The sequence below is a fragment of the Flavobacterium sp. SP2 genome (genome assembly GCF_057626655.1).
The window spans coordinates 863,293-905,871 of sequence record NZ_JBVHBT010000001.1; the positions used below are offsets into that span (position 1 = coordinate 863,293).

Here is a 42,579-nt window from a genome sequence, read left to right on the forward strand (position 1 = left end):
TAAAGTAATAACTGCGCCTTTACTCGAACTGTATGCAGCTAATCCTGCAAATTTCATACTTCCTTGAATTCCGCCCATAGAGCTTATTGAAACCACATGACTACCTCTTTGAAGATATGGAACACAGATTCGAGTTAAATTGGCTACACCAAAAACATTTACTCGATATACCGACTCAAAATCGGTTTGTGAAGTTTCTGAAAACGGCTTTAGCAACAGCGCACCAGCATTATGAATAACAATGTCAACATTTTTCCAAGTTTGAGAAAGGAAATTTTCAACTTTAGCTAATTCATTTTCTTCCGACAAATCTACAGATAGGCAAGTAATATTTTCGTTTTCAATTAATTCCTGTGGTATTTTTCTAGAAATAGCTAAAACTTGATGCCCTTCGCTGGCAAATTGTAATGCTAATTCGTATCCAATTCCGCGTGAAGTACCAGTAATTATTATATTTTTCATTACAATTTTATTTTAGCTAAAATAAAAAAAATCCCACGAAAATGGGATTTTTAAGAACAAAATATTACACATCTAATCTATAAACTCTAATTCTTGACTTTGACCTATTTTGACTTCTCTAACATTCAATACATTGCCATTACTAGCATCGGTTAAAAAAGCGACAATTTTAATATTATTAGTATTATTAATATTGGAAGGCAAATTTACCGAATACATTTTTTGAACTTCTGCACCAGCAACAATTGCATCTCCCGAAATAGATGAAACAACACTTCGCAACACACCATCATATTTAAAATTTGGTATTGAACTTAAACCTCCATATAAATTTGAGGAATAATTGGCTTGTGTATGAAACAAATTATCTTCTACCAAGTAAACCACCAATCTTGTATTCAAATTTTCTGCAAATCCCATATTCACAGCAACCGATATTGTATTTGACACTAAACTTGCATTTATGGCTAACCCAACTTGAGAACTTGCCTTAATTTCGTTTATTACTTGAGAAACGTTTTGATATTGTGGTCCAGACCAACTCAAAGTTCTGTTTATTTTACCTGTTGGTACACCATTTACATTCTGTGCTGAAGCTAACGAATTACCACTTGAAGAAATAAATGGATCATTCCCAAACAGATGTATTTGAACCGAAACTGCTTTACTTGTTTGCTGTTTTAACAATTCTGTTCCATATAAAATTCTAGGACAATTCCCACACCAAGTTCCGCTGTATTCTTCAACCAAAACCCGATTTACAAATTGATTTGTAGTTGTGCTTTCCTCATTTACCGTAATTGAAATCGTACTACTTTGAAAAGTTAAATAGCTTGCCTTAACAGTATAACTTCCTGTCTGAGAAAAGGTGTAACTAGTTCCGGTAATGGGTTCGTCATTAACAAAAATTACACTTTCATCCGTTAAATCAGAACCGAAATTTGAACTCACATTAAAGGTAACCGAATTACCCACAGCCAAATTTGTTTGACTTGAAGACAAATTGATACCTGTAACAACTTGATTTTCTGACACATTATCTTCGGTTTTAGTACAACTAAATAGTAACAGAAAAATGAAAATTCCCGAAAATTGAATAATTAATTTTTTCATGATATTTTTTTTGGTTTAAAGTCTTTTTCTAAGCATGGTAAAAGTACCACTGTTATTTTTTATGAATTGTCGGGTAAATTACATTTGATAAAAAAAAATGAAAATAAATTTGAAATAAAAAAAATGAAAAAATTTATTCTACTATTCCTTTTTACAAGTTGGATTTCTACTGCTCAAAAACTTCCCGTTGTAGACCTTGAAAATTTAGATGGAGAAACAATTTCAACCGCAACATTCAATTCTGAAAAACCTGTAGTCATTACATTTTGGGCAACTTGGTGCATTCCTTGTCTAAATGAACTTTCATTTGTTAATGAAGTTTATGATGAATGGCAAAAAAAATATCAATTTGATTTTTACGCTGTATCGATTGATGATGATCGAACCGTTAGAAAAGTTGCTCCATTAGTAAACGGGAAAAATTGGCCTTTCAAGGTTTTAATTGATACCAATCAAGATTTAAAACGAATGCTTAATATCAATGCAATACCTTATTTAATTATTGTTAAAAATGGGACAATCATTTACACAAAAAATGGATTTGTAAAAGGTGATGAATTAAAAATTGAGGATGTAATTTCAAAAAATCAATAGCAGAATGAAAAAAATAATTCTAGTATTTATGCTAATTTCAAATTGGTTTTCGGCATTTAGCCAACTCTCTGGGAGTTTTGAAACGTACTCCTCTTGGTATGTTGATGATGAAAAAATAAAACTCGAAGCTTTGGAAGCGGACGAAAGATTGCGAGCTAACAGTTATTTAAAATTGGATTATAATTATAAAAATTTTACAACTGGTTTTCAACTTGAAAGTTACGAACCAAGAGCATTATTGAATTATTCTCCACGTTTTAAAGGTACAAATATTGGTACTTTTTATTTAAATTATACCAATAAAAAAAATACTATCGACATTACAACTGGTCATTTTTATGAAAAATTTGGAAATGGTTTAGCACTTAGAACTTGGGAAGACAAACCGCTTGGAATTGCGAATTCATTATTTGGAGTAAAAGTAAAATTCAAACCATACAAAGGCATCGAAATTACAACACTCTATGGGAAACAACGCAACGGTTTTGGTACAGATTTTAGCAACAGTAACCTATTTGGTGCAAATTTAGATGTAAAACTTTCCTCTTTAACAAAAACAAAAACGGCTACTTTTGGTTGGGGTACAAGTTTTGTAAATAAAAATGAGGCAATAACTGATGTTCCTTCCAATGTTTATCTGTATTCAAATCGATTTAATTTTAAAAGAAAAGGATTTACAGTAGATTTTGAATATGTTTTTAAATCGGAAGATGCCTTAGTAGAATTTGGCGAAGTACGACCTGAATTTCTTTTTGATGGAGATGCTTTACTAATTAATATGGGCTATTCTAAAAAAGGATTGGGATTTAATTCAAGCTTTAGAAGAATGGAAAATTTTGGATTTTATTCCCAATCAGAATTATCTCGAAATAGTTTTAACGAGGCGCTATTAAATTATATCCCTTCAATTACCAAACAATTTGACTACAGTCTGACCAATATTTATGTGTATCAGGCGCAACCCAACTTACGATTTGAACCAGATGCCAACAAATCGGGTGAAATTGGTGGTCAATTTGATTTATTCTACAACTTTAAAAAAGGATCTTCACTTGGTGGTAAAAACGGACTGAATATTGCGTTAAACTATGCAACTTGGTATGGTTTAAAAAGTATTTACAACTCTGATGAACGTCAATACGAAGCTGATTTTATCGGTTTTGGACAAAAATTTTATACCGATTATAGTATTGAAATTAGAAAAAACATCAACAAAAAATGGACTTCAATCTTTACTTATTTGAATCAATACTATAATTCTAAATTTGTTGAAGAAACTGTTGGCGAAGTAAATACCAATACTGTAGTTTGGGACAATCAATACAATTTTTTGGGAAGCAAAACTATAAAAATAGAAGCCCAACATCAATGGGCAGATGCAGGTTTTAAAAATTGGGTTGGAGGATTAATCGAATACAATTTCAATACCAATTGGTCTATTTTTAATAGCAATTTATACAATTATGGAAATTCGGATGCTACCAAAAAAATAAATTACTACACAGTTGGAACAAGCTATTCTAAAAATGCTACACGCGTTCAATTGAGTTACGGTAGGCAACGAGGCGGTTTAGTATGCATTGGTGGTGTTTGCAGATTTGTCCCTGAGAGTTCTGGATTAACCCTAAATATTAATTATTCTTTTTAATGAAATACTTTTTATAAAACTTAATTGCTTGAAAAATTCCCAATCCAACAAAGACAGTAGGAATAATTATTTTCATCAAATATTTAGCTAGAAAATCGGTTTGGTTGGTTACATAATCTAAAGACAAAATCAACACCAACATCCCGCAAAATGTACCCAAAACAGTACCTAAAACATAGAAATATTTTCTTGAATTAGAAACTTCAATATAATTCCCATTTAATAAATACAGATTCCAACTCGTCCAAAACGGAATTTGAATAAAGTTCAAACAGCTTAAAAGTAATCCGATTACAAAAGGAGAATAACTGACATATTTATCTAAAATAGACTCATTAGAGGCTTCTTTTGATGCACTTGCATAAAAAATATAAGCCAATAGAAACATGAAAACTATTGAAAAAGCTTCGATAAACTTAATTAGTTTTTTATTCGCAATTAATTGATTTGCAAAAAGTAACGTGCAATAGATTACTAAAAACTCAATTAAAATTACACCAAACAAATAAAAAATGGTTTCTTCGATTCCGAATTTTTTAAAAACTTCATAGCCTACAATATTCAAATATCCTAAAGGAATTGATCCAATAAAACTGATTAAAAATCCAACTAATATGTTTTTGAGTTTTTGCATTAAATTTTACACGAATTATACCAATTTTCACTAATTCTAGAATGAAACAATTATACAAATTAAAGCAAACTATTTAAAAATTTACAATCTTACTACTTTGTTCCAAATGCAATCGGTATTCTTTCATTCCAATTTTATGTGGCAAATAAGGTGATCCATTTTTATGATTGATTCGGCTTATTTCGTACATGTACGTAATGTGACGCGCCAATTCTTTCCAAGCAAAAAAGATAGAATGTTTAGGATCGTAAATGTGTGTTGGCTCGCTTGCAGCTCCATTCAGTTCCACCAACGAAAAGTTTTTACCTTCTTCAAGTTCGTTCCAAGTATTGTACATAATATCCAATCGACCAAAATAAAATCCTGGAATTTGAACACACATTTCATCAATAACTTGAGTAAGTTTTGGACTAATCCAATGACTTGCATCGATAAATTTAGCCCCACGAGCATGATTTCCAAAAGGAACTAAATTCAGTTTTTCATTGACAGGTAAAACTTCTTGTAGCTTTTTTCCATATTCGCGTTGTAACGATGGTAACTGAAGTTCGAAACGCGGATTAAGCTTTAGTAATTCTTCAATTGTTGACTTGCCATTTCCTTCCACAATTAAAAATTCTTTAGCTACAATTCCGGTAATTCTTCCTTGCTTTTGGTTGGGATAACGAACATAAAAAATTCCTACTTCGTTTTCAAATGGAATTAAATCTTGAATTAAATAATCAAAATCGGCTTTGGAATGATAGGATTTTAAATCGTCTAACGAATTGATTTTTTTTACTGCTGAACCACGCAATCCAATATCTGGCTTAGCAATAAACGGAAATTTTATTTGTGATTCTTGAAATATATCATTTACTTTTTCAAAAGGAATTTGTCCTAAAATTAATTCAGTTTTGGGAAAATAGTTTTGCGGAATAAGGTCGTAAATTTCTTTTTTGGATTCGTTCATAAATCCGCCATTTTTTATGGTAGGATTACTAGCGTTGAAGAAAAAAATAGATCTAGCACGAATAGAATAATACGACCAAAGAAAATATATTGGAATGTAAACAACTTGAAATGGCCAATATTCCCAATGGGTTAATTTATGTAAAAAAAGTTTCAATTTATTAGTTTGTATTTTACTGATTATGAATTTAATATAATTTTCTTTCGAAATCCTGTCTTGCGTGAAGGATTACTTCACATTGCCTTCATTTCCATAGGAGTTCAGTGAACTTCGTTTACAGCGAAAATCCTTTTTCTTTTTTTCAAAAGAAAAAAATTGTAGCGGAAAGCCTGACAGCAAAAGTAGAAAAATGATGTGAGGTATCGAACATTATTTTTCTACTTTTGGTAGCAAGCCCAAAATATTTTAAACGGTAATAAATGTATTGGAAAAATCTTTATTTGCAATTAGGTCGTGATGAACTAAAATAACTTTGTTCTGATCCACCACAGATTGCGTAATGCTTAGTGTTTTCATCGAATCATTTCTATTGATGATAAGTCCGTTTTCCTGATTATCATTTTCGGTATAACGATGAAAATTATACATTTCGGTTTCGGTAATTTCTGGTTTTGTATCTAAAAATGTGTGAAACCAATTAGATCGTTTATCACGAATCTCTTTAGGATACAGTGTTGAAGAGGACCAAATATGACTCTGTGTAGTATCTAAATTTAAAGTGGTTTTTTGAATTCCATTCCAACGCAATTGATACAATTTATGCTCTTGAAATAAAACTAGTGTGAAAGGTTCAATATTATCTAAGTCAATTTCATTCCATTCATTAATCGCTGAATTTGAAGATATTAAATCTAAAACTATCAATCCTCTACTCTTTCGGTATGGCAACTTTACTTCGTGTTTTTCATCAGCGCCATTAAGTAAAACTAAAATTGTTCCTTCCTCGGTAATTGCATACCAAGTTCCTCCAGCTTTTGGATCTTTTGGAAAAATAATATTTTTATTATTTACTAAATAATTTTTTGGTTCGATGGCACTTGGTCGGGCAACTTTTTCGTCACGATTGTGCGTTATTATTGCTTTTCCGTTAGAAAAAACAAAACTTACTGTGCACATTGCTTGCGGTATTCAATTGTAGAACGTGCTACTCCAAAATTGGCATCAATTGTAATAGCATCGTTTTGTAAAACGGCCACTTTAATCAACGCTTGATGGTGAATGCAATGTTCTAAATTGTATAGTAACTCGCGGTGGTAATTGCTTTCAATATTCAACTCTTCGCCATCAACTATTTGCTGCAAAATCACATTTTTGTTAGGTTTATCAAGGGTTTTGATAATTTCTACAATTGTTTCTTTGGCAAAATTAGTATCCGTTTGAATTAAATAATCACGCTTGCGGTCGTCGTAGTTTATAACGCCGGCTTCGTATTGTTTTTCAAGACATTGAAACATTTCGATAATATGACGCGTATGTTCACCAATTGTTGCGTTACTTAATCCGTGACACGGACAAATATAATCGTCAATTGAAAGCTGCGAAAGTAAATCTGACAACTCGTTTAACGTGTTTTTTATTGAAGGTATTAGCATTGTGTTTCAGTTATATCTTAAAATGTACGAATTTAGGTGACTTTTAGTTTGAAGTCAACAATTTAGGAATTAAAATTTAAATTTCAACAAGTTGGGAATTTTATTTTTTTCACTGTAAATTAGTACGATACAACACGTTAATGTTACAACTGCTAGTGCAAATAAAGTCCCTCCGTCGTCTTTAACAATAATTCCGAGTGCAAATATATGAGAAAAAATGGCACCAAACATAGTTCCAAAACCTAAAATTGCACCAACCAGTGTTGTTCTTGGTATTAATAGTAATATTGAGGCTATTAATTCTACTATTCCAGAGCCAATTCGACCATAAGGTTCGATACCTAAAGTGGTGAAAATATATACCGATTCTTCGGCACCAGTGAATTTAAAATATAAGGTTTGCACAAGAATTACAACTGCTATCAGTTTAATAATCCAAAGAAAAATTGGGTTTTTCATCTCTAAATTAATTTAAAAATTTTTTCCAACTCACATCTGCTTTTCTCTTCAAATTACTTTCATCTTTGTTCCAAGTTTTTAAAGTATTGTTGAAAAAGGCGTTGTAAAACAAGTACAATTTATTGTCGATGATTTTAAATGTTGCTGGATCAATTTCTACTTTTTCGCCAGTTGCACCCATTGCATAAGCACACCATCCTCCATATTGTGGCTCATAATTAGCAGGATTTTTTACAAATAAATCTTTGTTGGCTTGAGATGAAAAATTATAAACAACACCTTCATAAGTAGTGGTTATGGTAGATTTTCCTTTAGCTGCTTTTTTCAAAGTAAAGTACGCAACTGGATCATAACCTTGAATGGCTAACTTGTTTTCTAAATTGTATTCTTTTACTCTTTTTGAGGTTTGACTGAATGCTGTTACAGAAAGTAAGGCAACAAATAACAAAATTGTTTTTTTCATGATTTTAAGTTGTTTTATTTTTATGGTACAAAGATAAAACGCTGATTCAAATCGTTTTGTCTGATAGTTTACATTTGAGTAAAATTAAAAGGAAATTCTGTAATTAATACCCGCAACAAAACCTCTAGTCAATCCGTCAGGTCGAATTTCTCGAACTACAAATGGTGTTGCAAGCGAGAGTTCAATCGAATTTCTTTTGTTAATTTGGTAGGAACTAATTAGATTTCCATTAATGGTTAACCCATCTGAACCTTTGATTGTTTCTCTTTGACTGAATTGATTTTCGAAAGTATCTTCACCTAAATGATAAATGAACAAAATATTGGGTTTAAAGGTAAATTTTTTAAGTTTATACGAATAGGTTGTTCTAAAAAGAGCATCTGATTTTCGTTCGAATAGATTGGTGGTAGGAAAATCGTCGGAAGCCGAAAATTCATCGAAATAAGAATTTTTATTATTATTAAAAACAGGAATTTGAATAGCAGCATTAAAGTCCCAATTCTTGTATTTTAAATTGGTTCCCAAAAACAAATCAATAGTTCCCAAACTCGATTGATAATCTAGCGGAAGTGCATTACCATTAACTGTACGATTGGAATTGGTAAATGGAAATTTCCACCCAACCAAGGCACTCCATTGTTTATTTTTAAATTCTTTAAACGTATAATTACCAACAAGAAAAGCATCTCCAAAAGAAATGCTAGTTCCCAAACTTCCATTGGCTGACGAAAAAGTGACTTTTGTACTAAGAGAAAATTTATCATTAAACTTTCTAGCATACGAAACGTAGGGAGAAATATAAGTAACATCGGCTTCGCCAGTTCCAAAAATTGCAGCAATTTCAACATTATTTTTTAGTTCTTTCTCATCAGAGTTAAAGCCGCTTCCCACCGAGCAAATTCCGGCATCACTGCAGCCTTGTGCAAAACTAAAATCACCAATTATAACAATCAAAAAAAACATCAACAGCTTCTTCATGGCTTACTTTTTATAGTGATTTTGTAACTGATAACAACAAATCGTTGGTGATACGATGTTTATAGTCCGGCGAAATATATTCAAAAACTATTGTTCCTGACTCATTTACAACAAACAAACTTGGAACGGGTATATACAATTCTGTATTCAAATCTTCAGAGCTTTTTTTAAGATACTTGCCATATCCTTCTGGAGCTTGAAAAGCAATACCAAAAGCTTTAGCAAATGCTCCGTTACTGTCTGAAAGTAAAGTATAATTTAATTTTTCTTTTGTTTGAGTTTCCATCAAACTTTTAGGTGAATCGGGACTAATCGCAATAATTTGATAACCTTGTGCAATCAATTGACTTTCAGCTTCGGCCAAAGCACTCAAATGCGCATTGCAGTACGGACACCAACCACCGCGATAAAAAACCAAAATTGTTTTCTTAGATTTTATGATATCCGTTGTACTAACTGGTTTTCCATCACTGGATTTTAAACTTAAACTTGGTACATCTTCACCGATTAATAACGGAGAAATGTCGTTAGCCGATTTTGGCAAGGTTGTTTGTGCAAATAATAAAGTATTGGATGCGAAAAAAAGAAATAAGACGATTCGTTTCATAATAATTGAATTAAATTAATAATCAAATTTATTTCAATAGTACAAATACAAATGTCGGGTAGTTTACATTTGGTGGGGAATTATTTACAACTTCGCAATATCATCAATAATAATCTCTTTTCGATTGTAATAAATGATATTTTTTTCTTCCAATTCGTTTAATAATAACGTAGCCGTTTGTCTTGAAGTACAAATAATTTGAGCAATATCTGCTTGGGTTAGGTAATTGTTGATGGTATATTTTTTACCTTCTTGTATGCCTTCTCGTTCAGCCCAATCTTTGAGAAATGATGATAATCTGGTTTTAGCATCTTTAGAAACCAAATTGGAATAATTGTTTTTGAAGCGTTTCATTTTAAGTCCAACAAACTTGGTATACGACAAAGCTAAAGTTGGATTTCGAACCAATAAATCTTCAAAATCAGACAACAAAAAACTACAAATAGAAACCTCATCAGTTAATACTTTGGCGTATTCGTTTACATTTTCATCGGCTTCAAGGGATAATTCGCCAAACAAATCGCCTTTTTGTAGAATTTCTTTTATGGTTTCGTTACCTTCTTCATCGATGGAAACAATTTTGATGTTTCCTTTTTTGAGTAGAAAAATGCGAGGCACATCGGAAGATGAAAAATAAATCACATCACCTTTGTTGGCTTTTTTAAATCCTGTAATAATGCATAATTGCTTAATTTGAGACATGCTCAACGTCCAAAACAATTTATGATCGCGCAGATACCAGTATTTTAATTCGTCGTACATGAATAGGAATTTGTATGGTAAAAGTATTAAAAATTCGAATTCAAAAACAAAACCCTTTCAGAATATTAAACTGAAAGGGTTTGAATTAACATTATAAATAACTTTTTTAAGAAACCAATCCTCTAGAAATCACTATTCGTTGAATTTCAGAAGTTCCTTCATAAATTTGAGTAATTTTTGAATCACGCATCATTCGTTCTACATGGTATTCGGCAACGTAACCGTTTCCACCATGAATTTGAACTGCTTCGTTGGCAACTTCAAGTGCAATTTCTGAAGCATATAATTTTGCCATCGCTCCAGAATGCGCGATGTCTTTACCTTCGTCTTTTTCGCAAGCTGCTTTCATTACTAATAATTTAGCAGCAGTAACTTTAACGTACATATCGGCCAATTTAAAAGCAATAGCTTGATGATTGAAAATTTCTTTTCCAAAGGCTTTTCTTTCGTGAGAATATTTCAGTGCAATTTCATAAGCTCCAGTTGCAATTCCTAATGCTTGCGACGCGATTCCAATTCTTCCACCGTTTAAAACGTTCATTGCAAATGCAAAACCGAAACCGTCGGCACCAATTCTATTTTCTTTTGGAACTTTCACATCAGTAAACATTAACGAATGTGTATCGCTTCCGCGGATTCCCATTTTCTTTTCTTTCGGACCAATATCAAATCCTGCCCATCCTTTTTCTACTATAAAAGCATTAATTCCTTTATGACCTTTTTCAATATCTGTTTGTGCAATAACTAAATAAGTTGACGCAGTTGAACCATTGGTAATCCAGTTTTTTGTTCCGTTTAACAAATAATAATCACCTTTGTCAATTGCGGTAGTTTTTTGTGAAGTTGCATCACTACCCGCTTCTGGTTCAGACAAACAAAAAGCTCCAATAACTTCGCCTTTAGCAAGAGGAACTAAATATTTCATTTTCTGTTCTTCATTACAATATTTTTCCATTCCGGCGCAAACTAGCGAGTTGTTTACCGACATGATTACGGCAGCCGAAGCATCAACTTTTGCAATTTCTGTCATTGCCAAAACATAGGAAATGCTATCCAACCCTGAACCACCATATTTTGGATCAACCATCATACCCATAAACCCTAAATCACCCATCATTTTGACTTGCTCAGTTGGAAATTTAGAATGTTCATCACGTTCAATAACACCAGGAAGTAATTCTGCAATTGCAAAATCTCTAGCGGCTTGTTGAATCATTAAATGCTCTTCGGTTAAGTTAAAATCCATAATGTGTAGTAAAAGTAGTTTTGATTTTCTTTAAATTTGATGCAAAAATAACGCATTTAAATTAAAATTTCAAACGTTTTCGTAAATTTAGCCAATGTTTAAAGAAACCTACAATATAATTGGTGTAATGTCTGGAACTTCATTGGATGGAATCGACTTGGCACACATACAATTTACAATTAAAAACAATAAATGGGAATATGAAATTAATGCTGCAGAAACAATTTCATACGATGCAGCTTGGTTAAACAATTTGCGAAAAGCAGTCGATTTTTCCATGTCGGAATTGGAATTTTTAAATCAAAATTACACTCGTTTACTTGGTAAAATTATTTCAGAATTTATACACAATCATAAAATTGAAAATATTGATGCCATTTGTTCTCACGGGCATACCATATTACACCAACCCAAAAAAGGAATAACCTTGCAAATTGGTAATCTGCCCGAAATTGCTACTTATACTAATCAAAAAGTTGTTTGTGATTTTAGAGTTCAAGATGTTCAACTTGGTGGTCAAGGCGCACCTTTAGTTCCTATTGGCGATGGAATTTTATTTTCTGAATACGACTATTGTTTGAATCTTGGCGGATTTTCTAATGTATCTTTTGAAGAAAACGGAAAAAGAATTGCCTTTGATATTGCTCCAGTAAACACAGTCTTGAATTTTTATGCTAATAAATTGGGATTGGATTATGACGATAAAGGAAAAATCTCCCGTTCAGGTTCTTTAATTGCAAAGCTTTTCGACGAATTAAATGCTTTAGAATATTACAAAAAATCGTTTCCAAAATCGCTTGGATTTGAATTTGTGAAAGAAATTGTCTTGCCTTTAATCGAAAAGTATTCCGTTTCAACAGAAGACAAAATGCATACTTTTTCAGAACATATTGCGTATCAAACTTTAAAAGCATTACCTAAAAAAAGTGGAAAGATCTTAATAACTGGCGGCGGCGCATACAATGATTATTTAATTGAACGCATGCAATTTCACTTACCCGAACTAGATATTATCATTCCAGATAACAAAACATTAGAATTTAAAGAAGCCTTAATCTTTGGACTGTTAGGCGTATTAAAACTTCGTGACGAAATTAATGTTTTGAGCAGTGTTACTGGCGCTGAAATGGATCATTCGTCTGGGAAGATTTATTAGTTCACTCGTAAGTATATTATAAAATCAATTCGTAAAAATGCATTAATCACATTTATTAATATGAAAAGTGATAAGTTCTATATCTTTTCATAACAAATAAGTGTAAACGATATCAATTCTAAATCTTATTAAAAGTTTATATTTGCACCACAAACTAAATTACACAATGAAAGATTTACTTAAAAAATTTGAGAATAAAGAACCAGAAATAGTTTTTAACTGGAAAGATAGCGAAACCGAAGCCGAAGGTTGGACAGTAATTAACTCACTTCGTGGAGGCGCAGCTGGTGGTGGAACTCGTATGAGGAAAGGACTGGACATGAATGAGGTTTTGTCTTTGGCAAAAACTATGGAAGTAAAATTTTCTGTTTCTGGACCAGCAATTGGTGGTGCCAAATCGGGAATAAATTTTGATCCAAACGACCCAAGAAAAAAAGGTGTTTTACAACGTTGGTACAAAGCTGTTTCTCCGTTACTGAAAAGTTATTACGGAACTGGAGGCGATTTAAATGTCGATGAAATTCACGAGGTTATTCCTTTTACAGAAGAATGTGGAGTTTGGCATCCGCAAGAAGGCGTTTTTAATGGACATTTCAAACCAACAGAAGCTGATAAAATTAACCGCATTGGGCAATTGCGTCAAGGTGTTGTAAAAGTTATTGAAAACACAAAATTCTCTCCAGATGTATTAAGAAAATACACCGTTGCCGATATGATTACTGGTTATGGAGTTGCCGAAGCGGTGCGTCATTATTATGATATTTATGGTGGCGATTTTCACGGAAAGAAAGCCATTGTTCAAGGATTTGGAAATGTAGGTTCAGCCGCAGCTTTTTACCTTGCAGAAATGGGTGTGAAAGTTATCGGAATTATTGATCGCGATGGCGGAGTAATTAATGAAGGTGGATTTTCTTTCGAAGAAATCAGAAGATTGTTCTTAAATAAAGACGGTAACAAATTGGTTGCCGAAAATATGATTCCGTTTGAAGAAATCAACTCAAAAATTTGGACTATTGGTGCTGAAATTTTTGCTCCTTGTGCAGCTTCAAGATTAGTTACTAAAGATCAAATTGATAATTTAATTGCTTCTGGATTAGAGGTAATTTCATGTGGCGCGAATGTTCCGTTTGCTGATAAAGAAATTTTCTTCGGTTCGATAATGGAAGAAACAGATAGCAAAGTGAGCTTGATACCAGATTTTATTTCTAATTGTGGAATGGCACGCGTTTTTGCTTATTTCATGGAGAAAAAAGTTCAAATGACTGATGAAGCTATATTTTATGATACTTCAGAAACAATTAAAAAAGCAATTGATAAAGCACATTCATTAAATTCTGATAAGAAAAACATTAGTGCCACAGCATTTGAAATTGCGCTGAAACAATTGGTATAACTATTGCTTTTACAATTTTTAGTATATTTAGACGTTAAAATATAAAATCAATAAGATAATGAATAGAGATGCTACATCAGAAGACAAAAGAAAATCGTTTTTAATAGCGATAGTTTTGTATGCTTTATTGTTATTGATTTTATTTTTTATACGTTTTTGGCCACCTTCCAATCTTGAGGAACTTGTTGGTGGCGGTGGCGGTGGTGGCGTTACTGTAAATTTTGGCGATACCGAATTTGGTAAAGGTGCTGAATTTACTAGTCGAGAATTGGATGTAAAACAACACACTAAACAAGCGCCAGTCGCAGCAAGTCAAGACGAAAACATTATTTCTCAGGAAAATACCGATGATGATGTGGTTGCAGTACCTAAAAGCGAACCTAAGAAAAAAACTCCGGTTGTAATTAACAAAGAAATTACAAAACCAGCCGTTACCCAACCAAAACCTGTTGTTAGAAAAACAGATGACGCTTTGGCAAATATCCTAAAAGGAAATAAAAAAGGCGGCGATGGAAACAGCAGTACTTCTGGAAATCAAGGACGAGCCAATGGCGATATAAATTCTAGCGGCTATTCTGGAACTGGTGGTTCTGGTGGTGGAACCGGTGGCGGAAATGGAAATGGAAATGGCACAGGAACTGGACCAGGTTCAGGTTCAGGAAGTGGTGGAGGAAGCGGAAGTGGGAATGGAAAAGGTGTCGGATCTGGATATTCATTAACTGGTAGAAAAGCGTTGTCTATTCCTAAACCAGCTTACAATTGCGATGAAGAAGGAACTGTTGTGGTACAAATCACAGTGGATAAGAACGGAAGAACTATTGATGCAAAACCTGGTTACAGAGGAACTACTAACACAGCTGCATGCCTTGCTAGCCAAGCGAAAAGCGCTGCTTTAAATTCTAAATGGGATGCGCGAAGCAATGGTGAGGAAAACCAAGTTGGAACAATTACTTATAACTTTTCTATTAGAAATTAAATAAAAGAACAATACAAAAAATGATCTAGCCCTGATTACTTCACTAAAGAGTTTATTATAATCGGTGTTCAGTAAACTTCGTTTGAAGTAGAAATAAAAAAACCTTTCTGGTGTTCAGAAAGGTTTTTTATTGGAACGAAAAGCAGGAACCTACCTTTCGGTAGGCAGGAATGGTTGATAAATAAATCCCGAACCATTTGTTCCTAAAAAAATTATTTTGGACTCGTTGCGATTACAAATTTCATGTTGTTCTTGACTCCGATTTGTAAAACATCAACTAAATCTTGAACTTGCAAATTGAACGGAATTCTAACCACAACGGTTTGATCTTTAGATTTATCAATCTTAGAAAGCAATGTTGTTTCTAACGCTTCGAAGGAAACTTCTTCTTTATCAAGGAAAAACTTCTTGTCTTCAGTTACCGATAAACTGATGAGTTGCTTGTTGGTTTTTTCGTTTGTTTTAGACTTTGGCAACGTCATTTTGATCACGTTTGGATTTGCCAATGTTGATATAATCAAGAAAAACAACAGCAAAAAGAACATGATGTCACTGAGCGATGATGTAGCTACCTCAGCGTGAAATCGTTTATTTCGTTTTATTGGCATTTGGTCTTTGAATTATGTTAACAAAATCTAGAATTTGTTTTTGGATTGCTAACGAGAAATTATCAATTTTTCCGTTGAACAAGTGATAGGCAGAATACGCAATGATTCCAACAATCAAACCAGCTCCAGAACTGATCATTTTTTCGTACAAACCGCCAGAAATATTTCCGATACTGATGTCTTCTGTTTGTGAAATACTATAGAAAATTTTGATTACTCCACCAATTGTTCCAATAAACCCAAGTGTTGGTGCGATACCAGCTATAAGTCCGAGTTGTCCCATTTTTTTCTCCATTTGTCCAATTTCGATATTCGTGGCACGCTCCATATTGGATTCAATTTCGGAAATTGGTCGTCCTATGGTAAGAATTCCTTCTTTTAAAATTACTCCAGAAGCTGTTCCGTTTCTTTCCGCCAATGAAACCGCCATATCTAGATTTCCTGAATTTAGATTGTCTTTTACATCACGTATTAAATTTGGATCAATTTTGGCAGCTTTGTGAATAAATAAAAAGCGTTCTACAATTAAATAAAAGGTATAAAAAAGTAATAAAGCAATTGGTATTAAGAAAAAACCACCTTTGAAGATGAATTCTAAAACAGAAATTTCAGCATTAGCTGTACCAACATTCTCAATAACAGCGCCTGTTGCAGCTTGTGACAGTGTGTCGGCTTGTAATCCAATAAATAAATTAATCATATAATTCTATTTTTTGTTTTAATTTTAAAAATAAGTTGAAATTTGCACTAAAGATAAATTCGTTTACTTTATTAAACTATAAAAATCGTAAAATATTTTACCTTTCCCACATTTTATATACAAATGAACTACGAAGAAACTACAAATTGGCTTTTTAATCAGCTTCCCATGTATCAATTGCAAGGTGCATCGGCCTATAAAAAAGATTTAACCAACACGCTACTATTAGCCGAACATATAAATCATCCAGAAAAAAAATTAAAGTGCATACATGTTGCAGGCACTAACGGAAAAGGCTCAACTTCTCACCTATTAGCTTCTGTATATCAAGAAGCTGGATATAAAGTGGGATTATACACCTCGCCACACTTGAACGATTTTAGAGAACGAATAAAAATAAATGGTCAAGATATTTCAGAGGAATTTGTTATTGATTTTGTAAAGAAAAACAAAAGTTTTTTTGAAGAAAATGACATGAGTTTTTTTGAAATGAGCGTCGGTTTAGCGTTTGAATATTTCGTAAAAGAAAAAACAGACCTTAACATAATAGAAGTAGGAATGGGCGGACGATTGGATTCTACCAATATCATTACGCCGCTTATTTCGGTTATAACAAATATTGGATTAGATCACACACAATTTTTAGGAACAACGTTAGAAGCCATTGCATTTGAAAAAGCTGGGATTATAAAACCAGAAATTCCTATAGTCGTTGGTGAATATACGAAAGAAACCAAACCTGTTTTTGAAAGAAAAGCACTAGAAACTAATTCCGAAATTTATTTTGCATCCGATTTAATAAATGAAACGTATCCATCTGCTCTTTTAGGCGATTATCAAATAGCAAACAAAAAAACAGTAGTACAAACTTGTACTGTCTTGCAAAATATTTATCCGATACTTGAAAACGACATAAAAAACGGATTTTTAAATGTTGTTACAAATACTGGATTACAAGGAAGATGGCAGCAATTGAATGAAAATCCAAAAGTGATTTGTGATACTGCACATAACGAACACGGATTAAAAGTTGTGTTAAATCAAATTCAAAAAGAGCATTTCAATCAACTTCATATCGTTTTAGGTGTCGTTAACGATAAAAATCTTGATGACATTTTACCTTTATTTCCAAAAAATGCACAATATTATTTTTGTAAACCGAATATTCCTCGCGGTTTAGATGCAACTATTTTAAAAGAAAAAGCACAAGAATTTCAAATCTTCGGAAATTCATATAATTCTGTTTCAGACGCTTATGCAAATGCTATGGAAATAGCAGACGAAAAAGATTTTATTTACATTGGAGGAAGCACATTTGTAGTTGCAGAAGTTTTGTAATTTTCTTGAATTTTATTTGCTAATACAAAAAAGAAGCCTATATTTGCACTCGCATTTACAGCTAATCGGGCGATTAGCTCAGTTGGTTCAGAGCATCTGGTTTACACCCAGAGGGTCAGGGGTTCGAATCCCTTATCGCCCACAGATTACAATACATTCGGGCAATTAGCTCAGTTGGTTCAGAGCATCTGGTTTACACCCAGAGGGTCAGGGGTTCGAATCCCTTATTGCCCACAAAAAACTCCTTAAGAAATTAAGGAGTTTTTTTTTATTTTTATTCTAGAACTACTTCTTACCAAAAAACAGTATACAAAGCTGCTGTAACCGCAACAATCACAAGCATTCCTACAGTAAAACTTGGTGACATTTTGAACATCGTTTTATCAACTTCTAAACCATTGGTTGGCACTCCTTTTTTAGTTTCATACATACTAATAAAGTACATTCCGATAACGCAAATTAAGAATACAAATCCCATTCTATCAATAAACGGAATTTCATAGACACCTTTAGCATTTGGCACCGCAAAACCCATCGGATTTAAGAACGATAAATCAACGAAAGCTGGCATGAATTTGAAAATTATAGAAAGAATAAAACCTCCAATTGTTGCAAATAAAGCCGCATTTGAAGTAGTTTTTTTCCAAAAGAAACCCAAAATAAACATCGCAAAAACACCAGGACTCACAAATCCTGTATATTCTTGAATGTATTGAAAACCTCCTTTTTTATCTATTCCTAAAAGTGGCGCTACGACAACGGCAATAATCATTGCTGTGATTATCGTTAGTTTTCCGATGCTTACTAATTTTTTCTCGCTTGCGTCAACATTAATTTTTTCTTTATAAACGTCCAATGTGAAAATTGTTGCTATACTATTGGCTTTTCCTGCCAATGACGCTACAATCGCCGCTGTCAAAGCTGCAAACGAAAGTCCTTTTAATCCTACAGGTAATAAATTCAATAAAATAGGATAAGCTCGGTCTGGATTTACACTTCCATCTTGTAACATTTCGGTTTGAAAATGTCCGTTTTGATATAAAACATACGCTGCAATTCCGGGTAAAACGACTATAATTGGCATTAATAATTTTAAGAAAGCCGCAAATAAAATTCCGCCACGAGCAGTTTTCAAATCGGCACCTAAAGCTCTTTGGGTAATGTATTGGTTGCAACCCCAATAATTCAGATTGATAATTAACATTCCACCAATTAGTACGGAAAGTCCTGGCAAATCCATATAATTCGGATTCGATTTATCAAAAATCATATGAAAATGGTCATCTGCCTTGTCTCGCATAATATTGAATCCGCTAATTACTCCATCAGAACCAAATTCGGTTGCAACCAAATTTAATGCTAAATACGTTGTAATCAATCCGCCTAAAATCAAGAAAAAAACCTGAATAACATCGGTATAACCAATAACTTTCATTCCGCCAAGCGTAATCATAACGGCAAAAACCGCCAAAAAAATCATACACAAAGTAATATTCAACCCTGAAATACTACTAATCGCTAAAGCGCCCAAATATAAAATGGAAGTCAGATTTACCAACACATATAATAACAACCAAAAAACGGCCATAATCATTGCTACATTACCATTATACCGCTGTTTTAAATATTGCGGCATGGTGAATATTTTGTTTTTCAAATAAACAGGCATAAAAAAAATGGCCACGATTACCAAAGTAATTGCTGCCATCCATTCGTATGTCGCAATAGCCAATCCCATTTTGAAACCACTTCCGCTCATTCCAATAAACTGCTCAGCACTGATGTTACTTGCAATTAAAGACGCTCCAATTGCCCACCATGTAAGAGAACCTTCGGCAAGGAAATAATCGTTACTACTGGTTTGTGCTTTCTTTTTTCGGTTGTAAATCCAAAATCCGTAACCAACAATTATGATAAAATAGAGGAAGAAAACAATATAGTCTTTGGTTGCTAAGGTTTGCATTGGTTTAGTTTAATGGTTAGTTTTCAATTATTTAACTATCAATGAATTAAGGATGTGTCAAATCTTAATGAATCTTAATTTTTTAATGGTTAAAGTTTATTCTTTAAATTACTTTTCTTTAATTATCTCTTATTAAAATGAATATCTGATAACTCTCTTAAAATTTTAGCACTTTGTTCAGGTGAAATATCGCGTTGTGCTTCAGCTAGCATTTCGTATCCGACCATAAATTTTTTTACAGTCGCGCTTCGCAATAATGGTGGATAAAAATGCATGTGAAAATGCCATTCTGGATGCGAAACCCTATCCGTTGGTGCTTGATGGATTCCTGCTGAATAAGGAAAAGACGTTTCAAATAAGTTATCGTATTTGACGGTAATTCCTTTTAGAATTTCTGAAAAAGCTTTCGTTTCATAATTAGTCATCGCAATAATATTTCCAAAATGTCTTTTGCTGACAATCATGGTTTCATAAGGCCAAGTTGCCCAAAAAGGAACCAAAACCACAAAATGATCATTCTCAATAACGATACGTTCTTGCATCTTTAATTCTTGCTCAACATAATCTTTCAACAAACTAGATTGGTTTTTATCGTAGTAAGAACGTAGGTTTTTTTGTGTTTTTTCTATTTGAGTTGGCAATGACGATTGCGCCCAAATTTGACCATGCGGATGCGGATTGCTGCAACCCATTACGCTTCCTTTATTTTCAAAAATCTGAACGTAATTGATGAAATCTTGACTTCCCAATTCTATGTATTGCTCTTTCCAAACTTTTACCACTTTTTCAATATCTGAAACTTCCATTTCAGGTAATGTGAGATTGTGTTTAGGTGAAAAGCAAATGACTTTATTAATTCCTCGTTCAGGTTTTAACTGAAATAAATTGTTGGAATTATTTTCAAAATCAACCTCATCTCGCAATAAAGCAGAAAAATCATTTTCAAATACATAACAATCGGTATAATTGTCATTTTTTACTCCGTTAGAACGAACATTTCCTGAGCACAAATAGCAATTTGCATCGTGTTCTGGACGATTATCTTCTACAATTTTCTCGTTTTGACCTTGCCATGGACGTTTGGCACGATGTGGCGAAACCAAAATCCATTCGTCTAGCAACGGATTGTATCTTCTATGTGGATGTTCGTTATGGTCGAATTGTTGCATGTTATCTAATTACTAAATAAAAGTTTTTATTATAAACCATTAAGGTATTAAGTTTCATTAAGCTTAATTGCCTTAACTTTCTTAATGGTTTAATTTCTTAATTTTTATACTCTGATGTCCCTTTGGATATTTTGACTTTATATGATTTTAATTCTATTCCAAATTTGGAACGATATTGTGCTGAAATTTTATCGATTAGTTCTTTTTCTGAACCTTTTTCTACTAAATTTATCGAACAACCACCAAAACCACCACCCATCATTCTTGCTCCTAAAACCGAGGTTTCATTGGCTACAGCATCAACTAAAAAATCTAATTCATCACAACTCACTTCATATTCTTTAGACAAACCGTGATGTGTTTCAGTCATTAAATTTCCTAACTTATTAAAATCTGAATTTTCTAAAGCCTCAACTGCATCTTGAACACGTTGAATTTCTTTCACTACAAAATGACATCTTTTATAAACGATTTCTCCAAGTTCCTTTTTAAGAACATTTACCATTTCTTCAGTACAATTTCTAAAAGTTTTTACTTCAGGAAAATGACTTTTTATGATAGCTAAACCTTGTTCTACCTCGTTTCTTCTATCGTTGTAACCTGATGTTAAATGCGTATGTTTTACATTGCTATCCAATAAAAGTAGTGCATATTTTTTGAAGTCTGCTTTGTGATATTCGTATGCAAACGTGTTGCAATCCAATTTAATTACCTTATTTTTCTTGCCAAAAACTGAAGCAAATTGATCCATAATTCCACAATTTACTCCTACAAAAGTATGTTCTGATTTTTGTCCGATAAGTGCGATTTTTTCTTTGGTCAAACCTAAAGTAAACATTTTATCGAAGGCATACGCAAATCCGCATTCCACCGCAGCTGAAGAGGAAAGTCCCGAACCAATTGGAACAGAACTACTAAAAACAGCGTTAAATCCGCTATCGAATTGCTTTTGTTCTTTTAGTTGTTGCAAAACCCCAAGAATATAATTGATCCACATGGTTTGACTTGGAACTAAAGTATCCTTCAAATTAAATTCGAAAACCTCATTCAAATCTTTGGCTATGATTTTACAATCAGAATTTTTATTGGGTGAAATCGCAATACAAACGTATTTATTAATGGCTGCTGGCAAAACAAATCCATCATTGTAATCAATATGTTCACCGATAATATTGATTCTACCTGGTGAAAGGAAAATATGTTCCGGTTTATTTTGAAAGGTTTTTTCAAAATGCTCCGATGTATTTTGTATTAATTTTTTTTTCATTATTATGCTAGACTTGTTACAGTACCTGTTTTTAATTTCTTCAAATTACACTTTTTACCCTAAATTTAAACCACATAGAAGCATAGATTTCCAACTGATTAAAAGATTAAATTAGAAATTTAATTTTCCACATAGCTATGCATTTTATTTAAAGCAAAGCGCCTTTTTAAGTTTTTATTCCTATGTTTCTATGTGGTTACAATTATTTTTTCATAGTAATCATAATCGTTGACGAACTCAATCCATTAGATTTTACCTCTAATTTTAAATCTCCAACTGTTTTTCCCGCTTGAATAATCACTTGACATTTTCCGTTGAATGCACTTCTTTGCCAAGCACCATCAGCACATTTATCAGGTTCATGCGAACTTGGATCGCCATTACCAACACCAATAATTTTAGCATCACCTGTTAATTTGAAATAAACCATATTGTTAGCATTTGGAACTTCTCTACCTTTATCATCAACAATAGAAATATTTACAATTACTCCATCTTTAACATCCGCTAAAACCGAAGATTTATCGGCTTCAGCAACAACTTTTGTAGCGTGATTAGTAGTTTCAACTTTTGAAGTTAATTTCCTTCCGTTTTTATAAGCAACTGCTTCTAACGTTCCTGGTTCGTAATTAACTTCCCATTGCAAATGGCTGTTTCTTGGCATGACTTTTTTTCCTAAGCTCTTTCCGTTAAGGAATAATTCTACATCGTCAGCATTGGTATTTATCCAAACATCAATAGGTTTCCCAACTTTCTCAGGCCAATTCCAATGTGGTGAAATGTGCAAAATATCTTCATTCGTCCACCAACTTTTATAGTAGTAATAAATATTTTTCGGGAAACCACAAACATCTAATATTCCGAAATGCGAACTGATATTGGGCCATTTATAAGGTGTTGGTTCACCACGATAATCAAATCCTGTCCACACAAAACCACCAAGCCAATAGTCATTTTCTGCAGCCAATTTCCACCAAGTTTCAGCTTTACTTGCCCACCAAGGATGTGTAATGTCTTGGTCTGGAACATAGGCACGAATTTCATCTTTTTCATAAATTCCTCTCGTTGTTACAGTACTTCCCATTTCGGTTCCAAGCAACGGTTGATTGGGATGATCGCGATGATAATCGGCTACGGCATATTCACGATAATTAAATCCACGAATTGGAATTACTTCATTTACACCTTTAAAATCATTTGCCATATCGGCAGCATAAGTTGAAGTTCGAGTTGGATCTAATTCTTCTTGAATGGCTAAAAGTGATTTTGCAATTCGTTTTCCGTAGTCATTTCCTTGAATGTTTTGCTCTTCATTTCCAATGGACCATAAAAAAACAGAAGCGTGATTTCTATCGCGTTTAAGTATTCTTTTAAATTGGTCGATATATTCTGGACTACTGTTTAGCAAACGCTGTTCATCAAGAACTAACATTCCCAAACTATCACAAGCTTCTAAAAGTTCTGGAGTTGGTGCGTTATGACTAGCTCTGTAAGCATTGGAACCCATTTCTTTGAGTAATCTTATACGATAATATTGCATGAAATCAGGTAACGCACTTCCAATTCCGGCATGGTCTTGATGATTGTTTGTTCCTTGAATTTTGATTTTTTTACCGTTTAAGAAAAAGCCTTCTTTGGAATCGAATTTAACCGTTTTAATTCCGAAACGAGTTTTCGTTTGATGTACCATTTGGTTTCCTGATTTTACAACAGAAATTACCTTGTACAAATACGGATTTTCAATTGACCAAAATGTAACGTTGTTCAAGTATAGATTCTGCTTAATGGTAGTTTTTCCGTTAACCGAAAGTACTACTTTTTGTTCAGAAGTTTTACCGAGTTGCTTGCCATTTCTATCGGTAATTATGGAATAAACAACAGCATTTGAAGATTCTAGATTTTTATTTTCAACTTCAGTTTCAATCGTTACTGTTGCGTTTTTACCGTTTACTTTTGAATGTACAAAAACACCGTCATTTGGGATGAAAACTTTATCGGTAACATTCAACCATACGTGACGATAAATTCCGGCACCTTCATAAAACCAACCTTCATATTGTGTAGCATCTACTCGAATTACAATGACATTATCGCCTTCAAAATTTACATAATCTGAAACATCGTAAGAATTACCAACATAACCACTAAAATTAGTTCCTACATAAAATCCGTTGAACCAAATTTCGGCATTTCTGTAAATTCCGTCAAATTGAAGTTCGAATCGTTTTCCATCGTCTTTTTTGTCAACAGAAAAATGTTTGCGATACCAACCAATACTCGTTTCTGGATAAGCACCACCAACAGGCTTGTAACCGTGACTGTCCATTTCAACTTGCTCAGATTTTACAAAAGGAAGTTCGACAACCCAATCGTGTGGAACGTTGATTTTTTTCCAAGTGGTATCTACAAATTTTGGATTTACAATGGTAGTTGCATAGACATTTGACTTGTGAAGCAACGCTGTTTTTCCATAATCGAAATCTTTGGAAACATCGGCTGCATTTCCAAAATGAAATCTCCAATCTTCGTCTAAACTGATTTTTTTCTGAGCAAAAGTTGTACTTAAACTCATTAAAATTAGAGCAAAATAGTATATTTTTTTCATCATAATTATTCTTTAAATGCATCTAATGCTGGCGAAGGTTTCCCATCTGCTTGCCATGCGCTTAAACTGTAACCACTCCATGATTTTGCTCCTTGTGGTTCCCAATACATCACTCCCAAACCTCTTTTGTTTGGAACTTTTTTTACTGCTTCAATAGTAGCTTTTAATAATTCATAAGTATTTTGAACTTTATCATCTTCACCTCCAACTTCTACAATCATCACGTCTTTATTGTACCGTTTTACCATATCGTTAAGGTTGAATTCTAAGTCGGCAATGGTTTCTGAATAATCTTTTTTAATCCAATAAGGATAATAGGAAAGTCCTATGATGTCGTATTTTACCTTTTGAGCTGTGGCATTATCGAAGAACGTTCTGAATTTTGCATTGTTATTTCCTTCATCAACATGAACGATTACTTTGATATTTTTATCAACAGCTTTCACAGCATCGTAACCTTTATTTAAAAGTTGTCCAAGTTGGTTCCAATTATCGGTGCTTCCTTCTGGCCACATCATTCCGCCTGGAATTTCGTTTCCAACCTGCACCCATTCTGGAGTTACTCCTGCGTTTTTTAAAGCCGAAATCACCTCAAAAGTATGATTGTAAACATCGTTTAATAATTCTGGGAAACTGTGATTTTTCCACGCTGCAGGTTTATTTTGCTTTGCAGGATCAGCCCAAGAATCGGAATAATGGAAGTTAATCATCACTCGCATTCCCATTTTTTGGGCACGCAATGCCATCGCGACAGTTTCATCTTTACTACAATGTCCACTAGCTTTATCGTCATTTGGATTTACCCAAACTCGCAAACGAACCGAATTCATTCCTCTATCTTTTAGCAATTGAAGACATTCTTTTTCGGTTCCATCTTGATCGTAAAATTTGTACCCTGTAGCTTCCATTTGAGGCAACCAACCCACGTCGGCACCTTTTACGAAAGACGATTTAGCGCTTTTGCAAGAAGTAATTATCAATACTATTGTAATTAATAATGTGACATTAAAAAGTTGTCTCTTATTCATAATTAATTTTGGCTAAAAGCATCCATTACAGGAAGTGCATTATTATTAAAGTCCCACAACGATTGATTTTCCCATGAAGAACCATTGCTTGAAGTTGGTCCTCTAAAAGCAACCCATTCTCCACCCCAATAACAAAATCCGATACCGTGTGCACTTTGTTTTACCAAATTTTTAATTGCTAATAAAAAAGCTTTCTGACCTTCATTAGTTGCTGGATATTCTGGAATTAATTGATTGTCTAATCCGACAACATTATTTGTAAAATCGTTAAATCCTAAAGTAAATGGATAAGAAGTTTCAGCTATAATAACTTTTTTATTGTATAATGAACCCAATGAATTCATGGTGTTTTGTACCGTCGTTAGATTTTTTCCGTGATAAATTGGGTAATAAGAAAGGCCAATATAATCGTAATTTATGTTGCGCACTTTGTTAAAAAACCAATCAGCACCTGACGTTCCTGCATAATGCAACATGATTTTAGTAGTTGGCGATTGACTTCTAATTTTTTCGCTTGCCACTTGAAATAACTCTAAACTTTGTACTTCATTAGTAGATAATTTTCCTTGAGGCCATAACAATCCGTCGTTGGTTTCGTTTCCAATTTGAAAAATATCAGGTTGAATTTCGGTTAGAATTGTTGCTGTATAATTGGCAACAGCCGTTTTTAAATTGGCAAAACTCAAACTTTGCCATTCTGTTGGAATTGCTTGCGCGCCAGGATCGGCCCAAGTATCTGAATAATGAACAGTTACCCATACTTTAAGTCCGGCTTGTTTTGCTCTAAGTGCCAATGCTTTTACTTCGGGTAAACTTGAAACTGCATCAATTGGATTTTTCCAAAGTCGGATTCTTACAGTGTTGCAACCTGCATTTTTTAAAGTTGTCAATGCATTTTGAGCTACACCATTGTATTTGTAAACTGTACCTTCACTCTCTATTATAGGCAAAAAAGAAACGTCAGCTGCTCGTATAAATTCATCTGTTGGTGTTGGATTTGAAGATTGTTGCGCATCATCACTCGACGAACAAGCAACTAGCGAAAGTGTTAGAAGTAAAAATAAAATATTTTTCATAATTATAAATTTTCAAATTTAAAGATGGTATTATGTTTGTAGTGCTCGCCTTTTCTTAAGATTGCATTCGGAAAATGTTTGTGATTTGGTGCATCAGGAAAATTTTGTGTTTCAAAACATATTCCGCTTTGTGCATTATAGTTTACATTTTCTTTTCCTTTAATTTGATTGAAACAATTGCCGCCAACATAAACATGAACCGCTGGTTGATTGGTTAAAACCGACATTTTTAACCTATTTTTCTCACTAAAAAGAAATGCATTGACTTCGATACTATTTTCTAAAACAAAGGTGTTATCAATTTGATGTGGAGCATTTTTAGAATTTGAAAAATCAAACGAATGCTTTTCTAAATTTACGAATTTTCCTGTTGGAATATTTTCTGATGTAGTTTCTAAAATTTGCTTAGAATTCACAAAGAGTATTTGATTGGTAATAGCATCAGCTTGACCATCAAGATTAAAATAACTGTGTTGCGTACAATTGATTATCGTATCTTCGGTTGAAGTTGCAGTATAATTTACAATTAATTGGTTATCATCTGTTAAAGTGTACGTAACATTTATAGTCAATTCGCCTGGAAAATTCTCTTCATTATTTTCACTGATGTACTGAAAAGTAATAGATGGATTATCAGATTCAGCCGTTTCAATAAATTTCCAGAATTTTTTACTAAAACCATTATTTCCTCCGTGAAGATTGTGGTTTCCGTGATTTTTATTCAATAGAAATTGATTCTCGTTAAGTGTAAATTGTGCGTTATTTATTCTTCCAGCAAAACGTCCAACGGTTGTTCCAAAATAAGGTGCGCTTGGTAAATCATATGAATTTATGTAATCCTGAAGTGAATCAAATCCTAAAACAACATCAACTTTATTAGTCTCAGAAACTGGAATTTTCAATGATGTAATTGTTGCACCATAATTCATTACCGATAATTCTGCACCGTTCTTGTTAGAAAGTGTAAAAAGTAAAACATCATTGCCATCAGAAAGGTTTCCGAAGAATTTACTAAAAATAGAACTCGAAATTTGCGGATAATTATTTTTAAGCATAACTATAATGTCAATGTGATAACAAAAATAGTTTATAATATTAATTTACTCTACCACTACCTACCAGTTTATTTGTATCTTGCCACCAGTTATATCGATTTCGAAAAGGAACAATTTAAATTTAATAATGAAAATAATAAACATCAACACCAGTTCATCACATCCTAAATACAAGCAAATTGTCCTATCCATAGAAATTGCAATTGCTGAAAATCGCTTGAAACGAGGTGACAAACTTCCGTCGGTAAATAAAGTAAGTTTGGAATTTTCGATTTCTAGGGATACCGTCTTATTGGCTTATGATGAACTCAAAAAACGTGGTATTATTTTCTCCATTTTAGGAAAGGGATATTATGTTAAAAGTGTCGAGTTCAGTTTTGAGCAACGTATCTTTTTATTATTTGACGAATTGAATAGTTTCAAAGAAGACCTTTACAATTCGTTTTTGGAAAGCATCAATAATTCGGCACAAATTGACATTTTCTTTCATCATTTTAACATCGAAATGTTCAAGAAATTAATTAATGAAAGTAATGGAAATTATTCTAAGTACATCATAATGCCAACCAATTTAACTGACGCTGCAAAAATTATAAAAACTTTACCCAAACAGGACGTCTACATTTTAGACCAAACCAATAGTGAATTAGAAATGTATCCATCGGTACATCAAAATTTTATAAAAAATATTTACGACGCACTAAATAAGGGAAAAAAACTGCTCAATAAATATGAAAAACTGATTTTAATCTTTCCTGGTTTTAGAGAACCTATTGGAATGAAAATTGGCTTTGAAAAATTTTGCGTCGAAAACAACTTTGATTATGAAATTATTCAAGATTTTAACGATAGACAAATCAATTATGGTGAAGTATTTATAATTCCAAATGACAGGCATCTGGTTAAAGTGATAGAAAAATCGATTCTACAAAAATTAAAATTAGGTTCAGATTACGGAATAATTTCATATAATGACACACCTCTAAAAAAAATAATAGAAAAAGGAATTACTACCATTTCGACCGATTTTATAGAAATGGGAAAACTGCTAGCTCAAATGATTTTAGAAAACAAAAAAAATAAAATTGAAAATAAGAGTTCTTTATTGATTAGAAACTCATTGTGATTAGGGCAAATATTGTAAGACTCTTTCCAAAGCCATTCCTCTAGAACCTTTTATCAATATTGCTTTATTATTAAAATAGTTAAAATCAGTGTTAGAAATAAAATCGTCAAAACTGCTAAAAAAATTAAAATTTGACTTATCAATCTGGACTTTGTAAAAATCACTACCTACAAAGTAAACTTGTACTCCAATATATTTTTCTAATTGATTTACAATCGCTTTATGTTCTGCGCTACTTTCAGAACCAAGTTCAAACATATCGCCGATAATAATAACTTTATTCTCTTTTTCAAGTTGATTAAAATTTTCTAGAGCTACTTTCATACTACTTGGATTAGCATTATAAGCATCTAGAATTATCTCATTAGTATTTTTTACAATAAGTTGAGAACGATTGTTATCCGGAATATAAGATTCTATTGCCTCTTTTATTTTTTCATCAGAAATATTGAAATATCTACCTATTGTTAGAGCAGCAATAATATTGTTTGCATTGTAAAGTCCGATTAAATTTGAATTGATTTTAACTTTATTAAATTGGATTGAAACTAATGGATTTGCGGTAATTTCATTGACAAAAACAGTAGCCTTTTCATCAGAATTGCTAAAAGTAATCCGTTCAATATTACTCGTTTTTTCAACTTGAATGGCATCATCTAAATTTACAAACACTTTACCTTTTGCCCCAAGCAAATAAGTATACATTTCACTCTTACCTTTTATAACACCTTCTACACCACCAAAACCTTCTAAATGCGCTTTCCCAAAATTGGTAATATAACCAAAATTAGGTTTCGCTAAATTACACAAAAACTCAATTTCCTTTTGGTGATTAGCACCCATTTCAACAATTCCGATTTCGGTATCTTTAGTAAATGACAATAAGGTTAATGGTACTCCGATATGATTGTTCAAATTTCCTATGGTAGCTGTAACCTTGAATTTTTTAGACAATACAACGTTTATAAGTTCTTTAGTCGTTGTCTTGCCATTACTACCGGTAAGTGCTAAAATGGGTAAATTTAAATAATCACGGTGAAATTTTGCTAATTCTTGCAATGCTATGAGGCTATCCTCAACAACTATCGTCTTTTCATTTATATAATAATCTGGATTGTCAATAATTACATAGGCGGCGCCTTTGTTCAAAGCTTCTTGAGCAAATGTATTTGCATCAAAATTATCGCCTTTTAAAGCTACAAATAAAGAATTTAACTGAATTTTTCTTGTATCAGTACATATTGACGATGTAGTCAAAAACTTATTGTGTATTTGTTTTATATCCATTTTTTATAAAAAATAAAAGCCCTAATAAAAGGGCTTTTAATTATTGATTATGAGATTGAAATTAATTTCTAGCTCTTTTTTTCTTGTCTGCTTTTGGACCTACTCTTGACATAGCACATCTAAATCCTATGTAATCTGTCGCCATATCTTGTGGAAAATATCTTCTTTGAGCTGGATCTAACCAATAGGCTCTATCTCTCCAAGATCCACCTTTGTAAACTCTTACATCATCATTGATAAGAGTTGTTCTCTTATTAGATCGGTCATATTTACGAATCATATTTCCAATACTGTCGGTAGTAACATTATGTTTTGGAGAATCGTACATTCTTTTTTCATCAGAAATTTTATCTCCTTCTTCTGCACTTCCAAAGTCAAAATATCGTGTAGACTGTTTGTCACCATCTCTGTAGTTTCTTTCGTCACTTTTGTCGAAATTTTGTCTTAAGTAAGTTTCGTTTTCGTCAACTGGTATTTGAGCAATTTGACCTGGGAAATTTCTGGCTTGAATTTTACCATTTGACATAGTATCAAACTTTTGTGTTTCAGCAGTCACTAATTCAACTTTACCATCGTCACCGATTTTATTTTTAGTGTAAACGTTACCTCTGTAGTAGTTGAAATCGTTAGCTTCATCATCAACAATTGGACGATAAACATCAGCAACCCATTCTGCAACGTTTCCAGCCATGTCATACAATCCAAAATCATTTGGAGCATACGACTTAACTTTATTTGTAATATCTGCACCATCATCAGACCATCCAGCAATTCCACCGTAATCACCTTTACCTTGCTTAAAGTTAGCCAATTGATCGCCTTTAAATTGTCTTTTTCCTGAACGTGTATAACTTCCAGACCAAGGATATTTCTTTTGACCTTTGTAGATGTTATATTCTCTTTGACCTACATCAGCTGCTGCTGCATATTCCCATTCTGCTTCTGTTGGAAGTCTGTATTCTGGCAATATTAAACCAGATGTTCTTTGAGCGTATAAATTTTTAGGTTCTTGTGTTTCACCTTTAGAATTTTTAACACCACCTTTTCCTTTAGCTTTAGAACCTCGTCTTCCTTTTAAAACTATTTCTTCATTAGCGCTACCAAAAGTACTTGTAGGTGTTGCTAAATACGTTTCAGTATCAAAATTAGAATCCGCTTTAGCATCAGTAACTTTAGCATCTCTTTTTAAATATCCTTCTCTTTCAAGAATAGACTCATTAACTCTGTTGGTTCTCCATTTACTAAATTCAACCGCTTGAATCCAATTAACTCCAACTACAGGATATTCAGCATAAGCAGGATGTCTCAAGTAGTTATTAGTCATTGTTTCATTATATCCTAAACGATTTCTCCAAACCAATGTATCTGGCGAAGCACCTTCATAGATATTTTTATAATTTTCTTCTTCTGGTGGAAATACATTTTTCAACCAATCTAGGTACTCCATGTACATTAAATTAGTTACTTCCGTTTCATCCATATAAAATGACTGAACGTGCTGCTGATTTGGAGTATTGTTCCAATCGTGCATTGGATCATCTTGAACTTTACCCATGGTAAAGGTTCCTCCTTCAACTAAAACAAGTCCTGGACCAGTTTCTTGTTTCTTAAAATTAGATGCATACTGAAAACCACCTTTTTTATCATTGATTTTCCAGCCTGTTGCTTTAGACGAGTTCTTGGAACTTGACTTCTTACTACAACTAGTAATTGCAAGCGTTATTACTAGTGTTAGTAACAACTTGACAGCCATAATTTTGTTTACTTTCATACTCTTAGTAGGTAATAAATTTCGAGGCGCAATATAAGAATTAACCATCAAATTGCAACTCTTTTTTAAAATAATTATTAAAAAATTTTAACGACATTTAACATATTAACGAATCTTATTTATAAATATTGTTTTAAACATAAATAAAATTTAATTTTACATCTGTAATAAATAGACTAATATTACGTTAGATAAACCAAATGAAAAAAATTGCTACTTTACTATTATTGCTATTCTTCTGCTCTTTTTATGGACAAAACGGCGGCACTATCAATGTTGAGTGGAAAGAAAAAAAAGAACTTACCTATGGAAATCATAAGTATTTAATTCCTTCATTTCAAATTGAAAACTTTGATTTTGATACCGACAAAAAGAAATTATCATTCAATAAAAAGTTTTATACAAACGAAGTAATTGAAGAAAATTCTTTGACTTTAACCAATGTTGTATACGAAAGTATTTCTGAGATTGAATTGGGAGATTTGACAAAAAAAGATATTCCTTCGACTTTAAAAGTGACTTTGTTAAATATAAATTCACGAAATGTTAAACAAGGAATTATTTCATTCAATCCAATTATAAAAGATGGGAGTGGATTTAAAAAAATTAAATCTTTTAATTACACCTATAGATTGGGTTCACTTCAAAAAACCACATCGCTTTCTAACTTCAATTCAATTACCAATTCTGTTTTAAGTTCTGGAAAATGGTACCGATTTTATGTAGAAAAGTCAGGAATTTATAAAATTTCTAAAAGTTTTTTACAAAGCCTTGGCATTAATACAAATGGCATTGATCCAAAGAAAATTAAAATTTATGGAAATGGCGGACGGATGTTACCTCTTTTAAACTCCGCTTTTTATCCTGAAGATTTAGAAGAAAATGCAATTCAAGTTATTGGAGAACTTGATGGAACTTTTGATAATGCAGACTATATTCTATTTTATGGTGAAGGTGTAGATAATTACAATTCAGATAGCGATACACACCTAAATTTATACAGTGATAAATCTTATTATTATGTAAATATAGAAGGTAACGATGGAAAGAGAATACCCGAAGCTACTCAACCTGATGGAATTTCAAACCTTACTTTCACCAATTTTGATGATTATCGTTACTATGAAAAAGATTTAGAAAATATTGTAAAAACAGGTAGAAGATGGTTTGGAGAGCAGTTTAGCATCGAAAAAGAACAAGAGTTTGAATTTGAATTTCCTAATTTAGTTCCCAGCGCAACTGCAGATTTGAAAATCCATTTTGGTGGAGCTTCGTTTAATCCTACAACTTTTTCGATTCAAAATAACAGCCAAAACTTAGGAACTGTAAATCTTGGCTCTCTTTCCTTAGATTCAGACACGCAGGCAGTAGATGCAACTTTTACCAACACATTGAATGCGTCGTCATCAATGAAAATAAAACTAACTTTTGATAATGGTGGAGTTCCTACATCTAAAGGATTTCTAGATTATATCATTCTTAAAACTAAATCTAAACTTGAAGGAACCGGAAAGCAATTCAGATTTCAAAATAATTTATCTGCAACATCGACTGGCATAGGAGAATATCAAATTGCAAACGCTAGTAACATACGACAAGTGTGGGATATTACTGATATTTATAACGTAAGAAAACTTGAAAACGTAACAAACGCCTCTAATTTTAGTTTCAAAACAACCTTAGGAGAAACCAAAAAATTCATTACGTTAGTAACTTCCGATTTTTACACACCTAAAAAAGATGCACAATCTAAAGTAACCAATCAAAATTTAAAGGGAACTATTTTTAAAGACGCGCAAGGAAACTTTAAAGATATTGATTACCTAATTATTAGTCCTAAATTCTTACTCAATCAAGCAGAAAAACTGGCCAACTTCCACAGGTCATATTCGCAATTAAATGTAAAAGTTGTTGACTTAGAAACTATTTATCATGAATTTTCTTCAGGGAAACAAGATGTAACAGCGATACGAAATTTTGTTAAATATGTGTATCAAAACGCTTCATCTCCAGAGTTAGCTTTAAAATATTTAAATCTCTTTGGTGACGCATCCTTTGACTTCAAGAATAGAACACAAAATAACTCTAACATAGTTCCTATTTATCATGCGTTAAATAGTTACACTGCTGGAGAAGTATCATTTGCTTCCGACGACTTTTTTGTACAGTTAGATCCTAACGAAGGAATTGTCGAAAATAGTAACAGTGGAGCAGAATTGGCAGTGGGTAGAATGATTGTTTCTTCTACACAACAAGCCGAAGAAATGGTGAATAAAGTAGTAGAATATCATGACATCAAATCATACGGAAGTTGGCGCAACAATTATGTTTCGATTTCTGACGATCCGGATTTTTTTAAAACACAAGATAAATTTCTTCAGTTTTTTCAAAACAGACTTACGGATATTATAAACACGCAAAAACCGTTTATCAATTACAAAAAAATATTGCTAGATGCGTACCAACAAGAAACTTCTGCTGGTGGAGATAGATACCCTAAAGCAAGAGAAGAAATGTTGAGTTCATTTGAAAAAGGTGCGCTTGTCTATAATTATTTAGGTCATGGTGGTGAAGACGGACTTACAAATGAAAGAATTTGGGAAAAATCGGACGGTCAAAATCTGAACAATCAATTCAAATATCCTCTGTTCATAACCATCACTTGCGATTTTTCAAGATTTGACAACCCACTTCGACCAACCGCTGGCGAATACACATATTGGAACCCAAAAGGCGGCGCAATCTCAATGATTACGACCATAAGATCTATTGGTCAAGGAAGCGCTCAATTGTTTAATGATAGATTAGCAGGACAACTATTTTCTTACGGATCAAACAATTACACTTCTATTGCAGAAGCATTACGAATAACTAAAATTGCTGAAAACAACAACAGCTCGACACGTGTTGTTTTTTATGTTGGCGATCCAGCTCTTATGCTGGCTATACCTAAGCCAAATGTAATTTTAACTAAAGTTAACGATGTATCAATTTCGCAGCCAGTAGATGATTTTAAAGCATTGAGTTATGTTAAATTATCTGGCGAAGTACTTGATGAAAATAATAATCCAATTTCAAACTATAACGGAGAACTTTCCGTAAATATCTTTGATAAAGAATACAATCAAAGCACCTTTCGAAATGATAATGCCGATGCTGTAGTAGATGAATTTGGAAATGAAGCACCTACAATGCAATTTAAAACCATGGGAGAAACAATTTTTAGAGGAAATGCATCGGTGGTGAATGGTAAATTTGAATTTGGTTTTGTAGTTCCGAAGGACATTAAAATTCCGCTGGGAAATGGGAAAGTAAGTTTTTACGCTAAAAGAAGTCAAGTGCTTCTTGACAAAACAGGGTTCAATACTCAAATAAAAGTTGGCGGTATCAATACCAATGCTGCTGCAGATAACACTGCACCAAAAGTAAGGCTATACATGAATGATGAGACATTTGTAAACGGCGGAATTACCAATGCATCGCCATTTCTATTAGCTTTTTTAGACGATGAAAATGGAATAAACACTGCAAGTGGAATTGGTCACGACATGATTGCAATTCTAGATGGTGATGAAACCAATCCGTATGTAGTAAATGATTATTATGAAACCGAATTGGATAATTATAAGAAAGGTAAAATTCGTTTTCCATTTAGAAATTTAACCAAAGGTTTACATACAATAACCTTCAAAGCTTGGGATGTTTACAATAACTTTGTGACGGCTGAAATTCAATTTTTAGTTGTTGATGAAGATAACGTTTCACTAACAAATGTTCTTAATTACCCGAATCCATTTGTGAGTTATACCCAATTTTGGTTCACGCACAACAAACCATTCGAAACGCTCGAAGTTCAAGTTCAAATCATGACTATAACTGGTAAAATTGTAAAAACAATCAACCAATCAGTTCTAACAGAAGGTTTTTTATCTAGGGAAATTACTTGGGACGGACGCGATGATTTTGGTGATAAAATTGGTAAGGGTGTCTACATTTATAAACTCACTGTAAAATCAACAGTTACTAATAAAAAATCAGAGAAAATAGAAAAACTTGTTATCCTTTAATAAAATACTATATTTGTTTAATTATTTAAAATTAAGAATGAAAAAAATTTCAATATTATTTGTACTATTAATTACAAATCAATTTATACAAGCACAAGATAGAGTAATTACAACAGGAGTTCCATTTCTTTTAGTCGCTGCAGATGCAAGAGCTGCAGGATTGGCAGATCAAGGTGTTGCTACATCTACCGACGTATTTTCTCAGCAATGGAATCCAGCAAAATATGCTTTTGCCTTAGACAAACAGGGATTTTCTGTAAGTTACACACCTTATCTAACCGAACTTGTAAACGATATTTCATTGGGTCAAGTTACTTACTATAATAGAATTAATGAAAGAAGTGCTTTTGCTGGAAGTCTTCGTTATTTTGGATTAGGAGAAATTGAATTACGTAAAGAATTTGATGATGTTCCTGTAATTGTAAAGCCTAACGAATTGGCCTTAGATGGATCGTACTCATTAAAACTAAGCGAACGATTTTCTATGGCGGTTGCCGGAAGATACATTCGTTCTGCATTAAGAATTCCGAGTGAAGGCAGCGGCGATGCCAAACCAGCCTCATCTTTTGCAATTGATGTTGCAGGTTTCTATCAATCAGAAGAAGTTGCACTTAATGATTTTAACGGAAGATTGCGTTTGGGATTTAATTTCCAAAATATGGGACCAAAAATTAATTATGATGCTGGTGCATCAGATGACCAAAGTGCTAATTTTTTACCTGCAAATTTGAGACTTGGAGGAGGTTATGATTTTATATTTGATGAATATAACAAAGTTTCTATTAATGTAGAACTTGCTAAATTACTAGTACCAACTCCACCAGCGTTTGTCTTGGCTGTTGATTCAGATGGAGATGGAGAAATTGATAATGAAGAACAAACTGCAGCCGACTTGGCCTATCAAGAAAAACTTAGTGATTACCAAAGCATAACTTGGACAGAAGGAATTTTTAAAAGTTTCGGAGATGCTCCAGATGGATTCTCTGAAGAGTTAAAAGAATTTACCTACTCAATTGGAGGCGAATATGTTTACCAGGATTCTTTCGCCATGAGATTAGGGTACTTTAATGAAAGTCTTGAAAAAGGTGGACGAAAATTTTTCTCTCTAGGAGCTGGATTTAAATACAATGTTGTAAAAGTTGACGTATCGTATTTATTCTCTGCATCTAAAGTAAAAAATCCTCTCGAAAACACATTACGTTTTTCACTAACGTTTAATTTTGGTGACAAATACGACGAATATTAAAAAAAGATGAATTTTAAATAATATCCAAATTTCTTAATTGAAATTTGGATTTTTTTTCCTCACAAATCAAATGAAAGAAATAACAATTAACACCACAATTTCAGTATTTAATGGAATTCCCGATTTGCCTCTAGAAATTCAATCATTAATGAATCAAGCTATTGAAACACGAAAAAATGCTTACGCACCTTATTCAAAATTTAAAGTTGGAGCAGCAATATTATTAGATAACGGTAAAATAGTTTTGGGTTCTAATCAAGAAAATGCTGCCTATCCATCAGGACTTTGCGCAGAAAGAGTTGCAATTTTTCAAGCTGGAGCTATCTATCCAAATGCCAAAATAATAAAATTAGCAATAACAGCTGCATCAGAAACTAATCCAACTTTATCTCCTATTCCACCGTGTGGCGCCTGCAGACAATCGATTGCCGAATATGAATTCAAACAAGAAATTCCAATAGAAATATTTTTCATGGGAGAATCGGGTGAAGTTTATAAATCAAATTCAATCAACAATTTATTACCATTCTCATTTGACAAAACGTCACTGTAAACGATAACGTTATAGTTAGTATTTTGTATTAAAAAAAGTTATTTTAATACCTATTTATTTTTACATCTACTATCAATATCTTACTTTTGCATTTCGCATTTTTAAACAACTAAATAGTGCGAAACAATTACACTATCTTTAATCATAGTAATTCATTAAAAAATGAAACCAATTACAAAAGAAACTTACCTTCAATGGTATGAGGAAATGCAGTTTTGGAGAAAATTTGAAGACAAATTAGCTGCCGTTTATATCCAACAAAAAGTTAGAGGATTTTTACATTTATACAACGGTCAAGAAGCAGTTCTTGCTGGAGCAATTCACGCAATGGATTTGTCTAAAGATAAAATGATTACTGCTTATCGTAACCACGTTCAGCCAATTGCTATGGGAGTTGATCCTAAAAGAGTAATGGCCGAGCTTTACGGAAAAGTAACTGGAACTTCTAAAGGAATGGGCGGATCAATGCACATTTTTTCTAAAGAAAAAGGTTTTTTTGGTGGTCATGGAATTGTAGGTGCACAAATACCAGTTGGTGCTGGAATGGCTTTCGCCGATAAATATTTTGAAACTGGTGGCGTAACATTAACCTATTTTGGAGATGGTGCAGCACGACAAGGTTCGCTTCACGAAGCTTTTAATATGGCTATGTTGTGGAAACTTCCTGTAGTATTTATTTGTGAAAACAATGGCTATGCTATGGGAACTTCAGTAGAAAGAACTGCCAATCATACTGATGTTTGGAAACTTGGTTTAGGATATGAAATGCCTTGCGGACCAGTTGACGGAATGAATCCTGTAAAAGTTGCTGAAGCTATGCAAGAAGCAATCGATAGAGCACGTCGTGGTGACGGACCAACATTTTTAGAAATGAAAACATACCGTTACAGAGGTCACTCAATGTCGGATGCACAACTTTATAGAACTAAAGATGAAGTTGAAGAATACAGAAAAATAGATCCAATTACGCAAGTTCTTGATGTAATTAAAGAAAATAACTACGCTACAGAAGCTGAAATTGAAGCAATCGATCAAAGAGTAAAAGACTTAGTTGACGAATGTGAAAAATTTGCTGATGAATCTCCGTTTCCAGAAGTACAACAATTGTACGATGTGGTGTACGAACAAGAAAATTATCCTTTCATTCCTCATAGATTATAATTATGGCTACAGTAATAAACATGCCTCGTTTGAGCGATACTATGACAGAAGGAACTGTTGCAACATGGCTTAAAAAAGTAGGTGATACAATAAAAGAAGGAGACATTTTAGCCGAAATCGAAACCGATAAAGCTACAATGGAATTTGAATCGTTTAATTCTGGTGTTTTATTACACATCGGAATTAACGAAGGTGAATCTGCTCCAGTTGATTCGCTTCTAGCAATTATAGGAAAAGAAGGCGAAGATATTTCTGCATTAGTATCTGGTGGAATACCAGCTCCAAAAGTTGAAGTTGTAACAGAAAAATCAGAAGAAAAAACTGCTGAAACTCCAAAACAAGAAAGCGCTCCAACTTCTGCTCCAGCAGCATTGCCAGCAGGTGTAAAAGTAATCACGATGCCACGTTTAAGTGACACCATGACTACAGGAACAGTTGCAACGTGGTTGAAAAAAGTGGGTGACGAAATTAAAGAAGGTGATATCCTTGCCGAAATCGAAACCGATAAAGCAACAATGGAATTCGAATCGTTCAACTCTGGAACTTTATTGTTCATTGGAATTAACGAAGGTGAATCTGCTCCAGTTGATAGTGTTTTGGCAATCATCGGACCAGCAGGAACTGATGTAACTGGAATAGCAGAAAACTATGGTAAAGGAACAACTCCAGCCGCAGTTGAAACTGAAGAAAAAGCTACTGAATCAACACCAAAAGAAACACCTCAAGAAGCAACAACATCAACAGATAATGGAAGAGTTTTTGCATCTCCACTAGCAAAGCAAATAGCTAAAGATAAAGGAATCAACCTATCACAAGTAAAAGGTTCTGGTGAAAATGGAAGAATTGTAAAAAGTGATGTAGAAAACTTTACAGCTTCGGCTCCAGTTGCTGCACCAACAACTTCTCAACCAGAAACTCAAACAGCTGCAAAGCCATTCGTTCCAGCAGGAGAAGTGGTTACAGAAGAAATAAAAAATTCGCAAATGCGAAAAATCATTGCAAAACGTTTAGCTGAATCGCTATTCACAGCGCCACACTACAACCTTACAATTGAAGTGAACATGGACGATGCAATGAAATCAAGAACAATCATCAACGCAGTTCCAGACACCAAAGTTTCGTTCAACGATATGGTAATCAAAGCTTGCGCAATGGCATTGAAAAAACATCCAAAAATCAATTCACAGTGGAAAGAAGATGCAATTACCATCAATCACCACGTGAATATTGGAGTTGCAGTAGCTGTTGAAGATGGATTAGTAGTGCCAGTTTTAAAATTCACAGACGCTATGAGTTTGTCTCAAATTGGTGCTGGAGTTAGAGATATGGCAGGAAGAGCAAAAACTAAAAAATTACTACCAACCGAAATGGAAGGAAGTACCTTTACAGTTTCTAATCTTGGAATGTTCGGTATAGTTGAATTCAATTCAATCATAAACCAGCCCAATTCGGCAATCCTTTCAGTAGGTGCAATTGTTGAAAAACCTGTTGTGAAAGACGGTCAAATCGTTGTTGGAAACACAATGATGCTATCATTAGCTTGCGATCACCGAACAATCGATGGAGCAACCGGAGCACAGTTTTTACAAACATTAAAAGTTTTTATTGAAAATCCAGTAACGATGCTGGCATAATCACAAAGTAACTTAAATATAAAATCCTGTTCAGCAATGATCAGGATTTTTTTTGATTTGGAGCGAATGGTTTGGGCATTTTAGTTATCCATTTTCCTACTTTCCATTCTACTTCGTGCCACTGCAATCAGGGCTAAATAGCATTTGTATTGAATAAAATCAGAATAAGAAAGACGTTCATTTAAAAATCTGTGCAAATCTGTAAAATCCACTTAATCTGTTTCAAAAATTTATTTCTTATTTTTCTCTTCTATCCACTTGCTCATATACTTAGTACTCGAAAGTAAATGATGTTGCAATATCGAGCCAATAAAATTATTTTTTCTGTGACTATTTAAATTTTCTAAAAGCGAATTTACTTCAGTAATAAAATCATCATCAAATAACGATTTTTCATATCGTTTTTCTAAAATTTCAAATCCATTTTCCTGACATTTAAGCCAAAGCTTTTCATCCTGATAAAGCAAAACTGCTGCATCAACAAATTCAGTAGAATTATCTTTTACAAAACCATTCCAATCTATATTTTCGTGCATTGCTTCAGCACCAATAGAAGAAGTTATGCTTGGAGTTCCACATTGCATCGCTTCAATCAACTTGCCTTTAATTCCAGCACCAAATCGAATCGGAGCCAACACTACTTTAGCTTGTCTCACAACTTCGAAAGCATCTTCAGCTCTTCCCATTATATAAAAATTCTGTTTCGGTTTATGCAATTGTAAAACTTTCTGCGATGGATAAGCACCATAAATCATCATTTTAGCTTCAGGTAATTTCAAATGCAGCATTGGCCAAATGAACTCCGACAAATATTTTACGCAATCCCAATTGGGTTCATGAAGAAAATTACCAATAAAAACAAAATCATTTCGTTCATTGAAATCTGGAATCTCAGTAATTTTATCTGCAAAAATCGGCAAATAATAAAGTAACTCTTTCGAAATTTTAAATTGACCTTGAAGTAATTCCATTTCAAATTCAGATACCAATAATGATATATCACACCTTAAAATACTAGCTATTTCCCTTTTAGCAATATCCGAATACAAATCATCAAAATTAAATTCCCGATTTTCTTTAACAGCAAGTTGTCTAGCTTGTCGCAAACAATGCAAATCTTCAGTATCAAGTATTTTTAAAGCACCTGGACAGCATTCAGAAACACGCCAACCAAATTGCTCTTCAACCATAAATCGATCAAATAAAACAATATTTGGATTTAATTCCTTTATAAAATCATCAAAAGATGAAGAATTTAATTCAATATTTTTAGAAATAATTCCCAAAAGAGATAAATCATCAGAAAATTCTAAATTTTGAGCAGTACATCCAAAAGTAATTTTATAACCACAGGTTAAAAACAATTCAATTAATTGAATCATTCTCTTTCCAGCTGCCGAAGATCTTGGCTCTGGTAAAACATAACCAATTATTAAAATATTTTTCAACTAATAATTTTTATAAATATAACAAAAAAAATCCTCATCGTTTTGATGAGGATTTTTAAAAGAAAGGCGGCGACATACTCTCCCACAAATTGCAGTACCATCTGCGCAATCGGGCTTAACTTCTCTGTTCGGAATGGGAAGAGGTGAGCCCCGACGCAATAACCACCTTAAGTTTTAAGTCTAAAGTCGAAGGTCATAAAGTCTAAAGTTGCCTTTCGGACTTTGGACTTTCTTCTTTAAGACTGCAGCTTCGCTGCAAATATCTTAACATACTGAGATAAAGAAACATAATTTTATATTAGAAAGTTTCTTCCCGGTCCGAAAACCGGGAGGAGTGTACATAAGCTTACGGGTTATTAGTACTACTTGACTATGACATTACTGCCTTTACATCTATAGCCTATCAACGTGGTCATCTTCCACGACCCTTAAAAGAAATCTC

36 protein-coding genes, 2 tRNA genes and 2 rRNA genes (1 of these 40 only partly in view) are annotated in these 42,579 nt (G+C 33.1%); 14 read left to right on the plus strand and 26 right to left on the minus strand.

Features of this window, described 5'->3' with window-relative positions; all coding sequences use genetic code 11:
• Positions 1 to 462 carry the 5' portion of an SDR family NAD(P)-dependent oxidoreductase gene (locus ACZ098_RS04235; RefSeq protein WP_487310482.1) on the minus strand. It extends 216 nt beyond the left edge of the window, so 462 of the gene's 678 nt are visible here — the first part of the coding sequence; the start codon lies at positions 460 to 462; its stop codon lies beyond the left edge, outside the window.
• A 72-nt stretch (positions 463 to 534) separates the two neighbouring features.
• Positions 535 to 1,575 (minus strand): Omp28-related outer membrane protein, encoded by a 1,041-nt coding sequence (locus ACZ098_RS04240; RefSeq protein WP_487310483.1) that lies wholly within the window; start codon positions 1,573 to 1,575, stop codon positions 535 to 537.
• A 123-nt stretch (positions 1,576 to 1,698) separates the two neighbouring features.
• Between ACZ098_RS04240 and ACZ098_RS04245 the strand changes: the two genes are divergently transcribed.
• Both ACZ098_RS04245 and ACZ098_RS04250 read left to right on the plus strand, forming a co-directional pair.
• Positions 1,699 to 2,169, plus strand: a complete 471-nt coding sequence (locus ACZ098_RS04245) for a TlpA family protein disulfide reductase (protein WP_487310484.1) — start codon at positions 1,699 to 1,701, stop codon at positions 2,167 to 2,169.
• A gap of 4 nt (positions 2,170 to 2,173) precedes the next feature.
• Positions 2,174 to 3,817, plus strand: a complete 1,644-nt coding sequence (locus ACZ098_RS04250; protein WP_487310485.1) for a DUF6029 family protein — start codon at positions 2,174 to 2,176, stop codon at positions 3,815 to 3,817.
• Here the strand turns inward: ACZ098_RS04250 and ACZ098_RS04255 are convergent.
• The 10 genes from ACZ098_RS04255 to ACZ098_RS04300 form a co-directional block, all read right to left on the minus strand.
• Complete coding sequence (locus ACZ098_RS04255) at positions 3,801 to 4,451, minus strand: hypothetical protein (protein WP_487310486.1); 651 nt, start codon at positions 4,449 to 4,451, stop codon at positions 3,801 to 3,803. The genes ACZ098_RS04250 and ACZ098_RS04255 overlap by 17 nt on opposite strands.
• Positions 4,452 to 4,524: 73 nt before the next feature.
• Positions 4,525 to 5,559 carry a D-alanine--D-alanine ligase gene (locus ACZ098_RS04260; protein WP_487310487.1) on the minus strand — a complete coding sequence of 345 codons (1,035 nt, stop codon included), beginning with the start codon at positions 5,557 to 5,559 and terminating at the stop codon, positions 4,525 to 4,527.
• Between the two features lie 249 nt (positions 5,560 to 5,808).
• Positions 5,809 to 6,519: an NRDE family protein gene (locus tag ACZ098_RS04265; RefSeq protein ID WP_487310488.1), complete on the minus strand. Its 711-nt coding sequence runs from the start codon at positions 6,517 to 6,519 to the stop codon at positions 5,809 to 5,811.
• Positions 6,507 to 6,995 (minus strand): DinB family protein, encoded by a 489-nt coding sequence (locus ACZ098_RS04270; RefSeq protein ID WP_487310489.1) that lies wholly within the window; start codon positions 6,993 to 6,995, stop codon positions 6,507 to 6,509. Before ACZ098_RS04270 ends, ACZ098_RS04265 begins: the two co-directional genes overlap by 13 nt.
• A 69-nt stretch (positions 6,996 to 7,064) precedes the next feature.
• Positions 7,065 to 7,454 (minus strand): DoxX family protein, encoded by a 390-nt coding sequence (locus ACZ098_RS04275; RefSeq protein ID WP_487310490.1) that lies wholly within the window; start codon positions 7,452 to 7,454, stop codon positions 7,065 to 7,067.
• A gap of 7 nt (positions 7,455 to 7,461) precedes the next feature.
• Positions 7,462 to 7,917 carry a YHS domain-containing (seleno)protein gene (locus ACZ098_RS04280; RefSeq protein WP_487310491.1) on the minus strand — a complete coding sequence of 152 codons (456 nt, stop codon included), beginning with the start codon at positions 7,915 to 7,917 and terminating at the stop codon, positions 7,462 to 7,464.
• Between the two features lie 84 nt (positions 7,918 to 8,001).
• A complete protein-coding gene (locus tag ACZ098_RS04285; protein ID WP_487310492.1) occupies positions 8,002 to 8,895 on the minus strand; it encodes a hypothetical protein in 894 nt (297 codons plus the stop codon).
• 10 nt (positions 8,896 to 8,905) lie between these two features.
• On the minus strand, positions 8,906 to 9,502 hold the full coding sequence (locus ACZ098_RS04290) for a peroxiredoxin family protein (RefSeq protein WP_487310493.1): 597 nt from the start codon (positions 9,500 to 9,502) through the stop codon (positions 8,906 to 8,908).
• A gap of 84 nt (positions 9,503 to 9,586) precedes the next feature.
• The gene (locus ACZ098_RS04295) at positions 9,587 to 10,264 is read right to left on the minus strand and encodes a Crp/Fnr family transcriptional regulator (protein ID WP_487310494.1); all 678 of its coding nucleotides are present in this window, start codon (positions 10,262 to 10,264) and stop codon (positions 9,587 to 9,589) included.
• Positions 10,265 to 10,370: 106 nt separating this feature from the next.
• Positions 10,371 to 11,510, minus strand: a complete 1,140-nt coding sequence (locus ACZ098_RS04300) for an acyl-CoA dehydrogenase family protein (RefSeq protein WP_487310495.1) — start codon at positions 11,508 to 11,510, stop codon at positions 10,371 to 10,373.
• 94 nt (positions 11,511 to 11,604) lie between these two features.
• Here ACZ098_RS04300 and ACZ098_RS04305 point away from each other — a divergent pair, with 94 nt between their 5' ends.
• From ACZ098_RS04305 to ACZ098_RS04315, 3 genes are all read left to right on the plus strand, one after another.
• On the plus strand, positions 11,605 to 12,666 hold the full coding sequence (locus ACZ098_RS04305) for an anhydro-N-acetylmuramic acid kinase (protein WP_487310496.1): 1,062 nt from the start codon (positions 11,605 to 11,607) through the stop codon (positions 12,664 to 12,666).
• A 166-nt stretch (positions 12,667 to 12,832) separates the two neighbouring features.
• Positions 12,833 to 14,059: a Glu/Leu/Phe/Val dehydrogenase dimerization domain-containing protein gene (locus ACZ098_RS04310; RefSeq protein ID WP_487310497.1), complete on the plus strand. Its 1,227-nt coding sequence runs from the start codon at positions 12,833 to 12,835 to the stop codon at positions 14,057 to 14,059.
• Positions 14,060 to 14,117: 58 nt separating this feature from the next.
• Positions 14,118 to 15,035, plus strand: coding sequence for an energy transducer TonB (locus tag ACZ098_RS04315; RefSeq protein ID WP_487310498.1), 918 nt, complete (start codon positions 14,118 to 14,120; stop codon positions 15,033 to 15,035).
• A gap of 212 nt (positions 15,036 to 15,247) precedes the next feature.
• Here ACZ098_RS04315 and ACZ098_RS04320 read toward each other — a convergent pair whose 3' ends face one another.
• Both ACZ098_RS04320 and ACZ098_RS04325 read right to left on the minus strand, forming a co-directional pair.
• Positions 15,248 to 15,643, minus strand: coding sequence for an ExbD/TolR family protein (locus ACZ098_RS04320; protein ID WP_487310499.1), 396 nt, complete (start codon positions 15,641 to 15,643; stop codon positions 15,248 to 15,250).
• On the minus strand, positions 15,624 to 16,343 hold the full coding sequence (locus tag ACZ098_RS04325; protein WP_487310500.1) for a MotA/TolQ/ExbB proton channel family protein: 720 nt from the start codon (positions 16,341 to 16,343) through the stop codon (positions 15,624 to 15,626). Before ACZ098_RS04325 ends, ACZ098_RS04320 begins: the two co-directional genes overlap by 20 nt.
• Before the next feature lie 123 nt (positions 16,344 to 16,466).
• Between ACZ098_RS04325 and ACZ098_RS04330 the strand changes: the two genes are divergently transcribed.
• The 3 genes from ACZ098_RS04330 (at position 16,467) to ACZ098_RS04340 (ending at position 17,915) form a co-directional block, all read left to right on the plus strand.
• Positions 16,467 to 17,681 carry a bifunctional folylpolyglutamate synthase/dihydrofolate synthase gene (locus ACZ098_RS04330; protein ID WP_487310501.1) on the plus strand — a complete coding sequence of 405 codons (1,215 nt, stop codon included), beginning with the start codon at positions 16,467 to 16,469 and terminating at the stop codon, positions 17,679 to 17,681.
• 67 nt (positions 17,682 to 17,748) lie between these two features.
• Positions 17,749 to 17,823, plus strand: a tRNA-Val gene (locus tag ACZ098_RS04335).
• A gap of 17 nt (positions 17,824 to 17,840) precedes the next feature.
• Positions 17,841 to 17,915, plus strand: a tRNA-Val gene (locus tag ACZ098_RS04340).
• 58 nt (positions 17,916 to 17,973) lie between these two features.
• Here ACZ098_RS04340 and ACZ098_RS04345 read toward each other — a convergent pair.
• From ACZ098_RS04345 to ACZ098_RS04375, 7 genes are all read right to left on the minus strand, one after another.
• Positions 17,974 to 19,644 (minus strand): sodium/sugar symporter, encoded by a 1,671-nt coding sequence (locus ACZ098_RS04345; protein ID WP_487310502.1) that lies wholly within the window; start codon positions 19,642 to 19,644, stop codon positions 17,974 to 17,976.
• A gap of 122 nt (positions 19,645 to 19,766) precedes the next feature.
• A complete protein-coding gene (locus ACZ098_RS04350; RefSeq protein ID WP_487310503.1) occupies positions 19,767 to 20,813 on the minus strand; it encodes a UDP-glucose--hexose-1-phosphate uridylyltransferase in 1,047 nt (348 codons plus the stop codon).
• A gap of 97 nt (positions 20,814 to 20,910) precedes the next feature.
• Positions 20,911 to 22,080 carry a galactokinase gene (galK, locus tag ACZ098_RS04355; protein ID WP_487310504.1) on the minus strand — a complete coding sequence of 390 codons (1,170 nt, stop codon included), beginning with the start codon at positions 22,078 to 22,080 and terminating at the stop codon, positions 20,911 to 20,913.
• A 202-nt stretch (positions 22,081 to 22,282) separates the two neighbouring features.
• Entirely contained in the window at positions 22,283 to 24,688 is a 2,406-nt protein-coding gene (gene galA / locus ACZ098_RS04360; RefSeq protein ID WP_487310505.1) for a beta-galactosidase GalA, read from the minus strand.
• 2 nt (positions 24,689 to 24,690) lie between these two features.
• Positions 24,691 to 25,713 (minus strand): glycoside hydrolase family 53 protein, encoded by a 1,023-nt coding sequence (locus tag ACZ098_RS04365; RefSeq protein ID WP_487310506.1) that lies wholly within the window; start codon positions 25,711 to 25,713, stop codon positions 24,691 to 24,693.
• 2 nt (positions 25,714 to 25,715) lie between these two features.
• Positions 25,716 to 26,789 (minus strand): glycoside hydrolase family 53 protein, encoded by a 1,074-nt coding sequence (locus ACZ098_RS04370; RefSeq protein WP_487310507.1) that lies wholly within the window; start codon positions 26,787 to 26,789, stop codon positions 25,716 to 25,718.
• Between the two features lie 2 nt (positions 26,790 to 26,791).
• Positions 26,792 to 27,844 (minus strand): aldose epimerase family protein, encoded by a 1,053-nt coding sequence (locus tag ACZ098_RS04375; RefSeq protein WP_487310508.1) that lies wholly within the window; start codon positions 27,842 to 27,844, stop codon positions 26,792 to 26,794.
• 127 nt (positions 27,845 to 27,971) lie between these two features.
• Between ACZ098_RS04375 and ACZ098_RS04380 the strand changes: the two genes are divergently transcribed.
• The gene (locus tag ACZ098_RS04380; RefSeq protein ID WP_487310509.1) at positions 27,972 to 28,970 is read left to right on the plus strand and encodes a GntR family transcriptional regulator; all 999 of its coding nucleotides are present in this window, start codon (positions 27,972 to 27,974) and stop codon (positions 28,968 to 28,970) included.
• Here ACZ098_RS04380 and ACZ098_RS04385 read toward each other — a convergent pair whose 3' ends face one another.
• Together ACZ098_RS04385 and gldJ are read right to left on the minus strand one after the other, a co-directional pair.
• Positions 28,971 to 30,257 (minus strand): UDP-N-acetylmuramoyl-tripeptide--D-alanyl-D-alanine ligase, encoded by a 1,287-nt coding sequence (locus ACZ098_RS04385; protein ID WP_487310510.1) that lies wholly within the window; start codon positions 30,255 to 30,257, stop codon positions 28,971 to 28,973.
• Positions 30,258 to 30,318: 61 nt separating this feature from the next.
• Positions 30,319 to 32,028 (minus strand): gliding motility lipoprotein GldJ, encoded by a 1,710-nt coding sequence (gene gldJ, locus ACZ098_RS04390; protein WP_487310511.1) that lies wholly within the window; start codon positions 32,026 to 32,028, stop codon positions 30,319 to 30,321.
• 200 nt (positions 32,029 to 32,228) lie between these two features.
• Here gldJ and porU point away from each other — a divergent pair, with 200 nt between their 5' ends.
• The 5 genes from porU to ACZ098_RS04415 all read left to right on the plus strand — a co-directional run bounded on the left by porU (position 32,229) and on the right by ACZ098_RS04415 (position 40,689).
• A complete protein-coding gene (porU, locus tag ACZ098_RS04395; protein ID WP_487310512.1) occupies positions 32,229 to 36,095 on the plus strand; it encodes a type IX secretion system sortase PorU in 3,867 nt (1,288 codons plus the stop codon).
• A 37-nt stretch (positions 36,096 to 36,132) separates the two neighbouring features.
• A complete protein-coding gene (gene porV, locus ACZ098_RS04400; protein ID WP_487310513.1) occupies positions 36,133 to 37,341 on the plus strand; it encodes a type IX secretion system outer membrane channel protein PorV in 1,209 nt (402 codons plus the stop codon).
• A 70-nt stretch (positions 37,342 to 37,411) separates the two neighbouring features.
• Positions 37,412 to 37,894, plus strand: coding sequence for a cytidine deaminase (gene cdd / locus ACZ098_RS04405; protein ID WP_487310514.1), 483 nt, complete (start codon positions 37,412 to 37,414; stop codon positions 37,892 to 37,894).
• A 162-nt stretch (positions 37,895 to 38,056) separates the two neighbouring features.
• Complete coding sequence (pdhA, locus tag ACZ098_RS04410; RefSeq protein WP_487310515.1) at positions 38,057 to 39,055, plus strand: pyruvate dehydrogenase (acetyl-transferring) E1 component subunit alpha; 999 nt, start codon at positions 38,057 to 38,059, stop codon at positions 39,053 to 39,055.
• A gap of 2 nt (positions 39,056 to 39,057) precedes the next feature.
• A complete protein-coding gene (locus ACZ098_RS04415) occupies positions 39,058 to 40,689 on the plus strand; it encodes a dihydrolipoamide acetyltransferase family protein (protein ID WP_487310516.1) in 1,632 nt (543 codons plus the stop codon).
• A 230-nt stretch (positions 40,690 to 40,919) separates the two neighbouring features.
• Here ACZ098_RS04415 and ACZ098_RS04420 read toward each other — a convergent pair whose 3' ends face one another.
• The 3 genes from ACZ098_RS04420 to ACZ098_RS04430 all read right to left on the minus strand — a co-directional run.
• Positions 40,920 to 42,137: a glycosyltransferase family 4 protein gene (locus tag ACZ098_RS04420; RefSeq protein WP_487310517.1), complete on the minus strand. Its 1,218-nt coding sequence runs from the start codon at positions 42,135 to 42,137 to the stop codon at positions 40,920 to 40,922.
• A 61-nt stretch (positions 42,138 to 42,198) separates the two neighbouring features.
• Positions 42,199 to 42,307 (minus strand): 5S ribosomal RNA (rrf, locus tag ACZ098_RS04425).
• A 166-nt stretch (positions 42,308 to 42,473) separates the two neighbouring features.
• Positions 42,474 to 42,579: ribosomal RNA gene (locus tag ACZ098_RS04430) — 23S ribosomal RNA — on the minus strand; the annotation flags it as partial.

Coding starts and splice junctions, on each gene's coding strand:
- ACZ098_RS04250 (WP_487310485.1), top strand. CDS start 2,174: ATGAAAAAAATAATTCTAGTATTTATGCTAATTTCAAATTGGTTTTCG.
- galA (WP_487310505.1), bottom strand. CDS start 24,688: ATGATGAAAAAAATATACTATTTTGCTCTAATTTTAATGAGTTTAAGT.
- ACZ098_RS04380 (WP_487310509.1), top strand. CDS start 27,972: ATGAAAATAATAAACATCAACACCAGTTCATCACATCCTAAATACAAG.
- ACZ098_RS04350 (WP_487310503.1), bottom strand. CDS start 20,813: ATGCAACAATTCGACCATAACGAACATCCACATAGAAGATACAATCCG.
- ACZ098_RS04370 (WP_487310507.1), bottom strand. CDS start 26,789: ATGAAAAATATTTTATTTTTACTTCTAACACTTTCGCTAGTTGCTTGT.
- gldJ (WP_487310511.1), bottom strand. CDS start 32,028: ATGAAAGTAAACAAAATTATGGCTGTCAAGTTGTTACTAACACTAGTA.
- ACZ098_RS04295 (WP_487310494.1), bottom strand. CDS start 10,264: ATGTACGACGAATTAAAATACTGGTATCTGCGCGATCATAAATTGTTT.
- ACZ098_RS04255 (WP_487310486.1), bottom strand. CDS start 4,451: ATGCAAAAACTCAAAAACATATTAGTTGGATTTTTAATCAGTTTTATT.
- ACZ098_RS04280 (WP_487310491.1), bottom strand. CDS start 7,917: ATGAAAAAAACAATTTTGTTATTTGTTGCCTTACTTTCTGTAACAGCA.
- ACZ098_RS04320 (WP_487310499.1), bottom strand. CDS start 15,643: ATGCCAATAAAACGAAATAAACGATTTCACGCTGAGGTAGCTACATCA.
- ACZ098_RS04285 (WP_487310492.1), bottom strand. CDS start 8,895: ATGAAGAAGCTGTTGATGTTTTTTTTGATTGTTATAATTGGTGATTTT.
- ACZ098_RS04330 (WP_487310501.1), top strand. CDS start 16,467: ATGAACTACGAAGAAACTACAAATTGGCTTTTTAATCAGCTTCCCATG.
- ACZ098_RS04300 (WP_487310495.1), bottom strand. CDS start 11,510: ATGGATTTTAACTTAACCGAAGAGCATTTAATGATTCAACAAGCCGCT.
- ACZ098_RS04270 (WP_487310489.1), bottom strand. CDS start 6,995: ATGCTAATACCTTCAATAAAAAACACGTTAAACGAGTTGTCAGATTTA.
- ACZ098_RS04275 (WP_487310490.1), bottom strand. CDS start 7,454: ATGAAAAACCCAATTTTTCTTTGGATTATTAAACTGATAGCAGTTGTA.
- ACZ098_RS04310 (WP_487310497.1), top strand. CDS start 12,833: ATGAAAGATTTACTTAAAAAATTTGAGAATAAAGAACCAGAAATAGTT.
- ACZ098_RS04245 (WP_487310484.1), top strand. CDS start 1,699: ATGAAAAAATTTATTCTACTATTCCTTTTTACAAGTTGGATTTCTACT.
- ACZ098_RS04345 (WP_487310502.1), bottom strand. CDS start 19,644: ATGCAAACCTTAGCAACCAAAGACTATATTGTTTTCTTCCTCTATTTT.
- ACZ098_RS04305 (WP_487310496.1), top strand. CDS start 11,605: ATGTTTAAAGAAACCTACAATATAATTGGTGTAATGTCTGGAACTTCA.
- porV (WP_487310513.1), top strand. CDS start 36,133: ATGAAAAAAATTTCAATATTATTTGTACTATTAATTACAAATCAATTT.
- ACZ098_RS04375 (WP_487310508.1), bottom strand. CDS start 27,844: ATGCTTAAAAATAATTATCCGCAAATTTCGAGTTCTATTTTTAGTAAA.
- cdd (WP_487310514.1), top strand. CDS start 37,412: ATGAAAGAAATAACAATTAACACCACAATTTCAGTATTTAATGGAATT.
- ACZ098_RS04415 (WP_487310516.1), top strand. CDS start 39,058: ATGGCTACAGTAATAAACATGCCTCGTTTGAGCGATACTATGACAGAA.
- ACZ098_RS04240 (WP_487310483.1), bottom strand. CDS start 1,575: ATGAAAAAATTAATTATTCAATTTTCGGGAATTTTCATTTTTCTGTTA.
- ACZ098_RS04290 (WP_487310493.1), bottom strand. CDS start 9,502: ATGAAACGAATCGTCTTATTTCTTTTTTTCGCATCCAATACTTTATTA.
- ACZ098_RS04265 (WP_487310488.1), bottom strand. CDS start 6,519: ATGTGCACAGTAAGTTTTGTTTTTTCTAACGGAAAAGCAATAATAACG.
- ACZ098_RS04325 (WP_487310500.1), bottom strand. CDS start 16,343: ATGATTAATTTATTTATTGGATTACAAGCCGACACACTGTCACAAGCT.
- ACZ098_RS04385 (WP_487310510.1), bottom strand. CDS start 30,257: ATGGATATAAAACAAATACACAATAAGTTTTTGACTACATCGTCAATA.
- ACZ098_RS04315 (WP_487310498.1), top strand. CDS start 14,118: ATGAATAGAGATGCTACATCAGAAGACAAAAGAAAATCGTTTTTAATA.
- galK (WP_487310504.1), bottom strand. CDS start 22,080: ATGAAAAAAAAATTAATACAAAATACATCGGAGCATTTTGAAAAAACC.
- ACZ098_RS04365 (WP_487310506.1), bottom strand. CDS start 25,713: ATGAATAAGAGACAACTTTTTAATGTCACATTATTAATTACAATAGTA.
- pdhA (WP_487310515.1), top strand. CDS start 38,057: ATGAAACCAATTACAAAAGAAACTTACCTTCAATGGTATGAGGAAATG.
- porU (WP_487310512.1), top strand. CDS start 32,229: ATGAAAAAAATTGCTACTTTACTATTATTGCTATTCTTCTGCTCTTTT.